Origin of the sequence: Jeongeupia sp. HS-3 (genome assembly GCF_015140455.1) — a bacterium.
Classification (GTDB): Bacteria; Pseudomonadota; Gammaproteobacteria; order Burkholderiales; family Chitinibacteraceae; genus Jeongeupia.
Genome location: NZ_AP024094.1, coordinates 513579 through 569265 on the forward strand (window position 1 = coordinate 513579; position 55687 = coordinate 569265).

Annotated in this window: 55 protein-coding genes (2 of these 55 only partly in view); 26 read left to right on the top strand and 29 right to left on the bottom strand. The window is 63.0% G+C overall.

What is annotated here, in order from left to right:
* Both JLC71_RS02425 and JLC71_RS02430 read right to left on the bottom strand, forming a co-directional pair.
* A protein-coding gene (locus JLC71_RS02425) for an ABC transporter permease (RefSeq protein ID WP_200917094.1) crosses the window boundary here: on the bottom strand, nt 1-65 show its beginning. Its footprint begins 781 nt before the window's first position; 65 of the gene's 846 nt are visible here — the first part of the coding sequence; it begins with the start codon at nt 63-65; the stop codon falls past the left edge of the window.
* The gene (locus JLC71_RS02430; protein ID WP_200917095.1) at nt 62-1201 is read right to left on the bottom strand and encodes a serine hydrolase domain-containing protein; all 1140 of its coding nucleotides are present in this window, start codon (nt 1199-1201) and stop codon (nt 62-64) included. The genes JLC71_RS02425 and JLC71_RS02430 overlap by 4 nt, the downstream gene beginning before the upstream one ends.
* A gap of 204 nt (nt 1202-1405) precedes the next feature.
* Here JLC71_RS02430 and JLC71_RS02435 point away from each other — a divergent pair, with 204 nt between their 5' ends.
* The 5 genes from JLC71_RS02435 to JLC71_RS02455 all read left to right on the top strand — a co-directional run bounded on the left by JLC71_RS02435 (nt 1406) and on the right by JLC71_RS02455 (nt 6520).
* Nucleotides 1406-2191, top strand: a complete 786-nt coding sequence (locus JLC71_RS02435; RefSeq protein ID WP_200917096.1) for a type 1 glutamine amidotransferase — start codon at nt 1406-1408, stop codon at nt 2189-2191.
* Nucleotides 2192-2311: 120 nt separating this feature from the next.
* Nucleotides 2312-4939, top strand: a complete 2628-nt coding sequence (locus JLC71_RS02440; protein ID WP_200917097.1) for a sensor histidine kinase — start codon at nt 2312-2314, stop codon at nt 4937-4939.
* Nucleotides 4939-5634 (top strand): two-component system response regulator KdpE, encoded by a 696-nt coding sequence (kdpE, locus tag JLC71_RS02445; RefSeq protein ID WP_200917098.1) that lies wholly within the window; start codon nt 4939-4941, stop codon nt 5632-5634. Before JLC71_RS02440 ends, kdpE begins: the two co-directional genes overlap by 1 nt.
* 87 nt (nt 5635-5721) lie before the next feature.
* Entirely contained in the window at nt 5722-6153 is a 432-nt protein-coding gene (locus JLC71_RS02450; protein WP_200917099.1) for a MerR family transcriptional regulator, read from the top strand.
* Nucleotides 6107-6520 (top strand): carboxymuconolactone decarboxylase family protein, encoded by a 414-nt coding sequence (locus tag JLC71_RS02455; RefSeq protein WP_200917100.1) that lies wholly within the window; start codon nt 6107-6109, stop codon nt 6518-6520. The genes JLC71_RS02450 and JLC71_RS02455 overlap by 47 nt, the downstream gene beginning before the upstream one ends.
* Here JLC71_RS02455 and JLC71_RS02460 read toward each other — a convergent pair.
* The 10 genes from JLC71_RS02460 to aroQ all read right to left on the bottom strand — a co-directional run bounded on the left by JLC71_RS02460 (nt 6512) and on the right by aroQ (nt 13341).
* Nucleotides 6512-7282 carry a DUF3025 domain-containing protein gene (locus tag JLC71_RS02460; RefSeq protein ID WP_200917101.1) on the bottom strand — a complete coding sequence of 257 codons (771 nt, stop codon included), beginning with the start codon at nt 7280-7282 and terminating at the stop codon, nt 6512-6514. The two genes, JLC71_RS02455 and JLC71_RS02460, sit on opposite strands and share 9 nt — an antisense overlap.
* 10 nt (nt 7283-7292) lie before the next feature.
* The gene (locus JLC71_RS02465) at nt 7293-7778 is read right to left on the bottom strand and encodes a hypothetical protein (RefSeq protein WP_200917102.1); all 486 of its coding nucleotides are present in this window, start codon (nt 7776-7778) and stop codon (nt 7293-7295) included.
* 97 nt (nt 7779-7875) lie between these two features.
* Nucleotides 7876-8376, bottom strand: a complete 501-nt coding sequence (gene tpx / locus JLC71_RS02470; protein WP_200917103.1) for a thiol peroxidase — start codon at nt 8374-8376, stop codon at nt 7876-7878.
* Nucleotides 8377-8489: 113 nt separating this feature from the next.
* Complete coding sequence (gcvH, locus tag JLC71_RS02475; protein WP_200917104.1) at nt 8490-8867, bottom strand: glycine cleavage system protein GcvH; 378 nt, start codon at nt 8865-8867, stop codon at nt 8490-8492.
* The gene (locus JLC71_RS02480) at nt 8864-9781 is read right to left on the bottom strand and encodes a DUF3426 domain-containing protein (protein WP_200918234.1); all 918 of its coding nucleotides are present in this window, start codon (nt 9779-9781) and stop codon (nt 8864-8866) included. The genes gcvH and JLC71_RS02480 overlap by 4 nt, the downstream gene beginning before the upstream one ends.
* Before the next feature lie 39 nt (nt 9782-9820).
* Nucleotides 9821-10708, bottom strand: a complete 888-nt coding sequence (gene prmA, locus JLC71_RS02485; protein WP_200917105.1) for a 50S ribosomal protein L11 methyltransferase — start codon at nt 10706-10708, stop codon at nt 9821-9823.
* Nucleotides 10709-10806: 98 nt separating this feature from the next.
* Complete coding sequence (accC, locus tag JLC71_RS02490; RefSeq protein ID WP_200917106.1) at nt 10807-12174, bottom strand: acetyl-CoA carboxylase biotin carboxylase subunit; 1368 nt, start codon at nt 12172-12174, stop codon at nt 10807-10809.
* Nucleotides 12167-12298, bottom strand: coding sequence for a hypothetical protein (locus tag JLC71_RS16585; RefSeq protein WP_255517332.1), 132 nt, complete (start codon nt 12296-12298; stop codon nt 12167-12169). Before JLC71_RS16585 ends, accC begins: the two co-directional genes overlap by 8 nt.
* A gap of 69 nt (nt 12299-12367) precedes the next feature.
* Entirely contained in the window at nt 12368-12820 is a 453-nt protein-coding gene (gene accB / locus JLC71_RS02495; RefSeq protein WP_200917107.1) for an acetyl-CoA carboxylase biotin carboxyl carrier protein, read from the bottom strand.
* Between the two features lie 65 nt (nt 12821-12885).
* Nucleotides 12886-13341: a type II 3-dehydroquinate dehydratase gene (aroQ, locus tag JLC71_RS02500; RefSeq protein WP_200917108.1), complete on the bottom strand. Its 456-nt coding sequence runs from the start codon at nt 13339-13341 to the stop codon at nt 12886-12888.
* Nucleotides 13342-13573: 232 nt separating this feature from the next.
* Between aroQ and queA the strand changes: the two genes are divergently transcribed.
* The 10 genes from queA to JLC71_RS02550 all read left to right on the top strand — a co-directional run bounded on the left by queA (nt 13574) and on the right by JLC71_RS02550 (nt 25619).
* Nucleotides 13574-14605: a tRNA preQ1(34) S-adenosylmethionine ribosyltransferase-isomerase QueA gene (gene queA, locus JLC71_RS02505; RefSeq protein ID WP_200917109.1), complete on the top strand. Its 1032-nt coding sequence runs from the start codon at nt 13574-13576 to the stop codon at nt 14603-14605.
* Between the two features lie 105 nt (nt 14606-14710).
* Nucleotides 14711-17536, top strand: coding sequence for a bifunctional 2',3'-cyclic-nucleotide 2'-phosphodiesterase/3'-nucleotidase (locus JLC71_RS02510; RefSeq protein ID WP_200917110.1), 2826 nt, complete (start codon nt 14711-14713; stop codon nt 17534-17536).
* 63 nt (nt 17537-17599) lie between these two features.
* Nucleotides 17600-18379 carry a tetratricopeptide repeat protein gene (locus JLC71_RS02515; protein ID WP_200917111.1) on the top strand — a complete coding sequence of 260 codons (780 nt, stop codon included), beginning with the start codon at nt 17600-17602 and terminating at the stop codon, nt 18377-18379.
* A 175-nt stretch (nt 18380-18554) separates the two neighbouring features.
* Nucleotides 18555-19685 (top strand): tRNA guanosine(34) transglycosylase Tgt, encoded by a 1131-nt coding sequence (gene tgt / locus JLC71_RS02520; RefSeq protein WP_200917112.1) that lies wholly within the window; start codon nt 18555-18557, stop codon nt 19683-19685.
* A gap of 472 nt (nt 19686-20157) precedes the next feature.
* Nucleotides 20158-20481 carry a preprotein translocase subunit YajC gene (gene yajC / locus JLC71_RS02525; RefSeq protein WP_200917113.1) on the top strand — a complete coding sequence of 108 codons (324 nt, stop codon included), beginning with the start codon at nt 20158-20160 and terminating at the stop codon, nt 20479-20481.
* Between the two features lie 82 nt (nt 20482-20563).
* Entirely contained in the window at nt 20564-22423 is a 1860-nt protein-coding gene (gene secD, locus JLC71_RS02530) for a protein translocase subunit SecD (protein ID WP_200917114.1), read from the top strand.
* 12 nt (nt 22424-22435) lie between these two features.
* Complete coding sequence (gene secF / locus JLC71_RS02535; RefSeq protein WP_200917115.1) at nt 22436-23371, top strand: protein translocase subunit SecF; 936 nt, start codon at nt 22436-22438, stop codon at nt 23369-23371.
* Between the two features lie 78 nt (nt 23372-23449).
* Complete coding sequence (locus JLC71_RS02540) at nt 23450-24091, top strand: DedA family protein (RefSeq protein ID WP_200917116.1); 642 nt, start codon at nt 23450-23452, stop codon at nt 24089-24091.
* Nucleotides 24088-24984 (top strand): malonyl-ACP O-methyltransferase BioC, encoded by an 897-nt coding sequence (gene bioC, locus JLC71_RS02545; protein ID WP_200917117.1) that lies wholly within the window; start codon nt 24088-24090, stop codon nt 24982-24984. Before JLC71_RS02540 ends, bioC begins: the two co-directional genes overlap by 4 nt.
* A 47-nt stretch (nt 24985-25031) precedes the next feature.
* Nucleotides 25032-25619, top strand: a complete 588-nt coding sequence (locus tag JLC71_RS02550) for an acyl carrier protein phosphodiesterase (protein ID WP_200917118.1) — start codon at nt 25032-25034, stop codon at nt 25617-25619.
* A 28-nt stretch (nt 25620-25647) separates the two neighbouring features.
* On the opposite strand, the gene JLC71_RS02555 is transcribed toward JLC71_RS02550, so the two are convergent.
* Together JLC71_RS02555 and JLC71_RS02560 are read right to left on the bottom strand one after the other, a co-directional pair.
* Nucleotides 25648-26904 (bottom strand): DUF1615 domain-containing protein, encoded by a 1257-nt coding sequence (locus JLC71_RS02555; RefSeq protein WP_200917119.1) that lies wholly within the window; start codon nt 26902-26904, stop codon nt 25648-25650.
* Between the two features lie 100 nt (nt 26905-27004).
* On the bottom strand, nt 27005-28150 hold the full coding sequence (locus tag JLC71_RS02560; protein ID WP_200917120.1) for a BamA/TamA family outer membrane protein: 1146 nt from the start codon (nt 28148-28150) through the stop codon (nt 27005-27007).
* Between the two features lie 152 nt (nt 28151-28302).
* On the opposite strand from JLC71_RS02560, the gene fumC reads away from it, so the two are divergent.
* The gene (fumC, locus tag JLC71_RS02565; protein WP_200917121.1) at nt 28303-29709 is read left to right on the top strand and encodes a class II fumarate hydratase; all 1407 of its coding nucleotides are present in this window, start codon (nt 28303-28305) and stop codon (nt 29707-29709) included.
* Nucleotides 29710-29716: 7 nt separating this feature from the next.
* Here the strand turns inward: fumC and JLC71_RS02570 are convergent, their stop codons facing one another.
* The gene (locus JLC71_RS02570) at nt 29717-30643 is read right to left on the bottom strand and encodes a DUF7916 family protein (protein WP_200917122.1); all 927 of its coding nucleotides are present in this window, start codon (nt 30641-30643) and stop codon (nt 29717-29719) included.
* Between the two features lie 101 nt (nt 30644-30744).
* Nucleotides 30745-31611, bottom strand: coding sequence for a polysaccharide deacetylase family protein (locus JLC71_RS02575; protein WP_200917123.1), 867 nt, complete (start codon nt 31609-31611; stop codon nt 30745-30747).
* Between the two features lie 142 nt (nt 31612-31753).
* Here JLC71_RS02575 and JLC71_RS02580 point away from each other — a divergent pair, with 142 nt between their 5' ends.
* Both JLC71_RS02580 and JLC71_RS02585 read left to right on the top strand, forming a co-directional pair.
* Nucleotides 31754-32647 (top strand): carbohydrate ABC transporter permease, encoded by an 894-nt coding sequence (locus JLC71_RS02580; RefSeq protein WP_200917124.1) that lies wholly within the window; start codon nt 31754-31756, stop codon nt 32645-32647.
* Nucleotides 32644-33543, top strand: coding sequence for a carbohydrate ABC transporter permease (locus tag JLC71_RS02585; protein WP_200917125.1), 900 nt, complete (start codon nt 32644-32646; stop codon nt 33541-33543). Before JLC71_RS02580 ends, JLC71_RS02585 begins: the two co-directional genes overlap by 4 nt.
* Here the strand turns inward: JLC71_RS02585 and JLC71_RS02590 are convergent.
* Nucleotides 33540-34259 carry a glutathione S-transferase family protein gene (locus tag JLC71_RS02590; RefSeq protein ID WP_200917126.1) on the bottom strand — a complete coding sequence of 240 codons (720 nt, stop codon included), beginning with the start codon at nt 34257-34259 and terminating at the stop codon, nt 33540-33542. The genes JLC71_RS02585 and JLC71_RS02590 overlap by 4 nt on opposite strands.
* Nucleotides 34260-34356: 97 nt before the next feature.
* Complete coding sequence (locus JLC71_RS02595) at nt 34357-34962, bottom strand: LysE/ArgO family amino acid transporter (protein WP_200917127.1); 606 nt, start codon at nt 34960-34962, stop codon at nt 34357-34359.
* 184 nt (nt 34963-35146) lie between these two features.
* Between JLC71_RS02595 and JLC71_RS02600 the strand changes: the two genes are divergently transcribed.
* Entirely contained in the window at nt 35147-36043 is an 897-nt protein-coding gene (locus tag JLC71_RS02600) for a LysR family transcriptional regulator ArgP (protein ID WP_200917128.1), read from the top strand.
* Here JLC71_RS02600 and JLC71_RS02605 read toward each other — a convergent pair.
* The gene (locus JLC71_RS02605; protein ID WP_200917129.1) at nt 36040-36900 is read right to left on the bottom strand and encodes a TonB family protein; all 861 of its coding nucleotides are present in this window, start codon (nt 36898-36900) and stop codon (nt 36040-36042) included. The two genes, JLC71_RS02600 and JLC71_RS02605, sit on opposite strands and share 4 nt — an antisense overlap.
* A gap of 86 nt (nt 36901-36986) precedes the next feature.
* Between JLC71_RS02605 and JLC71_RS02610 the strand changes: the two genes are divergently transcribed.
* Nucleotides 36987-37529 carry a DUF1090 domain-containing protein gene (locus tag JLC71_RS02610; RefSeq protein ID WP_200917130.1) on the top strand — a complete coding sequence of 181 codons (543 nt, stop codon included), beginning with the start codon at nt 36987-36989 and terminating at the stop codon, nt 37527-37529.
* Nucleotides 37530-37866: 337 nt separating this feature from the next.
* Here the strand turns inward: JLC71_RS02610 and JLC71_RS02615 are convergent, their stop codons facing one another.
* Entirely contained in the window at nt 37867-38274 is a 408-nt protein-coding gene (locus tag JLC71_RS02615; RefSeq protein WP_200917131.1) for a YkgJ family cysteine cluster protein, read from the bottom strand.
* Between the two features lie 189 nt (nt 38275-38463).
* Here JLC71_RS02615 and JLC71_RS02620 point away from each other — a divergent pair, with 189 nt between their 5' ends.
* Both JLC71_RS02620 and JLC71_RS02625 read left to right on the top strand, forming a co-directional pair.
* The gene (locus tag JLC71_RS02620) at nt 38464-38964 is read left to right on the top strand and encodes a GyrI-like domain-containing protein (protein ID WP_200917132.1); all 501 of its coding nucleotides are present in this window, start codon (nt 38464-38466) and stop codon (nt 38962-38964) included.
* A 44-nt stretch (nt 38965-39008) separates the two neighbouring features.
* Nucleotides 39009-39461 (top strand): GNAT family N-acetyltransferase, encoded by a 453-nt coding sequence (locus JLC71_RS02625; RefSeq protein ID WP_200917133.1) that lies wholly within the window; start codon nt 39009-39011, stop codon nt 39459-39461.
* 13 nt (nt 39462-39474) lie between these two features.
* Here the strand turns inward: JLC71_RS02625 and JLC71_RS02630 are convergent, their stop codons facing one another.
* The 6 genes from JLC71_RS02630 to JLC71_RS02655 all read right to left on the bottom strand — a co-directional run bounded on the left by JLC71_RS02630 (nt 39475) and on the right by JLC71_RS02655 (nt 47827).
* Nucleotides 39475-39714, bottom strand: coding sequence for a VF530 family protein (locus JLC71_RS02630; RefSeq protein WP_200917134.1), 240 nt, complete (start codon nt 39712-39714; stop codon nt 39475-39477).
* 104 nt (nt 39715-39818) lie between these two features.
* Nucleotides 39819-41486, bottom strand: a complete 1668-nt coding sequence (gene ettA / locus JLC71_RS02635; RefSeq protein WP_200917135.1) for an energy-dependent translational throttle protein EttA — start codon at nt 41484-41486, stop codon at nt 39819-39821.
* A 120-nt stretch (nt 41487-41606) separates the two neighbouring features.
* Nucleotides 41607-42929, bottom strand: a complete 1323-nt coding sequence (locus tag JLC71_RS02640; protein ID WP_200917136.1) for an MFS transporter — start codon at nt 42927-42929, stop codon at nt 41607-41609.
* A 228-nt stretch (nt 42930-43157) separates the two neighbouring features.
* Nucleotides 43158-43520 (bottom strand): hypothetical protein, encoded by a 363-nt coding sequence (locus JLC71_RS02645; protein WP_200917137.1) that lies wholly within the window; start codon nt 43518-43520, stop codon nt 43158-43160.
* Nucleotides 43521-43577: 57 nt separating this feature from the next.
* The gene (locus tag JLC71_RS02650) at nt 43578-44321 is read right to left on the bottom strand and encodes a tRNA pseudouridine(65) synthase TruC (protein WP_200917138.1); all 744 of its coding nucleotides are present in this window, start codon (nt 44319-44321) and stop codon (nt 43578-43580) included.
* The gene (locus tag JLC71_RS02655) at nt 44318-47827 is read right to left on the bottom strand and encodes an FtsK/SpoIIIE family DNA translocase (protein ID WP_236250952.1); all 3510 of its coding nucleotides are present in this window, start codon (nt 47825-47827) and stop codon (nt 44318-44320) included. Before JLC71_RS02655 ends, JLC71_RS02650 begins: the two co-directional genes overlap by 4 nt.
* Nucleotides 47828-48257: 430 nt before the next feature.
* On the opposite strand from JLC71_RS02655, the gene JLC71_RS02660 reads away from it, so the two are divergent.
* The gene (locus tag JLC71_RS02660; protein WP_200917139.1) at nt 48258-49373 is read left to right on the top strand and encodes a VIT1/CCC1 transporter family protein; all 1116 of its coding nucleotides are present in this window, start codon (nt 48258-48260) and stop codon (nt 49371-49373) included.
* An 80-nt stretch (nt 49374-49453) separates the two neighbouring features.
* On the opposite strand, the gene JLC71_RS02665 is transcribed toward JLC71_RS02660, so the two are convergent.
* From JLC71_RS02665 to JLC71_RS02675, 3 genes are all read right to left on the bottom strand, one after another.
* Nucleotides 49454-50767 (bottom strand): hemolysin family protein, encoded by a 1314-nt coding sequence (locus tag JLC71_RS02665; RefSeq protein ID WP_200917140.1) that lies wholly within the window; start codon nt 50765-50767, stop codon nt 49454-49456.
* 220 nt (nt 50768-50987) lie between these two features.
* Nucleotides 50988-51878 (bottom strand): alpha/beta hydrolase, encoded by an 891-nt coding sequence (locus tag JLC71_RS02670; RefSeq protein ID WP_200917141.1) that lies wholly within the window; start codon nt 51876-51878, stop codon nt 50988-50990.
* Between the two features lie 95 nt (nt 51879-51973).
* Nucleotides 51974-52867 carry a helix-turn-helix transcriptional regulator gene (locus JLC71_RS02675; RefSeq protein ID WP_200917142.1) on the bottom strand — a complete coding sequence of 298 codons (894 nt, stop codon included), beginning with the start codon at nt 52865-52867 and terminating at the stop codon, nt 51974-51976.
* Nucleotides 52868-53049: 182 nt separating this feature from the next.
* Between JLC71_RS02675 and JLC71_RS02680 the strand changes: the two genes are divergently transcribed.
* From JLC71_RS02680 to JLC71_RS02690, 3 genes are all read left to right on the top strand, one after another.
* Entirely contained in the window at nt 53050-55110 is a 2061-nt protein-coding gene (locus tag JLC71_RS02680) for a TonB-dependent receptor domain-containing protein (protein WP_200917143.1), read from the top strand.
* 75 nt (nt 55111-55185) lie between these two features.
* A complete protein-coding gene (locus tag JLC71_RS02685) occupies nt 55186-55494 on the top strand; it encodes a DUF2218 domain-containing protein (RefSeq protein ID WP_200917144.1) in 309 nt (102 codons plus the stop codon).
* 88 nt (nt 55495-55582) lie between these two features.
* Nucleotides 55583-55687, top strand: the 5' portion of a protein-coding gene (locus JLC71_RS02690) for an ABC transporter substrate-binding protein (RefSeq protein WP_236250953.1). 1023 nt of this gene lie beyond the right edge of the window; the window shows 105 of its 1128 coding nt (coding positions 1-105); the start codon lies at nt 55583-55585; the stop codon falls past the right edge of the window.

Below are 55687 nucleotides of genomic sequence, written 5' to 3' on the forward strand. Positions count from 1 at the left end.
GCGCGCGTGGATGCCCATGCCGCGCGCAGCCGCGCCGGTGCAGTGTCGGCCAGCGTGGGTGTCAAAGCAGCCCCGACCAGATGATGCCGCGCGGGGCGATCACCGCCTCCTGCGACCAGCCGGGGTTGTTCGGCACCATATAGGCGACGACCAGCCCTTCGCTCGGGTCGACGTACAGCGCGCTGTGGCCGTAGCCTTCGTGCGCGTAGCTGCCCGGGCTGACGAGACCGTAGTTGTTGTGCGTCTGCACGCCCAGACCGTGCTCGAGCGCCTTGTATTTTGCGCCCCAGTAATACGATTCGGTATTGGGCGGCAGCCAGTTGCGCGTCATCGCCTCGACCGACTTGCGGGAGAGGACGCGCGTGCCGTCCCCGTCTCCCGGTGCGCCCAGGTTCAGCATCGCTTGGCCGAGCCGGAACAGGTCGGCCAGCGTCGAGTACATGCCGCCGGCGGCGAGCGGAATGCCGTGCAGCGGTGCCCGCCGTTGCAGTTGTTCGAGCTGGAGTTCGTTGGTCACGCAGACTTCATCCAGCCTCGACTCGGGAACGATGAAGCACGAGTCCTTCATCCCCAGCGGCTTGAGGACGTGGTCTTCGACATACGACTCGAACGTCTGCCCCGAGACGCGGGCGACGATTTCGCCGAGGATCACGTAGCCGATCGAGCTGTAGCTGCTGCGGCTGCCCGGCTCGTATTCGGTCGGCCCGGCCAGTGCTGCGGTGATCCAGTTGTCCTTGACGCGGCTGACGAACCATTCGTGCGGGTACGGTTCACCGTAGAAGTTGGCCTCGGCCGGCAGCCCGGAGCAATGGGTCAGCAGATGCCAGACCTGGATCTGGTTGTGCTTGGGGTTCTGCATTTCGGGGATATGCGTACAGGCGAAAGCCTCGAGGCAGAGCCGGCCTTGCTCGACCAACTGCATCACCGCGATCGCGGCGACCATCTTGGTGATCGAGTACACGCGGCGGATCGAGTCGGGCAGGAAATCGCCCAGCGCCGGATCTTCGCGCAACCGCCCGAGCGAGCGGTGCGCGAACACCTTGCCGTGCCGCGCCAGCAGGTAGGATGCGCTCTGTATCGTCCCGGCCTGCAGCAGCCGGCGGAAGTGCTCGTCGAGTTGGTCGAGCTTGGCCGGATCGAAACCGGCTTCGCGTGGCGTGGCGGTAACGGGGCCGAGGTGCAGCGGATATTCGGTACGCATGCCAGGATCTCCTTATTCATTTTCTGTCTGCTTTTATGTTGAAAAGCTTACTTGAATATTCGAATCCATGGTGTATGTATTGTTTTTTGTCAGCCGGTGCCGGGGCGTTTTTATGCCGTTTTTATGCGCCGCAGCCGGATATTTGCGCGCTTTTAAGATCGTCGCTCCTACAGTGGCAGCGTGTTCTTCACCAAGAGCAATGCCATGCAGCCCATTGCCATCTGCCGTCATGATGCGGCCCAAGGTCCCGGTCATCTGATCGACTTTTTCGACGCTCATGCGATTCCGTGGCGGCTGTTTGCCGTCGACGCCGGTGAAACGCCGCCAACGCGAGCCGGCGATTACAGCGGCGTGGTCATCCTTGGTTCACCGGCAAGCGTGAACGATGGTTTGAGCTGGATGCGCCGCGAAGAAGCGCTGGTGCGCGATGCGATGCGGCTGGAGCGGCCGGTGCTCGGCCACTGCTTTGGTGGCCAGTTGCTGGCCAAGACGCTGGGTGCCCGGGTGCGCCGCAACAGCGTGCCGCATATCGGCTGGGGCAGGGTGCTGGTGACGCGTTTCGACGAGGCCACCGAATGGTTTGGTCAGCGTCGCGAGCTGGAGCTGTTTCATTGGCATTTCGACACTTTCGAAATCCCGCGCGGCGCCAAGCGGGTGTTGTTCGGCACCTATTGCATGAACAAGGGCTTCGCCATCGGCCCGCACCTGGGGTTGCAATCGCATCTTGAAGTCACCGCCGACAGCGTGCGGCTGTGGTGCCGCAACGATGGCGATGAAATTCGCCGCAATGTCTCGGCTTCGGTGCAATCGGAAGCCGAGATTCTTGCCAACCTCGATGCCCGTGTGAGTGCGCTGCACCGCCTTGCCGATCGTGTCTACCGTCGCTGGGCCGAGCATTTGCCCGGCTGGCATCGCGTGATCGTGCCGGTCTTGCCGCACTCGCGTCCGCGCGGCGGCGAGAGCTGGGGTGAGCGGATCATGCATGCTTGATCCCGATTGGCCGCGATCAATCTACGCAGCGCAAATCAAGTCCTGCCGGCAGCGCTTGCAGGACGTATCCTCGCGTACTGGCCTTTCTAAAATATCCTCATTCCACCTTTGTTCTCTTTGATGCCGACCGACCAACGTCCCGATCCTGATCTGTTACTGGCCGAACTGAAGGCCGACGAGGCACGCGCGCAGCGTGGTCACCTTAAAATCTTCTTCGGCGCCAATGCCGGTGTCGGCAAGACCTACGCGATGCTGACCCAGGCGCGCGCGCAGGCGGCGCAGGGCGTCAATGTCGTCGCCGGCCTGGTCGAAACGCACGGCCGTGCCGAGACGATGGCAATGCTCGACGGGCTACCGGTGTTGCCGCGTCGGCGCATGCCGCATCAGGGGCGCGAACTCGACGAGTTCGACCTCGACGCCGCGCTGACGCTCGCGCCGGCCTTGCTGCTGGTCGACGAACTGGCGCACAGCAACGTGCCCGGCAGCCGCCACCCGAAGCGCTGGCAGGATATCGACGAACTACTGGCTGCCGGCATCGACGTTTACACCACGGTCAACGTCCAGCATCTGGAGAGCCTGAACGACGTCGTCGGCCAGCTCACCGGGGTGCGTGTGCGCGAAACAGTGCCCGATCATGTGTTCGACGCCGCTGACGACGTGGTGCTGGTCGATCTGCCACCGGACGAATTGCTCGGGCGGCTCTCCGAGGGCAAGGTGTATATCGCCGAGGCCGCGAGCCGGGCGCGCGAGCACTTCTTCCGCAAGTCCAACCTGATCGCACTGCGCGAGCTGGCGCTGCGCCGTACCGCCGAGCGCGTCGACGCCGAGCGCAGCAGCGGCGGTACGCCGACCTCCGAAGGGCGGGTGATGGTGGTGCTGCCGCGCTGCACCCAGCCCGACAAGCTGGTGCGGCTGGCGGCGCGGCTGGCTGGCCGGCTCAAGACCGACTGGTTTGCGGTGCTGGTCGAGTCGCCGTCGCTGGCGCGTGACGCGGCGATGCGTGCGCGGCTGTTCGCCGCGCTCAAATTCGCCAAATCGCTCGGTGCCGAAACCGCCACCCTGGCGGGACGCGAAGCGGCCGATGCCATCGCCGTCTATGCGCGCGAACACGATGTCGGCACGGTCATCATCGGCGAGGCACCGCGCCGTTGGCGTCCGGGGCTGGCGGCCAAATTGCTCGAACGCCTGCCGGGGCTGGCGGTGCAGGAGATCCGTATCGATGCGCCGGCGCAGCACTGGCTGGCCGGATTCAGTTTCGGTGCGCGCAAGGATGGTTTGATCGCCGCGTTGATCGGCTGCGCGATTACCTCGGCGCTGATGATGCCGCTGTCCAAGCTGATCGCGCTGCCGAACGTGGTGATGCTCTATCTGGTGTCGGTGCTGCTGGTGTCGGTGCGTTTCGGCCGGCTGGCCGGCGCGATGTCGGCGCTGCTTAGCGTTGCCGCGTTTGATTTCTTTTTCGTGCCGCCGACGTGGTCGTTCAGCGTTTCGGACACCCAGTATCTGCTGACCTTCGTGGTGATGCTCGGCGTGGCGTTGACGATCAGCCAGCTTTCGGCGCGACTGCGCTTTCAGGCCGATGCGGCGACGCGGCGCGAGCGGCGCACGGCGGCGCTGTACGAGCTGACGCGGGCGCTGTCGGTGGCGCTGACCCATGAACAGGTGGTCGAGATCGCCTTGGCGCAGCTGGCGCCCCGCGTCGATGCCGACGTCGGCCTGGCGCTGCCGAGCCGCGATGAGGTGCTGTCGCATGTCGGCGGTTCCTCGGTCGATCTGGCCGTGGCCGACTGGGTGTTTCGTCACAACCAGCCGGCCGGTCGCGGCACCGGGACGCTGCCGGCGTCGCCGGCGTTCTATCTGCCGCTTGCCGCACCGGTGCGCGTACGCGGCGTGCTGGCGCTGACGCCGCGCGGCGACTGGATGCCGGGGCCGGAGAATGAACGCTTTCTGTCGACCTGCGCCGCGCAGATCGGTCTGGCGCTGGAGCGCGTGCATTTCGTCGAGGTCGCGCAGGAGGCGCTGGTGTCGATGCAGGGCGAGCAGCTGCGCAACAATCTGCTGTCGACGATTTCGCACGATCTGCGCACGCCGCTGACGGTGCTGCACGGGCTGGCGAGTACGCTGGCGGTGCAGCCGGCACTCGATACGGTGTCGCAATCGCTGGCGGCACAATTGATCGACGAAACCGGGCGGATGAACGAACTCGTCGCCAACTTGCTGGACATGGCGCGGCTGCAATCGGGCGAAGTCAGGCTGCGACGCGATTGGCAGTCGGTCGAAGAGGTCGCCGGCGGTACGGTCAGGGCGATGGGGCAACGACTGTCGGCGCACACCTTGCAGCTCGATCTTGATGCCGATCTGCCGCTGGTCGAGTTCGATGCCGTGCTGATCGAGCGCGTACTCGTCAATCTGCTCGACAACGCAGCCAAGTACACAAAGCCGGGGAGTACGATCATCCTTGGCGCACGGGTCGAGCCCGGTTATCTGCTGCTCTCGGTTGCCGACAACGGCCCGGGTCTGCCGGAAGGGCAGGAAGATCAGTTGTTCGCCAAATTCACCCGCGGGGTGGCCGAGGGCAACGTTGGTGGCGTCGGTCTGGGGCTGGCGCTGTGCCGGGCCATCGTCAATGCCCACGGTGGCTCCATCGCCGTCGCTGCCGCCGCAGGTGGCGGCGCCGTGTTCAACGTCCGCTTGCCGCGCCGCCCACCGCCGCCGCTTCCGAATGAATTACCGCAGGGAATTGCCTGATGTCCACTTTGTCGCCTACCGTCGTCGTGATCGAAGACGAAGTCCAGATCGCCCGTTTCGTGGCGCTGGCGCTTGAAGGCGAAGGAATGACCAGCCACGCCGCCGGGAGCGTGCGAGATGGTCTGATCGCCGCTGGCACGCGCCAGCCCGATCTGGTGATTCTCGATCTTGGTCTGCCCGATGGCGACGGCATCACGCTGATCCGCGAGTTGCGCGCATTTTCCGATGTACCGGTGCTGGTGCTGTCGGCGCGTACCCAGGAGGCCGACAAGGTCGCCGCGCTCGATGCCGGCGCCGATGATTACCTGAGCAAACCGTTTGGCGTGGCCGAGTTGCTGGCACGGGTACGCGTGCTGCTGCGCCGTCATGCCAAGCAGGACGCCTCCAGCCGCGATGGCAAAGTGTGCATGGGCGACGTCGAAATCGACCTCGTCGGCCGCAATGTACGACGCAATGACGAGGCGCTACACCTGACACCGATCGAATACCGGCTGCTGTCGGTGCTGATCCGTCACGCCGGCAAGGTGTTGACGCACCGGCAGCTGCTGCTCGAAGTCTGGGGGCCGGCGTATGTAGAGCACAGCCACTATCTGCGCATCTATATGGGCCATCTGCGCCAGAAGCTCGAAGCCGATCCGGCGCAGCCACAGCATTTGCTGACCGAAACCGGCGTTGGCTACCGGCTGGTGCTGTAGCGCGGGGCACCCGGACGGGCGGCGGAGTATCGCGCTTGACCTGGAGTAAGCTCCAGGCATTAGCCTTGGCTCACCCTGTCCATTCCAATGAATATCAGCGAATTTGCCGCCACCGTCGGTCTGAGCGCCGACACCTTGCGCTACTACGAGAAGATCGGCCTGATCGACCGCGTCACGCGCAATGCTTCGGGTCATCGCAGCTACGGCCAGGCCGATCTGGCGTGGCTGAGCTTTTTGATCCGGCTGCGCGAAACCGGCATGCCGATCGAGCAGATGCGCCGTTACGCGGCGTTGCGACGCGAAGGCGATGTGACGCTGGCGCCGCGGCGCGAGCTGCTGCAGGCGCACGCCGCCCGTGTCGAGGCGGAGGTACAGCGCCTGCAAAGCCATCTGGGCAAATTGGCCGACAAGATCGCGCTATACCGGCGCATGGAGGCGGACAGGGTTCATTTCGCAGCCAAGGAGCATGACCATGAACCCAGCCCTCCCCGCCAGCCCCCTCTCCACCAACCGTTATGAACGCGGCCTGGAAAAACTGCGCGAAATAGACGGTCACGCCGGCGAAGCGGTGATCGCCTCGCTGGCCGATATCGCACCCGATTTCGCCCGCTATCTGATCGAGTTTCCGTTTGGCGACATCTACTCGCGCCCGGGCCTTGACCTGAAGTCACGAGAGGTTGCCGTTGTTGCGGCGCTGACCGCGCTCGGCAACGCCGCGCCGCAACTCAAAGTGCATATCGGCGCCGCGCTCAATGTCGGCTGTACGCGTGACGAGGTGATCGAGGTCATCATGCAGATGGCGGTGTACGCCGGTTTTCCGGCCGCGCTGAACGGCCTGCTTGCGGCGCGGGAGGTGTTTGCGGTGCTTGACAGTGATTCAGGCTGAAACCGGTCGCCGCTTCGGACGGAAATAACCGCTGTCGGCATAGAAAGCATCGTCCTGCTCCGCCCACCAGCCGGGAATGCCGAGGAAGGGCAACGGTGGCAGTTGTCGCGGTCGCAGCAGCCGATCGGCATCGAGCTCGGCTGCGATGTGCGCGTCGAGTACGGCGATACGATCAAACAGTGGCAGCGCAAAGTGGTCGTCGCTGACCGGCACCAGCCAGCATTTGCCGGTCAGGCCGGTAAACGGCGACAGCAGGTATTCGTAATTGGCGTGGCCGAAACAGAGCGCCTCGATCCGCTTGCCCCAGTCGTCGCGGCAGGTCTGGAACAGCGTTGCCCAGTCATGGTCGACCAAGGCGTTGGTCAGTATTGGGTCGCTGCAGGCGACGATCAGCCCGCATTCGTCGAGCAGCGTTGCCGCATCGCGCACCGGCCCGCGTGGCCCGGTGTGGGTGTGGCGCTGGTGCAGCGCATTCAGCGCGACCTTGGCTTTCGGGAAGGTATGCCAAACCGCGGCGTTAAAACAGTCGTGCCAGTTGTGCCGCGTGGCGATGCGCCCAAGCGCATGGATTTCGGTTTCGTAATACTGCGTCAGCGAATCGGGGTCGACGAATTGCAGTGGCAGGCCGAGGCGGTTGGTGGCCGGGGAGCCAAGCAACTGCCAGTCTTGCCAGTCCGGCAGGCGGTTGATGCGTTCCAGCAGCGACCGGATCGGCGCGTAGCCCGGATGTGTGGCGAAATGCGCCGCCGGCCAGTGTGTCATTGCAATGGGCTCATTGCAGCTTGCCAAGCTCCAGCCTGCCTTCACCCAGCGTCTTGCCGCCGGCGTCGAGCGCCTTCACGCTCAAGAAGTAAGCTGCGCCTTTACTGCACGGTGGCTGGTAGCCGCCGGCTGTCGATTGCTCCACCCAGGAGAAGCCGCTTGGCAATGCGGGCTGCTGGCCGGTCACGCTGGTGAGCTGTACGCTGGCCGCGCTCTGAGCCACGGCATAGCGGAGCACGCCCAAGCTGGCGCCACCGCGCTGCTTGTATTCAAGTTGCAGCGCCGTGGTGCCGCTGGGCAGATCGAACACATTCAGTGCTGGCGTGTTGCCCTTGCCGCCGAGCTGGGCGCATTGCTGGCCTGCCGGAATCGCCATGCCATTCCACGCCGGGTTGGCGAAACGCACCGTCAGCCGGGGGCCGTCGGCCTGCGCGTACTGGATGGTGAAGAGCACCGCAAGCAGCAGCGATGCGATCAGCAGCAACGATTTTTTCATTCCGGATGCCTCTAAAAAAACAGATCGGCTAGAACTTACATTCTAGCCGATCTGTCTGGTGCAGATCGTGACCGCGGTCACGATCGCTGGGCCATATTTACGCCAGCGCCTTCAGCGCGGCTTCGTAGTTCGGCTCATCTTTGATTTCGGCAACGAGCTCGGCATGCAGCACCTTGTCGTTCGCATCCAGCACCACCACGGCGCGAGCGGCAACGCCAACCAGCGGGCCGGTGGCGAACTCAACACCATAATCGTTCAGGAACTGGCGGCCACGCATGGTCGACAGTGTCACGACGTTTTCCAGGCCTTCGGCGCCGCAGAAGCGGTTTTGCGCGAACGGCAGATCGGCCGAGATGCACAGCACCACGGTGTTGGCGAGCTTGGAGGCCGATTCGTTGAAGTGGCGAACCGAGGTCGCGCAGGTCGGGGTGTCGATGCTAGGGAAAATATTCAGCACCTTGTTCTTGCCGGCAAAGGCCGACAGTGACACGTCGGCCAGATCCTTGCCGACGAGGGTGAACGGCTTGGCGGCGTCGCCGGCTTGCGGAAATGCACCGCTGACTTCGATCGGGTTACCGCCGAGGGTTACGCTGGACATGGCATGCTCCTGTGGTCAATGTGGTGTGGTCTACGGGGCGACTTCTAACGAGCCGCATCTGAATACAAATGGCGCTGAATCGGTGAGATTCAAGCGCCATTTGGTCATTCTGCTCAGGCAACCGCTTTTTCATACGCAGCCGCATCCAGCAGGGCGGCGCGCTCGGCCAGATCGCTCGGGCGTAGCCGGAACAACCACGCTTCGTACGGCGTGTCGTTGATCGCTTCGGGGTTGTCGACCACGGCGGGATTGGTCTCGACGATTTCACCCGAGAGCGGGCAATTCACGTCGGAGGCGCTTTTGACCGACTCGACCAGCGCGACGGCTTCTTGTTGTTTGACCTGACGGCCAATCGCCGGCAATTCAACGTAAACAAGGTCGCCAAGCGTTGATTGGGCGAAATGGGTGATGCCGACCGTCACCAGGCCGTCATCGTCGAAGCGGGCCCATTGGTGGGTTTCGGAATAAAGCAGCGTAGCGGGAATTGTCATGGATAGAACCAGTAAATCGAATAACCGGAGGAATCGAGTTTGTCCAGATCGAGCTGCAGATAGGCGCGCAGCTCGTCATTGGGGGCGAGCCGCGAGCGGTTTTTTTCGCTGGCGACCAGATATTGGCTCGGGGTGAAGCGTTTGCGCGCCACGACTTCCTCGCGCTCATTGGTGAGCGTGAGTTCCATCGTTGGCAGCGCCTGCTCATACGCCGCAAGATTGCGCAGGCTGGCCGAGAGTTGCACCAGATTGTGCCGGCCCGGCACGTAACTGAGCTCGGAGTAATCCGAGCGCAGCAATTCGGCGTGGCGCGGTAGTGGCATCTCGCAACCAAGGCTCTGGCATGCCGAGACATAAATCGGCCGCAGCCAGGGCAATTCGGTCGACAAGGTGGCGCGGTAGCGCAGGGCAATCTGCGTCAGCAGCACAAAAACCGCCAGCGCCGCGATGGCTACCCAGATCCAGCGCCACGGCGAAGGGGGCGCTGGTGGCGCGAGCAAGGCGTCGTCCTCAATGGTGCGAATGGGGCGGTAATCGGAAGGGGCTGCCTCAGCCGAGGCCGTAGCCGGTTCGGCGACGATGGCGCTTGCCGGCTCGCTGGCGAGCGCGTCAACTGCCGGTTCCGGTTCCGGTTCCGGTTCCGGTTCCGGTGATTCGGCTACGACGGCATTGTCTGCGTGTGGTGCGCCGTGTTGCGGCTCTACCGTGACTGCCGTCTCGTCCGCTACGGCTTCGGTGATTGTCGGGTCGACCGGGGCGTCAGCCGGCGACTCGGCCTGAGCCGTCATGCATTCAAGTGCGTTGAACACGAACGCACACTTGCCGCAGCGCACCTTGCCGCGATGGGCGGCCAGTTGCGCTGCGGTGACGTTGAATGCCGTGTGACAGTTGGGGCAGCGGGTAATCGAACTCATGACCGCAGATTGTAGCCCGGATTCATCTTGCTGCACGCGTCAGCGCTTGCGGCCGGACAAGCACACCCAGCCTTCGGCCTCGTTTGGCGTGGCGAAGTCGAACCAGGCGCTGTAAATCGTGATCACATCGTCGGCCTGCTCTGCGAGTATGCCCGAGAGCGCAATCCGGCCGCCGACCTTGACTCGACTGGCGAGCATCGGCGCCAACGCCTTGAGCGGATTGGTGAGGATATTGGCGACCACGACGTCGTACTCGCCGGTGGGCGCCGCATCGGGCAGGAAGAAGACGATCTCGACGCCGTTTTGCTCGGCGTTCTGGTTCGATGCAACCATGGCTTGCGGATCGATATCGACCCCGTGGGTTTCACCGGCGCCGACTTTTTTGGCGGCAATCGCCAGAATGCCCGAGCCGCAACCGTAGTCGAGCACCGTTTCGCCGCCGGCGATATTGGCGTCGAGCCATTGCAGGCAGAGGCGGGTGGTCGGATGGCTGCCGGTACCAAAGGCCAAGCCCGGGTCGAGGACGATATTGATGGCGTCCGGATCGGGTGATTCGTGCCACGTCGGGGTGATCCACAAACGCTTGGAAATCGGGATCGGATCGAACTGCGATTGCGTCAGCCGCACCCAGTCCTGATCTTCGACGGTAACGATTTCAAACGCCGGTGCTGCGATGCCAATGGCGTTGGCGGCGGCGGCTACGGTCAGTTGCGGGTCCATTTCGTCGGACAAATGCGCGACGACGACGCTGTGATCCCACATCTGATCCACGGGCTCGCCCGGCTCGCCGAAGATGGGTTTTTCGGCATCGGTGCCGGCGGCGGCGTCTTCGATCGAGACCGAAAGCACGCCCAGATCAAAAAGGGCATCCGACAGCGCTTCGGAATGTTTCGAGTCGGTGGTGATACGCAATTCCTGCCAAGGCATGTCGGGCTTTCCTGAAGAGTGATGGCCGTGATTGTCTCACGGCTGGACGAACATGAAAAAAGGGCCGGTGAGGCCCTTTTTTTGGCGCTGCTGTGCGATCAGCTCAGCTTTTCCAGAATGGCACGAATCTCGGGCATTCTGTGCTCAAGATAGTGGATGCTGGTGCCGCCCTTGATGAATTCTGCATCGAGCAACAGCTGCTGGTGCAAGGGGATATTGGTCGAAATCCCCTGTACGACCATCTCCGACAGTGCGATGCGCATCCGCGCCATTGCCTGTTCGCGGGTATCGCCGTAAGTGATGATCTTGCCGATCATCGAGTCGTAATTCGGCGGTACGAAGTAGCCCTGATACACATGCGAATCGACGCGCACGCCAGGGCCGCCCGGCGTGTGCCAGGTGGTGATCCGGCCCGGGCTCGGTACGAACTTGAGCGGATCTTCGGCGTTGATCCGGCACTCGATCGAATGGCCCTTGAGCTTGACGTCCTTTTGCGCGTAACGCAGCGGCAGGCCGGCGGCAACGCGGATCTGCTCCTGCACGATGTCGATACCGGTGATCATTTCGGTCACCGGGTGTTCGACCTGAACGCGGGTGTTCATCTCGATAAAGAAGAACTCGCCGTTTTCGTACAGGAATTCGAACGTACCCGCGCCGCGATAGCCGATCTGGCGGCAGGCTTCGGCGCAGGCCTCGCCGACCTTCTTGCGTTGTGCCTCGGTGATGCCCGGGCCCGGCGCTTCTTCAATCACTTTTTGATGGCGGCGCTGCATCGAGCAATCGCGTTCGCCCAGATAAATCGCATTGCCATGCTGATCGGCGAGGATCTGGATCTCGACGTGACGCGGCGTCTGCAGGTAGCGCTCCATGTACACGGTCGGATTGCCGAAGGCGGCGCCGGCTTCGGACTTGGTCATTTCGACCGAGCGCAGCAACTCCTCTTCGTTATGCACCACGCGCATGCCACGACCACCGCCACCGCCAGCGGCCTTGATGATCACCGGATAACCGACTTGCTTGCCGGTCGCGAGGATTTCCTTCGGGTCGTCCGACAGTGCGCCTTCCGAACCCGGCACGCACGGCACGCCGGCCAGTTTCATCGCATTCTTGGCCGACACCTTGTCGCCCATGATGCGGATCGATTCGGGTTTCGGGCCGATAAAGGCAAAGCCGGACTCTTCAACGCGCTGGGCGAAATCGGCGTTCTCGGCAAGAAAGCCGTAACCCGGATGGATCGCGTTGGCATTGGTGACTTCGGCCGCGGAGATGATCGCGGCCATGTTCAGATAGCTCTGCGGCGACGGATTCGGACCGATACAGACCGATTCGTCGGCGAGCTTGACGTATTTGGCTTCGCGGTCGATTTCCGAATGGACGACCACGGTTTTGATGCCCATTTCGCGGCAGGCGCGCAGGATTCTGAGCGCAATTTCGCCGCGATTGGCGATGAGGACTTTTTCAAACATGGGCGGTCTCCGCGGCCAAATCGCACTTGTAGCCTGCGGCTACGGCGCAATTTGGCTTCGCCGCTGCGCAGCCTTGGGGCTGCTGGTCGCCGCGGTTGGCGATCAGTACTTTTTCAAAAAACATCTGTGAACTCCGTGAGACGTGAAGCAACCGTCAGGGGCGCCGGGGCGCTGCTGGGGCTGCGGCACAGAATCAGCCAATGACGAACAGCGGTTCGCCGTATTCGACCGGCTGGCCGTTCTCGACGAGGATGGCCTTGATGACGCCAGAGGTTTCTGCTTCGATTTCGTTCAGGAGTTTCATCGCTTCAATAATGCAAAGCGTGTCGCCGGCATTCACTTGCTGGCCAACTTCGATAAAGGCCTTGGCGCCCGGGCTGGCCGAGCGGTAGAACGTGCCGACCATCGGCGACTTGATCGGCGTGCCCTCGGGCAGTGAGGCTGCTGCGGTTTCAACGACAGCGGCAACCGGTGCGGCGGCGATCGGCGCCTGCATCTGCATCGGTGCTTGCTGGAAGTAAGTCGGAGCGGCGTTCTGATTGACGCGGGTGATGCGGACTTTTTCTTCGCCCTCGGTGACTTCGAGCTCGGCAATGCCGGACTCCTCGACGAGGTCGATCAGTTTTTTCAGTTTACGCAGATCCATACGGCAACCCTCTTAATATAGGCAATGCTTGTTTGACGCATTTTGGGGGAAACGGGGACGTCCGTTCAGGACGCCGGATTGGCAGCTTCGAGCGCAAAGGCCAGCGCGTATTCGTAGCCTTTGGCCCCGAGGCCACAGATCACGCCGGTGGCGAGATCAGAGAAGTAGGAGTGATGTCGGAACGATTCGCGAGCATGCACATTGGAGAGGTGCACTTCTACAAAGGGAATCTTGACCCCGGCGAGCGCGTCGCGCAGCGCCACACTGGTGTGAGTGAAGGCGGCGGGGTTGATGACGATGAAGTCTGTGCCGTCCGAAAGTGCGGCGTGGATACGGTCGATCAGTTCGTATTCGCGGTTGGACTGAAAAGCCTCAAGCTTGGCGCCCTGTTGTGCCGCGATGCCGACCAGACGGGCGTTGATATCCGCCAGTGTATCGGCACCATAGTGCTGTGGTTCACGCACGCCCAGAAGATTGAGATTGGGGCCATGCAGCACCAGGATATTGCGGGCTTTTGCCATGCTCACCTCCCAGTCTCGTTCCAAATCATCGGCCGGAGTTTGCCGAGCCGAAAGGCACTTGTCTAGCCAAATCGACGAAATTACCGGAAATTAGGCCTTGAAATGCCTGTTTGAAAACGGCGTGTCATCAGGTGGTTCGCGGGCTGCTGCTCAGGTGGGCTGATATACTGATGTAGTTTTGCTACGCGCTCTTTCGCCGCACCTCCGCTCCTTTTTTACACGGTTTTCTCCGATGCAGCTTTCCGATTTCGATTATTTTTTGCCCGATCACCTGATCGCCCAGTTTCCGCCCGAAGTACGTGGCGCCAGCCGTTTGCTGCACGTTGACGGCCAAACGCGCACCGATGGCTGGTTTCGCGACCTGCCCGATTTGCTGCGTGCCGGAGATTTGCTGGTGTTCAACGACACCAAGGTGATCAAGGCGCGGCTTTTCGGCCAGAAAGCCAGCGGTGGTGCGGTCGAGGCGCTGGTCGAGCGTGTGCTCGATACGCATCGGGCGCTGGCGCATGTACGCGCCAGCAAATCGCCCAAGCCGGGCAGCCGCATTGTCTTTGCCGAACGCTGGCACGCCACCATGATCGAGCGGCGCGGCGATCTGTTCCTCTTGCAGTTCGACGGCGATGAGTCGGTACTCGATATTCTGGAGCAGGCAGGCAGGCTGCCGCTGCCGCCGTATATCACCCATACGCCGGATGACGAGGACGCCAAGCGTTATCAAACCGTTTACGCCCGCGATCCGGGCGCGGTGGCGGCGCCGACCGCGGGTTTGCACTTCACCGACGAATTGCTGGCGCAGTTGCGCGGAATGGGGGTTGGTACGGCGTTCCTGACGCTGCACGTCGGCGCCGGGACCTTCATGCCGGTGCGGGTCGACGATATTGCCGACCACATCATGCATCACGAGCGCTACTCGATTCCGCAGGCGACGCAGGATGCGATCCGCGCTACCAAGGCGGCGGGCGGGCGGGTGATCGCCGTGGGTACCACCAGTCTGCGCGCGCTGGAGGCATCGTCGCAACATGGCGTACTGATGGCTCCCGAGGGCGATACCGATATCTTTATTACGCCGGGATATACGTTCCGCGTCGTCGACCGGCTGATCACCAACTTCCACCTGCCCAAATCGACCTTGCTGATGCTGGTCGCCGCGTTTGCCGGGCTCGACACGATGAAGGCCGCGTATACGCATGCGGTTGCGAACGAGTATCGCTTCTTCAGTTATGGCGATGCGATGCTGCTTGAGCGCGAGCTCCATTCAAACTGAAATCCTGACGACGTAAATCTGTCACGGCTCTTTTTCCTTGCTGTCATAGGCCCTCGGTACGCTGCCGGCTCCAAATGACAGTTTCAAAACAAGGGAAGGATGAGCATGTATCAGATTAACAAGAAGGGCGTTGCGTGCACCGCGCTGGCACTGGCCTTGAGTGCATGTGGCGGTTCCGATGGCGACAATTCGGCATCGACGCCTGCGCAGGCGACCAGCAGCCTGCTTGTTCAGCCCTCGCTCGGGCAGATTCAGGGCGCCGATGTCGTCGTCAAATCGCTTGACGGCAAGGTGCTCGGCAGCGGCAGCCTTGATGCTGGTGGCGTGCTGAAACTGTCGCTGGCCGCCAGCAGCGGCCCGTTGCTGATTGAAGTCAACGGCAAGACCGGCGCCAAGTATTTCGACGAAGGCCTCAGTGCCGAACTTGATCTGCCGGCCGGCGAAACCTTGCATGCAGTGCTGGCCAGTGCGCAGGAGCAGGCCGGCGTCACCGTGCTGACCGAAATCGCTTACCAGCGCCTGCTGGCCAGCAAGGGCGGCAAGCTGGCGGATGCGACGGCTGCGGACATCGTCAAGATCAATGAAGAAGTCCGCGCGCAATTCGCACCGGAACTCAAAAGCATCGTATCGGCGCCGAAGCTGGTGAATGCCAAGACCGGCGCTGGCGCGCTCGATGATGACGAAATCGGCCGTTATGCGCTCAAACTGGCCGCGCTGGCCAAGGCCGGGGTGCATGGGCTCGATGAGGCCAAGCCGGCCCTGGCTGCCGACGCTGCCGATGCCAAGGTGGCGCTGGGGGCGCAACGTCCGGCACTGGCGCTGGGGCGCCAACTGGCACGCGACTTCGCCGACGGCAAGTTCGATGGCAAGGAAGGCGCCAAATCGCTGGTCGACCCGCTCTACGCCGCCGACACCTTCCACGACCGTATTCAGGACAAGCTGCTGCAAGCGGCGCAGCAGTTGGGTAGCGCCAAGTTGGTCGAGCTGGTGCAAAAGGGGGGCGCAGTGCCGGCGGGTGTCGGCGTGGTCAAGGCCGAGAAGGGCACGCAGCTTGATCTGGCCATCCTGCAGACCACCGACCTGCACACCAATATCAAGAGTTACGACTACTACAAAACACAGGAAGACATCACCCTCGGTTTCGAACGCACCGCAACGCTGATCGACAAGGCGCGGGCCGAGCTGCCGAACAATCTGCTGGTGGATAACGGCGATACCATTCAGGGCACGTCGCTGTCGGACTATCAGGCGCAGGTGAACCCTGTGAGTTGCAACGACACGCTGGCGCAGTACAAGGTGATGAACCTGATGCGCTACGACGCCGGCAATATCGGCAACCACGAATTCAATTACGGCCTGCCTTTCCTGGCGCAAGTGACCGGCGCGGCGATGCGCGTACCGGGTACCGAGGACCGCAAGGGCTGCATGGGGCCGCGCTTCCCGCTGGTGCTGTCGAATGCCTATGCCGCCAGCGACAAGCAGCCGTTGTTCTCGCCCTACGTGATCCTCAACCGCACCTTCAAGACCGCCGACGGCAAGCGCATTGCGCTCAAGGTGGGCGTGATCGGCTTTGCGCCGCCGGGCATCATGAGCTGGGACAAGCGCAATCTGGATGGCAAGGTTTACGTTGAAGGCATCAAGGAGTCGGCCGAGAAGTACGTGCCGGCGATGCGCAAGGCCGGTGCCGATATCGTCGTCGCGCTGTCGCACGGCGGCATCTCGGCGGCAACGTATTCGCCGAGCATGGAGAACGCGGTTTACCACCTTGCCAAGGTGCCGGGCATCGATGCGATCGTTTCGGGCCATTCGCACAGCTACTTCCCGGACGGCAAGAACTTCGCCGGTATTGCCGGGGTGGACAACGTCAAGGGTCTGGTCAACGGCGTGCCGACGGTCATGGCCGGTTTCTGGGGCAATACCCTGGGTGTACTGAAGCTGGGCATCACCTATGACGGTGCGCAGTGGAAAGTCACGCAATCGCAAGGCGAGCTGCGTGCGATCAATAGCAAGGTCGGCAACGACACCGTCGCGGTCGCACCGCACGCCGCCATTGGCAAGCTGGTGCAGAAGGAGCACGAGGGCACGATCCGTTACGTCTCGACGCCGGTGGGCAATACCGAGTTCCGTATCAGCTCGTTTTTCTCGCAAGTCGGTGATACCGCGGCGATGCAGCTGATCAATGCGGCGCAGCGGGATTACGTCGAGAAGTACGTCAAGACCAATCTGCCGCAGTACGCCAGCCTGCCGGTGTTGTCGGCAGCCGCGCCGTTCAAGTCCAACTTCCGTGCCACCGGTTACACCGATATCCCGGCGGGTGGCGTGGCGATCAAGAACGTGGCCGATCTGTATCTGTACCCGAACACGCTGCAAGCGGTGAAGATCGATGGCGCAACGATGAAGGCGTGGCTGGAGAAAGCCGCCGAACAGTTCAACCAGATCGACCCTAGCAAGACGGCTGATCAGCAACTGATCAACGGCAGCTTCCCGTCGTACAACTTCGACCAGATCGACGGCGTGCAGTACGAGATCGACGTGACCAAGCCCAAGGGCAGCCGCATCGTCAATCTGCGCTGGAAGGGCCAGCCGCTGCCGGCCGGTCAGGAGTTCATCGTGGCGACCAACAACTATCGCGCCAGCGGTGGTGGTGGTTTCACCAGTCTCGATGGCAGTAAGACGATCTTTGATGCGCCCGATGCCAACCGCGACATCATCGTCGCCTACATCAAGGCGCAGAAGACGCTGACCCGTGCAGCGCAAGGCAGCGATGGCAACTGGCGCTTTGCCAAGGTCACGCTGGCCGGACGTGTGCTGTTCGAATCGGCGCTGGATGCCGAGGCGGTGGCCCGTGCCGATGGCATCGCCAATGTCTTCAAAATTGAAGACAAGGCCGACAAGAGCGGCTCGATCTACAAGCTTGATCTGAGCCTGTAAACGCCTTCGTAATCTCACTCAGCCCCGGCCCGGCGCCGGGGCGTTTTCATTGGGGAACGATCCATGTTGATGCTTTCCAGGCCGAAGCGCTGGCTGGCGTGCGCGCTGCTGGCGGCGTTTGTCGTCGGTGCCGTGCTGCTCTCGCAGAGTCACGCCCGGCATGCCGATGCCGTGGCCGTGCCCGCTAGCGCGGTGCAGCAACTGAAGCTTGATGTGCAGGCGCATCGCCCGCAGAGCGAACAACAACTGCAGCGGTTGGCGCAGGATGGCAATCCGCTGGCGGCGCGCACACTGGCCGAACTCGCCGGCGAAGCGGCAACACCGCAGGCATTGCAGCAATCTCTGAGCTGGTATCGCCAGGGCGCAGCGCACGGCGATGGCGAATCGGCTTATCAGCTGGGGATGGCGTATCTGCAGGGGCGTAGCGTGCCGGTGGATGTGGCCGGCGCTCGGCGCTGGTTCGAGCGTGCCGGTGATCTGCCCGCGGCGCAATTCAGGTTGGCGACGATGCTGTTGCGCGGGGAGGGTGGGGCGGCGAACCTGCCCGCAGGCCAGCAGCTGCTGGTGAAGGCCGCCGCGAGCGGTGACGCCAATGCGATGTTCATGCTCGGCAATCGCTATCGTGCCGGCGAAGGCGTTGCGCACGACGATGCGCAGGCGCTGCACTGGTATCAGCTAGCCGCGAATCAGGAGCACGCCGCGGCGCTGCAGACGCTGTCGCTGGCCTATGCGCACGGTGAACTGGGCCTGGCGGTTGATCCGCATCAAGCGCAGTTCCTGGGGGAGTACGCCGGCCACGCCGCGAAGTGCCATATGCCGCATTCGCGTGTGGCGCTGTTTTAAAGCGGGCCCGGATGTTTTGCGGACGCGATTCCGTCGATTGTGTCTATCCGGCGGTAATAGCCGGGTGGTCATCCTGCCGCAGGGCGTGGTAATTTCGCGCTCTTGCCGGGGCTGCGATGTGCGGCCCCTTTGGTTTTTTGCGCCGGACTGTTTTCCGGCGGCATAAGGAGTAAGCATGACGACGAAAAACGGCTTGCAGTTCACGCTGCGCGCGACTTCCGGCGGCGCACGACGTGGCACGCTGCAACTCAATCACGGTGTGGTCGAAACGCCGGTGTTCATGCCGGTCGGCACCTACGGCACCGTCAAGGCGATGACGCCGCGCGATCTCACCGAGATCGAAGCGCAAATCTGCCTGGGCAATACCTTCCATCTGTGGCTGCGCCCGGGGCTGGACGTCATCAGCAAGTTTGGCGGGCTGCATCAGTTCATGGGCTGGGATAAACCCATCCTCACCGATTCGGGCGGCTTTCAGGTGTTCAGCCTTGGCGATTTTCGCAAGATCACCGAAGAGGGCGTGAAGTTCCAGAGCCCGGTCAACGGTGACAAGCTGTTTCTGACGCCGGAAGAATCGATGCGGATTCAGAAGACGCTCAATTCCGACATCGTGATGATCTTCGACGAATGCACGCCGTATCCGGCCGATCGCAAGCAGGCCGGCGATTCGATGCGCATGTCCTACCGCTGGGCCAAGCGCTCGCGTAGCGAGTTCGACGCGCTGGGAAACCCGAACGCGCTGTTCGGTATCGTCCAGGGCGGCATGTATGAGGATTTGCGCGATGAATCGCTCGCCGGCCTCGACGATATCGGCTTCGACGGCATGGCGATCGGCGGTTTGTCGGTCGGCGAACCGAAAGACGACATGGAGCGCATCCTCGCGCACACCGCGCCGCGCCTGCCGGAAAACAAGCCGCGCTATTTGATGGGCGTCGGCACGCCGGAAGACCTGGTCTACGGCGTCAGCCAGGGCATCGACATGTTCGACTGCGTGATGCCGACCCGCAACGCCCGCAACGGCATGCTGTTCACGCGCTTTGGCGACATCAAGATCAAGAACGCCAAGCACCGGCTCGACGAGCGCCCGCTGGATGAAACCTGCGATTGCTATACCTGCAAAAACTTCAGCCGTGCCTATCTGCACCACCTGTTCCGCTCGGGCGAAATTCTCGGCTCGCAGCTCAACACCATGCATAACCTGCGCTATTACCAAGTGCTGATGGCCGAGATGCGTGCGGCGATCGAGATCGACGCTTTCCCTGCCTTCGTCGCGCGTTTTCGTGCCGATCGCGCGCGCGGTATCGACTAAGCCGCGGCTGGTCGACGATCAAACCCGGCCCGGCCTGATGCCGCGCCGGGTTTTTTCTTGTCCGGTTGAGGGCTTTTCGCCGCCCGCTGCCGGAATTTGACTGGCCCCAAGCTTGGCTTGGCTCCGGCTGAGCGGTATCGGTCGCACCCGCTGCGCATGACGGTGGCCGCTTGTCCCTCTCCTGAGCCCGGTTGTGCTTGCTTCTCGTATCCGGATGCAACTTTTCGGGGCGGCACTTGCCTTCTCCTTGCACCCGGCGACATGGGTTTGTTGCTCAAGCCCGGCCGTCGATCGCCGGTGCCGTGCCGGTTATCCGGAAAGCAAGGCTGCATGCTGGGGTTTCCGTCTATTGCCTTGCGGTGATTCCACCGCATGCACTGTGCATTGCGTGAAGGATGCCGGTAGATTTCAGACAGGGGGCGGGCTAGAATGGCCAGCTTCGTTTTTTTGACACTTTATAAAGGCCCGACCGATGTTTATCGCTCCCGCTTACGCTGCTGACGCTGCCTCGTCTGCCGCTGGCTTCATGCAGTTCCTGCCGATGGTCGTGATTTTTGTGCTCTTCTACTTCCTGCTGATCCGTCCGCAGCAGAAGCGCGCCAAGGAACAGCGAGCCATGCTCGACGCGCTGCAAAAGGGCGACGAGGTCGTGACCTCCGGTGGCACCCTGGGGCGCATCGTCAAGGTCAGCGAGCAGTACATCACGCTGGAACTGGCTGACAACGTCGAGATCCTGGTGCAGCGCGCTTCGGTGTCGCAGCGTCTGGAAAAAGGCACCATCAAAAACAACAAGTAATCACGTTGGGGCGGCCACGGCTGCCCCTTTGTGCTTTCTGGCTTGCAGTTTGCAAGCCGCACTCAAGGTTTAAGGGCATGCAATGAACCGCTACCCGTTGTGGAAATTCATCCTGATCGCCGTGGCTCTGGTCGCGGCCTTCCTCTATACCTTGCCGAACTTCTTCGGTGAGAGCCCTGCCGTGCAGATTTCCAGCGCGCGCACCATGGTCAAGGTCGATCAGTCGACGAAGACCCGGGCTATCGCCGCAGTGACGCAAGCCGGCCTGAGTCCGGAAGACGTGCTGTTCGACGGCGCGTCGGTGAAACTGCGCTTCAAGGATATCGATACCCAGCTCAAGGCCAAGGATGCCTTGCAGTCGGCGCTGGGCGACGATTATGTCGTGGCGCTGAACCTGCTGCCGCAAACCCCGTCGTGGTTGCAGTCCATCGGCGCCAAGCCGATGTTCCTCGGCCTCGATCTGCGTGGCGGCGTGCACTTCCTGCTTGAAGTCGACATGAAGGCCGCGGTCGACAAGGCGCTGGAAAAGACCGCTGGTGACGTTCGTCGCGAGCTCAAGGACAAGAAGATTCGTTATGGCAGCGTGACCCGCGGCCGTGACACGGTCGAAGTACAACTGCGCGATGCCGAGACCGTCGACGCCACCGCGCCGCTGATCCGCAAGTTGCTGCCGACGCTGGACGTGAGCGTGGTCAAGGATGGCAGCAGCAACAAGGTCGTCGTGACCTATCCGCAAGCCGCGCTGCTGAAACTGTCCGAGGACGCGGTCAAGCAGAACATCACCACCTTGCACAACCGGGTGAACGAACTGGGCGTGGCCGAGCCGATCATTCAGCAGCAAGGTCCGGGCCGCATCGTGGTGCAATTGCCGGGGGTGCAGGATACCGCCAAGGCCAAGGATATTCTCGGCCGTACCGCAACGCTGGAAGTGCGTCTGGTTGACGACGATCCGGCCAATCTGCAAGCGGCGATCGCCGGTAATGTGCCTGCCGGCACCGAGCTGATGACCGAGCGTCGCGGCAACGGCCAGAATGCACCGATCCTGGTGAAGAAAGAGGTCGAGCTGACCGGCGACAACATCAACGATGCGCAAGCCGGTTTTGACGAGCAGAACGAAGCCTCGGTCAACCTCAACCTTGACTCGACCGGCGCGCGGATCTTCAAGGATCTGAGTCGCGACAACATCGGCAAGCGCATTGCGATGATCCTGGTCGAGAAAGGCAAGGGCGAAGTCGTCACCGCTCCGGTGGTTCGCGCCGAAATCGGTGGTGGTCGCGTGCAGATTTCCGGCTCGATGGGCGTTGCCGAAGCCAACGACACCGCGCTGCTGTTGCGTGCGGGTTCACTGGCTGCGCCGATGAACATCGTCGAGGAGCGCACCATCGGTCCTAGCCTGGGCAAGGACAACATCAAGAAGGGCTTCGATTCGACGCTGTACGGCTTTGCCGCGATCGCGATCTTCATGATTTTCTATTACCGCGTGTTCGGCGTGGTGTCGGCGGTATCGCTGGCTGGCAACCTGTTGTTGCTGGTGGCGCTGTTGTCGGCGGTCGGCATCACGCTGACGTTGCCGGGGATTGCGGCGATCGCGCTGACGCTGGGTATGGCGATTGACTCGAACGTGCTGATCAATGAGCGGATTCGCGAAGAGCTGCGCAACGGCATGACGCCGCAGGCAGCCATTTCGAACGGCTACAGCCATGCGTGGGCGACGATTCTGGACTCGAACGTCACCACCCTGATTGCCGGTGTCGCGCTGTTGATCTTCGGTTCGGGCGCGGTGCGCGGCTTTGCCGTGGTGCACTGCCTTGGCATTCTCACTTCGATGTTCAGTGCGGTCGTAGTATCGCGCGGCATCATCAATCTGATTTACGGCTACCGCCGCCGCGTAACCGGTCTGTCGATCGGTCAGGTGTGGGTGCCGGATCAGAAGCAAGCATAAGGGCCGCACAAGATGGAATTCTTCCGTATCAAACGCGACATTCCGTTCATGAGCTACGGCAAGCTCACGACGGCGATCTCGCTCGCGACCTTTATCCTCGCGGTGGTGTTTCTGGTGATCAAGGGGCTGAACTTCGGCGTCGAATTCACCGGTGGTACCGTGATGGAGCTGCGCTATCAGCAAGGCGCCGATCTGAACCAGATCCGTACCCAGGTCGAACACCTGAAGTACGGCGAGGCCCAGGTGCAGACCTTGGGCACGACCCGCGACGTGATGGTTCGGCTGCCCAACATCAAGGACAAGACCAGCGCCCAGCTCTCGAACGAGGTGATGGGCGCGCTCAAGGCCGATCGTCCCGATGTCGAGTTGCGCAAGGCCGAGTTCATCGGTCCTTCGGTGGGTGAAGAGCTGGTCACGCATGGCCTGATCGCGATCATCCTGGTCTGCCTGGGCATCATTGCCTATCTGGCCATCCGCTTTGAGTGGCGTTTCGCGGTGTCGGCGGTGATCGCCAACATGCACGACGTGGTGATCATTCTTGGCTGCTTCGCGCTGTTCCAGTGGGAGTTCAACCTGACGGTGCTCGCCGGTGTGCTGGCGGTGCTCGGCTATTCGGTCAATGAGTCGGTCGTCGTGTTCGACCGGATTCGCGAGAACTTCCGCTCGCCGAAAATGCGCGGCAAGACCGTGCCGCAAGTGATCGACAACGCGATTACCGCGACGATGAGCCGGACCATCATCACCCACGGCTCGACCGAGGCGATGGTGCTGTCGATGCTGGTGTTCGGCGGTGCGGCGCTGCATGGTTTCGCGATGGCGCTGACGATCGGCATTCTGTTCGGTATTTATTCGTCGGTGCTGGTGGCGTCGCCGCTGTTGCTGATGTTTGGTGTCACCCGCGAAAACATGCTCAAGCCGGTGAAGCTCAAGGAAGAAGCGGTGGTTTGACCGCGTCAGCGGTGTTTATGTTGAACCAACTCATCGCCGGCGAGTCCATCGCCGGCGTTTTCTCGTTTAAGGACTGTGATGGAATTCAATCCGATCGACGTCTTCCTACATCTGGACGTCTACCTTGCCCAGCTGGTGAACCTGTACGGTCCTTGGGTCTACGCGATTCTGTTCGCGGTGATCTTCTGCGAAACCGGCCTCGTGATTACACCGTTTCTGCCCGGTGATTCGCTGTTGTTCATCGCCGGGATGATCGCCGGCGGTGGTCATATGGACGTGCACGTGCTGATCGTGACGCTGTTCATTGCCGCGGTGCTTGGCGATGCGGTCAACTACCTGATCGGCCGTTACTTCGGCCACAAGCTGTTCGCCAATCCCGATTCCAAGATCTTCCGCCGCGATCATCTGGAGAAAACCCACGCTTTCTACGAACGCCACGGTGGCAAGACCATCATCCTCGCGCGCTTCGTCCCTATCGTGCGTACCTTTGCACCCTTCGTCGCCGGCATGGCCGAGATGACCTACAAGCGCTTCGTGCTGTTCAACGTTGTCGGCGCGGCGATCTGGGTCGTCTCGCTGCTGTACGCCGGCTACTTCTTCGGCGGCATCACCTTTATCAAGAAGAACATCGGCCTGATCGCCATCGGCATCGTGCTGCTGTCGGTGCTGCCGATCATGTTCGAGGCGCTGCGCCACAAACTGAGCAAAAAGCCGGCATGAGCGAGGCGTTTTATACCGACAAGGCGGCGATTCGCGCCAGTTTCGACGCCGCCGCACAGAGCTACGATGCCGCCGCGGTCTTGCAGCGGGAAGTCGCCGACCGGATGGCCGAGCGGCTCGATCTGGTGCGAATCAAGCCAGAGCGCATGCTCGATGCCGGTTGCGGCACCGGCTACATGGGCAAGGCGCTGCTGGCGCGCTATCCGGAGGCGCAGCTGCTGGAGCTGGATCTGGCGCCGGCGATGCTGCATATCGCCCGCGACCGGCACGCCGCCGGTGGGCTGAAGAAGCTGTTGGCGCGCTTCGATCGCAACCGGCCCGCACAGCTGTGCGGCGATATCGAAGCCTTGCCGCTGGCCGATGCCTCGGTCGATCTGATCTGGTCGAATCTGGCGATCCAGTGGTGCAATACCCCGGATGCGGCCTTCGCCGAATTCCTGCGCGTGCTCAAGCCCGGCGGCCTGCTGATGTTTTCGACGCTCGGGCCGGATACGCTCAAGGAGCTGCGCGCCGCGTTCGATGGCGTCGACGGCTACAACCACGTCAACCACTTCATCGACATGCACGACCTTGGCGATGCGCTGTCGCACAACGGCTTCTCGACCCCGGTGATGGATATGGAGTACCTGACCATGACCTATCCGGACGTCAGGGCGGTGATGCAGGATCTCAAGGGCATCGGTGCGCACAACGTCACCGAGGGGCGCCGGCGCGGCATGATGGGCAAGACGGCGTGGCAGCGGATAGGCGCGCAGTACGAACGCTTTCGCCACGATGGCGTGCTGCCGTGCAGCTACGAGGTGATCTACGGTCACGCCTGGAAGCCCGAACACAGCCCCAAGGCTCGCGCCGACGGTGCGCAGGTGATCGAGTTTCGCGCTCGGCGTGGCTGATGCGGTGGGCGTAGACTGACCGTATCAGCAACTGCGCCCGAACCACGATGAACTATCTCGCTCACGCCTTGCTGGCCGGCCCAGCACCCGCCGACCGTGCCGGTGGCGTGGCCGGCGATTTCGTCAAAGGCCTGCTACCGGGCCTCTTGCCGGCCGATCTGGCCGCCGGCGTGGCCCTGCACCGCGAGATCGACGCCTACGCCGACCTACACCCGGCTTTTGCCGCCAGCCGCGCGCGCGTGAGCACACTGCGTCGCCGTTACGGCGGGATCATGGTCGATCTCTTTTACGATCATCTCTTGGCGCGGCATTGGGAGGCATTTTCTCCCGATGAATCGCTGCAGCGCTTTACCGCCCGGCTATACGCCGAACTGGCGGTGCAAGCGGCGCTACCGGCCGGCTTTGTTTCGGTGTTGCCGAAAATGGCTGCAACCGACTGGCTGGCGTCGTATCACGAGATCGACAACGTCGCGCTGGCGTTGGACCGGATGGCGATGTATCGCATCCGCCGCGACAACCCGCTGGCCGGCGCCGCCGACGAGCTGCGCGCCCATTACGCTGGTTTCGAGGCCGATTTTCTCGCCTTCATGCCCGATGCGCTGGACTATGCCCGGATGATCAGAGCCGAACGCTGAGCGGTATCGATCAGCGTTCGGACTTGCTTTATTTCGGCGCCCGCGCCAGGCAGGTCTGGTAGCGGCCGTCGACGCGGCGGGCGAACCATTCGGTGGTCAGCTTGCGGGTGATCTTGGGGCTGATCAGCCGGATCTGCGGCAATACCGAGCGCGGCATCGGCTTGCCGTTTTTGGCGTCCGCCAGCGCGAGCACCTTCTTGTATACGGCGCTCTGGCCGAAGCCGACCAGTTTCTCGCTCGACAAGTCGCGGCGAATCGCGTCGCGGCTCATGCCGAGCTGGCCCGAGATCGATGCCAGTGCTTCTTCGACATCGCTCGATTTGGCCGCCGGTCGGCCGTTCTGGTAACTGAGCAGGTCGCCGTCCAGGTCGATCTGCCTGCCCGAAAGCTTGATGATGGCGGCCTGGAACGCGGCGTTGCGGCTGGCGTAGCGGCCGGCGTTGAAGTCGGCGAAGCGGTACAGCATGTCGTCGTACGGCGCCGGGTACTGCAGCAGGATGGCGAGGCCGAAATAGGTGCCGCCGCGACGGGTGAACACGGTGTCGCGCACGCTGCGGGGCTTGGCGTAGGGATAGGGCCAGACACGCACATGCGCTTCGGCGAAGTCGACGCTGACCTGCATCGGCCCGCCGGTGCGGATCGGGTTGTTCATGTTCAGCGGCAGCCCCAAACGGGCGGCGTCGGCGCTCAGGTCTTCGAATACCGCGTTCATCTCGCGCTCGGTACGCAGGCTGTCGATGCGCGACTTGTAGCTCTGGCCATTCGGCGAGGATTTCAGTAGCGCGGTTTTTACCGCGATCAGCGGGATGTGCTTGGCCGATGCCTTTTCGTCGATCTTGTTCCAGACCATGGTCGGCAGCCCCGGCACGACCGGATCGCCCTGCCAGCTCGATTCCTGTTCGATCACCGCGGCGGCGGCGCAGAAATACTCGGGGGTGTAGGGAATCTTCAAGGCGGTGAAGGCATCGAGAATGTCGGCGTTCCAGCCGGCGCGGTCGGGCATTTTGGCCGGTAGCAGACGATTGAGCAGCGTGCGCGCTTCGGCCTGCGACAGCCCGGCGGGCCGGGCCGGTTGTACCGGCGGCGGTTCGACCACGATCGGCGCGCTGGCGATCGGTGCCGTGGCCGGAAGGCTGGCGATTTCGACCACCGGTGCCGTGGTGGCTTCGGATGCGATCGCCGCAACGGGCGCACTGGTGGCGGGCGTCACGGCGCTGGGCGGCGGGCTGGCGCAGGCGGCAAGCAGGGAGAAGGGCAGGAGGCAGACTAGCGGTTTGAGCTTCACGGCGGGCAGGTGGAATCTGACAAAACCGAGAGCTTACCGCTCCGGGCCGGATCGGTCATGGATCATGGTCGATCGGATTTGAGAGTTTGCGCCGGGATGGCTACTTCCAGGCACTGCCGACCTGAATGTAAAAGGCATGCTCGCCGTCCGGGCCCCAGCCTAAATCGAGGCCGACGGCCATGCCGAGCTTCTTGGCAATCAGATAGCGAAAGCCGGTGCCATAGCCATACACCGTTTGGGCATCCGAAAAATCGTGCCACTGACCGTAGGCCTTGCCGACGCCACCAAAGGCCAGCAGCGACCAGCGCGGGGTGACGTCCCAGCGCAGCTCGGCCTCGGTCTCGACCGCATTCTGATCCTGAAAGCGGCCCTTTTCGATGCCGCGCAAGTCGACAAAGGGCTGGGCATAGAAAGGGTAATCGCCGTTGATGGTCTTGCCGGCAATGCGTAGACCGAGCGTCCATGCCTTGCTCAGTGGCAGCCAGGTGAAGGCGCGGGCGTTATAGCTCTCGAATGCGCTGCTGCTGCCGAGCCAGTCGCGCGCCATTTGCAGCTCGACTTCCATATAGCTGCCATGCTTGGGGAAGAAGATGTTGTCGCGACTGTCGTAGTCGATCACAAGCCCGGCCAGGCCGACGCGCCGGCTGCTGTCGATATTGCCGAGCTCGGTCGCCTTCTCGTTGTCGAAGCCGACATCGCTGCTGAAATAGGCGTAGCGCGGCCCGACGAACCAGTCGCTGTCGCCGAGGCGGAACAGGAACTGCTGGAGCAGGAAGTCGCCATCGAGCGTATAGCTGCGCGCCTGGCTGAGCGCGCCGTAATAATCAAGATTGAGCGAGGTCTTGCCGATGGCGCCGAGATAACGGTAGCGGTCGCCGTCGATGGGCTGGAAGTGGAACGCCGCGCCGAGCCAGCTGCCGTTCTGGGTACCGAAACCGCCAAGACCGCTGATCGTCGGCGGCTTGATCCGCCCGGATTCGTGCATGCCCTCGGCCGCCGCCTCGGCAAAAGATTCGCGGAAGTACAGCAGCATGGCGCCGCCGCCGTAGCCGACCGCCGGCTCGGTGATGATGATGGGCACCGGGAAGACGCCCTTGTGATTGAGCAGATAATCGCTCAGGTCGATGGCGCCGTCGTCCGGATCGCGAAAGCTCAGCGTGTCATCGGCGTGCACAGGCGCGGCCAGGCTGGAAAAAAGACAGAAAGCCAAGGCAAGCAGCCGATGAAGTAATGCGCGCGAAGCCATGTTTGCATTGATCCGGTGGTTTTTCGGCATTCTAGGGCAAGACGCGTGGTGTCGGCCGTTTCTGCCGGAAGGCGTGGATAAAACAGCGTCGCTGGCGCCATTTCGCGGTGGATGCGTCTAAGCTCGTGGTGAACGGTTCAAGGAGCGTACAGATGACGAGCTTTCGGGTAGAAACCGATTCGATGGGCGCGATCGATGTCCCGGCGGATCGCTACTGGGGGGCGCAAACGCAGCGATCGATCGGCAACTTTCCGATCGGCGTGGCGCGTTTTCGCTGGCAACGGCCAATGATCCGCGCGCTCGGCATTCTCAAGCACGCCGCGGCCGAGGCCAATCTGGCGCTGGGCGAGCTGCCGGCCAATGTCGCGGCGCTGATTACCGAGGCCGCCGACGAAGTGATTGTCGGCAAGCTTGATGATCACTTCCCGCTGGTGGTGTTCCAGACCGGCTCGGGCACGCAATCGAACATGAACGCCAACGAGGTGATCGCCAACCGGGCGATCGAACTCGCTGGCGGCGAGCTGGGCAGCAAGACCCCGGTTCATCCCAACGATCACGTCAACCGTGGCCAGAGCTCGAACGATACCTTCCCGACCGCGATGCACATCGCCGTGGTCGAAGAGCTGCACGGCACGCTGTTGCCGGCGCTGGAGAAGCTGCGCGCGACGCTGTTCGAGAAGGCCGACGAGTACGCCCATGTCGTCAAGACCGGGCGGACGCACCTGCAGGACGCCACGCCGGTGACCCTGGGGCAGGAGATCGGCGCCTGGGTGGCGCAGCTCGATTTCGGCATCAAGGCGATCATCGCAGCCGAACCGGGCTTGCTGGAGCTGGCGATCGGCGGTACCGCGGTCGGCACCGGGCTGAACGCGCATCCGAAGTTCGGCGCGACCGCAGCGGCACGCATCGCCAAGCTCACCGGCCATCATTTCGTCGACGCGCGGAACAAGTTCTTCGCGCTCGCCGCACACGACGCGCTGGTGCAGACGTCGGCGGCGCTGCGCACGCTGGCCGGCGGGTTGTTCAAGATGGCCAACGATGTGCGCTGGCTTGCTTCCGGGCCGCGTTGCGGCATTGGCGAGCTGAACATCCCCGAGAACGAACCGGGCTCATCGATCATGCCGGGCAAGGTCAACCCGACCCAGTGCGAGGCGCTGACCATGGTCTGCGTGCAGGTGTTCGGCAACGACGCGGCGGTGGCGTTCGCCGGCAGCCAGGGCAATTTTCAGCTCAATGTGTACAAGCCGGTGATGGTGCACAACGTGCTCGAAAGCATTGCGCTGCTGGCCGACGCCTGCGTTGCGTTCAACGATCACTGCGCGGTCGGCATCGAACCCAATCTGGATCGGATCGACGAAAACCTCGCCAAAAACCTGATGCTGGTGACGGCACTGAACCGGCACATCGGCTACGACAAGGCCGCGCAGATCGCCAAGAAGGCGCACCACGACGGCACGACGCTGAAACAGGCGGCGCTGGCGCTCGGGTTTTTGAACGAAGAGGATTACGCGCGCTGGATCGTGCCGATGGACATGACCCGACCCAGCGCCGGGCACTGAAGCGGGCTCAACGGTTGACCGAGCGCGCGATCCGCGCATAGGTGTGACGCCGGCCGCGAATGGCGATGCTGTAGGCCATGATGTTTTCGGGCAGCGCCATGCCCATATAACCGGTGTCGCCGAGGTGGTGCAGGTCGGTGCCGGTCATCTTGGCCATCAGCGCGATCTGGCGAATCGTCGCCTCGTCGGCGCCTTCCTGCGACGTGCCGATCGCGGTGAGTGTCAGCGCGCCGAGCGTGTGCGCGTGGCTCACCAGTTCGCGCACGTAGTCGAGCGTGATTCCCGGCACGGTGCCCGGCGCCGGTAGCAGGATGATGTCGGCGCCGGCGGCGACGAACTCGTCGATGTCCTCGCGGGTGATGATCTGCTCGGCGCCTTCGCCGAGGATGCCCGATGCGTGCATCTTGCCGGCGACCAGCACCAGCCGGTCGCCGACTTCGGCGTTGATCGCCTTGAGCGAGTGCGTGATCGCGGCATTCGAGACGCCGTTGCCCGGGTTGCCGGTCAGCACCAGCATGTTGACGCCCATCGCCGCGGCCTTCTGCGCGTTGCCGGCGGTGGCGAGACGGCCGGGCTGCATGCCCCAGAGTTCGTCCTCGCTCTCGCCGAAGCCCGGGTCGACCGGTTCGAGGTTGATGCCGATCACCCGGCCGGTCAGGTGCTTGATTGTGCGGACGGCGTCGTCCGGCGCGGTGTCCTTCGGCAGGCCATTGACGAGGGGGGCGTTGACGTCGAACAGGTTGAGCAGCAACAGATCGGCGCCCATGCTGGCGGCGAACTCGGCATTACTGATCGTCACCAGCATGGGTTGGACCGCGCCGATGGTTTCGCACACCAGTACCCGGCCTTCGCTGGCGTGGATGGCGTGCAGTAGGTCGGCCTTGCCGATGCGGGCGAGGTCCGAGGCGTTGCAGTCGAGCAGGCGTTTGTGCATGGCGGTCTCCGGTGGGGTGAACCGGCTTACTGTAAACCCGTTCCGCTATCGCGGCCGATCCGGGTTTGGCGCACTTGCGCCGAATCAAGTTGCATGACTCATCAATGGGATGCGGATTCGGCGAAGTAGGGCGGCACGCCGAGCAGCGCGTCGACGGTGGCGAAGCCGTAGCCGCCGGCCTTGAGCCACGGGATCAGCTTGTCGACGGCGGCGACGGTATCGCCGCGTTTGCCGCCACCGTCGTGCATCAGCACGATCGCCTCTTCGTGCACAAAGGGTTGCACGCCGCGTTCGATCTCGTGCGCGCCGAACAGCATCCGGTTGCGGTACCAGTCGATCGCGTCGATCGACCACAGCGCGACCTTCATCCCGTGCTTGTCGACGATGCCGATCTGCGCGTCGTCGATGCTGCCGTAGGGCGGGCGCATCAGCGTCGGCGCCTTGCCGATGATGCGGCGGAATTCGGTCTGGGTGCGGCCGATTTCCTCGTCCCAGAAATAGCTTTCGTCGGTGCCGGACAGGTTCGGGTGGCTCCAGCTGTGGTTGGCGAGCGTATGCCCCTCGGCCAGTGCCCGGCGGACGATGTCCTCGCGCCCGGCCATCTGGCTGCCCTGCCAGAAGAACGTCGCCTTCACTTGGTGCTTTTTCAGGATGTCGAGCACGTCCGGTGTCCACGGGCTCGGGCCGTCGTCGAAGGTCAGCGCGATCTGCCGACGGTGGGTCGGCCCTTCGAGCCAGACGATGCCCGGGTGCTGGTTGGCCTGCTGCGTCATCTTCTCCAGCGCCACCTGTCCCCAGTTGTCGAGAAAGGGCGTGCGCACCGATTGCGTCGTCTTGCGCACGTCGGCGGCGATCGAACCCGCTGCCGGCGGTGCGAGTGGCCACCGGGCGATGACGATCCAGATCGTGGCCAGCACCAGGAGTGCGAGCGCGGCGAAGCCGAAAATGGTGCGAGGCGTGGCTTTCATGTCATCGGCATCCCTGTGTTCGTTCGCGAATCTTACGGACTTATGCGTTTTTTAATTCACGAAAATTATTTCGTGGCAAGTAGGGCAAAGACATTATGTAGTCGATATGCATAAACTACGTCAACCACACAAGGAGCATCCGATGCCCATGCCCGGCGTCCATCCCCGTACCGCCTACCTGTTCATCGCGCCGTTCTTCGCGGTGTTCGCGGTGTTCACGCTCTGGCCGATGCTGTTCAACCTGTGGCTGGCGTTCCGCGACTACTTTCCGCAAACCGGCAACAGCATGTGGAACGGCTTCGCGCATTTCGTCGAGCTGGCCGACTCGGCGCGTTTCGGTCACGCGCTGAAAAACTCGCTGATCTTCCTGCTGCTGGTGCCGCCGCTGCAGGTCGGCGCGCTCGCGCTGGCCTTGCTGGTGCATGCCCGCCTGCCCGGGATCGGCTTCTTTCGGGCGCTGTACTACCTGCCGGTGGTGATCGCAGTATCGATCGCCGCGGTGGTCTGGCAGCAGGTGCTGCGCTTCGACGGGCTGTTCAACTGGTTTCTGGAATCTATCCACCTGATCGGCTTCGGCGAGCAGCCGGACTGGCTCGGCGACCGCCAGCTGGCGCTGTATGCGGTGATGGCCTTCTCGTTCTGGAAGAACGTCGGCTACTACATGGTGCTCTACCTTGCCGGGCTGCAGACGGTGCCGCGCGAACCGCTTGAGGCGGCGGAGATCGACGGCGCCGATGCCTGGCAGCGCTTGCGCCATGTGGTGCTGCCGGCGCTGCAGCCGGTGATCCTGCTATGCACGCTGCTGTCGACGATCCAGGCGCTCAAGGCCTTTCAGGAAGTGATCGTGCTGACCGATGGACAGGCCGATACCCAGACCGCGCTGGTCTTTGTCTACGGCGTCGCCTTCTTCGGCCACAACTTCGGCCTTGCTGCGGCGGCCGGGCTGATCGTGACGCTGGTCTGTCTCGCGCTCGCAGCGGTGCAGCTGCGCTTTTTCGGCGAGCACGGCCTGCTGCGTCGTGGAGGAGGGCTATGAATCAGCTCGTTGTTCAAGCGCTGGTCCTGCCGGTACCGAAGGCGCCGCCGCGCTGGTACCGGTTGCGCCGGCAGGTGAAGGGCGCCGTGCTGGCGCTGCCGCGTTACGCGGCCTTGCTGCTGTTCGGTGCGTTCACGGTGTTTCCGTTCTGGTGGGCGACGGCGGTTGCGCTGTCGATGGACGGTTCGCAGATCTGGACGTTCCCCGCTGCGTTCCTGCCCACAGATCCGGGCTGGCACTGGTTCGGCCGGGTATTCGACGAAATGCCGTTCTGGCGCTATTTCGCCAACTCGCTGCTGATCGCAACCGCCACGACGGTGCTGGTTCTGCTGCTGACGATCCCGTGTGCGTACGCGCTGTCGCAGATGGCGTTTCGTGGCCGGAACGCGCTGTTCCTGCTGCTGCTGGCGACGCTGATGGTGCCGGCCGAGGTCGCCATCGTGCCGAACTTCATCACCTGCGCCCGGCTGGGCCTGCTCGACAGCTACGCCGCTGTGGTGCTGCCGAATGTCGCCGGCGCGTTTGGCGTGTTCCTGATGCGCCAGGCGTTTCAGGATGTGCCGGTGGAAATCCTCGATGCGGCGCGCGTCGATGGTGCCGGCGAGTTCGGCGTGATGTGGCGGGTGGCCGTGCCGATGGCGAAGCCGATGATCGCGACGCTGGCGGTATTCACCTTCGTCGCGGCGTGGAACGATTATCTGTGGCCGGCGGTGGTGCTGAAGGAGCGGCTGAAGATGCCGCTTGCCGTCGGCATTTTCAACGATCTGACCGGGCCGTTCGCGGTGTCGACCAATCTGGTGATGGCGGCGATCGTGCTCTCGGTGATCCCGGTCGTCGGCGCGTTCGCGCTGGCGCAGCGCGTGTTCCTCGGCGGTGGCGGGCTGATCGGGCGCTAGGCCTTCTTGCAGCCGGTGAAATCCGGGTAGAAGCGCTCCATCATCCGTTCGACGTACGCGACCAGCGGCTTGTGCTGCTCGGTATAGCGGCGCAGCGCCGATTCGAAGCGCGGGCACAGCGTGCCGAGCAGGAAGGCGAACACCGTCGCGTCGGCAGCGCAGATCGCGTCGCCAAGCAGGTAGGGCTTGTTGCCAAGCAGCTCGGCGACCGCGTCGATGTCGCGGCGGGCGAGTTCGAACTGCTCGTCCGGCGTATGTCGGCCCATGCCCTGGCCGTGCAGATCGCGGCTGACGCGGCGGCGGATCATAGCCTTGAATCCGGCGCGCATCGGCGCGGGCACGCCGCGGAAGAATTCGGCCGGGCCGCGTTCGAAGTTGGCGTCGTTTTCCCAGCGCAGCGCCTGCACCGCGAAGTACAGGTGGTCTTCGAGCATCTTCTCGACTGCCCACGCCAACGCTTTTTGGGTCGACGAATAGCCTTCATCGAAATCGATGTTGTAATGGTCTTCGAGATAGGCGCGGATGAAGGTCGAGTCGGTGACCTTGTGGCCGTCGTCGTCGATATAGGGCAGCTTGCCCTTGGGCGCACTGAAGATGCTGCCAGACTGAGTCTGGTAGGACAGGCCGGACATTTTCAACAGCACATCCGTCTTGGTAACGAAGGGGCTGGGGTCGGGCAGGCTCAGGCCGGGGCCGAAGGTAAACAGCGTAATCATTGGCTTTGCGGATGCGATGAACAGGTGTCAGCTCCAAGTGTAAGCGGTTCTGCCTTGCAAAGGGGTGTTCGATATCAATGTTCCGTGCCGGCCGGCCTCAGCCGCGCAGCAGCATGAGGGCCAGCGCGAACATCACCACGGCGGTCAGCAGGTCGAGCAGCCGCCAGACGATGGGCCGCGCCAGCCACGGAGCAAGCGCTCTGGCCGCGAGCGACAGCCCGAAGAACCACAGCAACGATGCCGATATCGCGCCGAGGCCGAACTGGAGCCTCGCAATCCCGTCATAACGGCCACCGACGCTGCCGAGCAGCAGCACGGTGTCGAGATAGACATGCGGGTTGAGCAGGCTGAAGCCCAGCGCGGTTGCCAGCGCCTGCCGCCGGTTAATGCTGGCGCCCTGATGCGACGCATCCAGTGCGGCGGGCTTGAAGGCGGCGCGCAGTGCACCGAACGCATACCAGAGCAGGTAGGCGGCGCCGCCCCAGCGTGCCGCCGTCAGCAGCGTCGGCGATGCGGCGAGCAGTGTGCCCATGCCGGCGAGGCCGAGTGAAATCAGCACGATGTCGCACAGCGCGCAGACCGCCGCGGTCAGCAGCGCGTGCCGGCGCAGCAGCGCCATGCGCAGCACGTGGGCGTTCTGCGCGCCGATGGCGATGACCAGGCTGCCGCCCAGCGCCAGTCCCTGCCAGTAGATCGGGTTCATGTCTGCAAGCTCCTGATGTGGCTCGCCCGCTCCTTCGCGCTGCGCGTCGGGCCCGACGGGCGTTGTCGACGCCGCGCCGCAGGATGGGTTGGCCAGTGTGGGTATCGGCCTGCAGCATAAAAATCGCCAGCGTTTCTGGCGACATGGATTAATCTATTTCAGTAATCATTAATTTTTCTAATAAATGTTCGACGGCAAACTCACCGAAGCGTTTCTGGCTGTGATCCGCGAAGGCAGTTTCGAGCGGGCCGCGGCGGTATTGCATCTGACGCAATCGGCGGTATCGCAGCGCATTCGCGCACTCGAGTCGCGCTTTGGCCAAACCTTGCTGACGCGGGGCCGACCTTGCGTGCCGACCGGCGCTGGCCAGACGCTGCTGCGCTATCTGGACCGGATACGGCTGCTGGAGGAAGAAGCGCTGCGCACGCTGGCCGGCCCCGGCGAAGGGCCGTCGCGGCTGGCGCTGGCGGTCAATGCCGACAGCCTGCATGCGTGGCTGCCGAGGGTGCTGGCCGAAACGCTGGCCGGTTCGCCGTTCACCATCGAATTGCAGGTCGACAACGAGGATTACACGCACGAATTGCTCGCACGCGGTGAGGTGCTTGCATGCGTGTCGGCGCGGGCCGATGCGATGCGCGGCTGCATTGCCGAGCCGCTGGGCGTGCTGCGTTATGTGTGTGCGGCAACGCCGCGCTTTGCCGTGCGCTATTTCCCCGATGGTGTGAGTCGTGCCGCGCTGCTGCATGCGCCCGGGCTGCTGTACAACCGCAAGGATGCGATGCTCGGCGCCTACCTGGCACGGCATTTCGGTATCACCGAAGGTCATTACCCGGCGCATCTGATGCCGTCGTCACAGGCTTTCGTCGATTTCGCACTGCTCGACGTCGGCTATGTACTGGTGCCCGAACTCGCGGTCGGCGCGCACTTGGCGAACGGCGCGCTGATCGACCTGTTGCCGGCGCGGCCGCACGATGTGCCGCTGTACTGGCATGCGTGGCAGATACAGGCGCCGATGGTCGATGCCTTGTTCCGCCGTATCGTCGCTGCCGCACGCGCGGTGTTGCGTCAGCCCGAGGCTTAATTGCTCCAGCGCGTGCGCTCGTTCACAAAGCGGTAGTAGCGCACCAGGGTGATTTTGCCGTTGCGATCAAGCAGTGGCCTTGGCACCGGGCCGAATGGCGCGGCGTAGCGGATGATTTTCAGCGTCTCGGCGTCGAGCCGCGGATCGCCGGAGGTTTCCTCAACCTCGGCGTCGGCGATGGTGCCGTCGCCGTTGAGCACCAACCGGAACCGCAGCAGGCCCTGCAAGGGTTTGCCCTTTTCGTCGCGCGGATAGTTCATCGTGCCGATGCGCTCGACCTTGCTGCGGATCTGCGCCTCCCACAGGCCGAACATCGCCCGCGTATCCGGGCGTTGCTGCGCGCGCGTGGCGCTGTCTTCCTCCGCCTCACCGCCTTCTTTGGGCAGATCGGCGTAACGGGTCACCAGCTTCTTCTGCTTGCCGTCCGGACGCACGCCGATGGCGTCGTCCAGCCCCTTCATTTCGATCTCGTGATAGTTCAGGTCAAGCTGCGGCTGCGCTGCCACGGCGGGGGCGCTGGCGGCAGCCTGCTTGCGTTGCCGCGTCGGTTTGGCTGCGGATTTCGGTACGGCATAGTCCGAGCGGCCACGCACCTGCACCGGTTCCTTGACCTTGGGCTTGACCGGTTCCAGATCGACAACCGGCTCGGCCGGGGTGGGCACGGCCGGTGCATTCGGGCGTGGTGTTTTCACCAAGCGCATCTGCAACGGCGGACTGTCGGCGGAGGCGCTACCCGATTGTTGCTGGGGTTTGAGCAGCAGCAGCGAGAGATGCCCGAGCAAGGACACGATCAGCGCCAGCCAAAGCCAGTACGGTGATCGTTGTCCGTCGGACGTCGTGTAAGTGAACAACTGCATCAATGGTTTCCGGCTGCGGCGAGCGGCTGGCGCTTACGGTGGAGGCGTGACGTTAGCATGGTTTTTTGCCGACGGCAGGCAACGGCGTGCGCATCGGCATCAAGATCGTGGTTTCAGGGAACCTGTCCGGTGTTGATCGGGTCAGTTTAATGGATCGGGTGCAAATGCCGTTTGGCATGCGTGCCCCGAGTAGAACAAGGAACAAGCCCGTGAATATGAAATCCCGTGTTGCACTGATGTCGCTCTCCGGCTTCCTGATCGTTGGCATGGCCAACGCCGCCGGCGAGGTTTGCACCGCCAAGATCAGCGATATTGAAAACCAGATTCGCCAGGCGCGCGAGCAACATAATGACAATCGCGTCCAAGGTCTCGAAACCGCGCTGCAGCAAACCCGTGCCAATTGTAGCGAGGCAGGCGAGCAAGCCAAGCTTGAGCAACGACGTGCCGATGCCAACGCCGAGGTGGCGGAAGCACAGCGAGATGTAAGTAAGGCACAGCGCACGCTGGATCAGGCCAAGTCCGAAGGACGCAGTGCCAAAAAGATCGCCGACAGACAGCAGAAACTGGATAAAGCGCAACGCAAGCTGAGTGAGCGCAAGGCGGAGCTCAAGGCGCTGGGGTCGATGTAGGCGATGATCGATAGTGATCAGCTAAAGCAAAACGGGAAGGCGATGCCTTCCCGTTTTTTATTGCGCCGACCAAACGAGATGGTTCATTTGATCCGGTTCCAGACCGCAATCGCTTCCTTTCGGGTGGGCTGCGGGGCGCAAATCACATTGCAACTGCCGTTGTTGCCGAATTTGACGCATTGCACCCATACGCGGTTGGCACCCGCTTTACGGACATCGGGTGCCGCGCCGCATTTGGGGCAGGGCTGGGGAACAACGGCAGGTCTGGATTCGGTCATGGGTATCTGGGGCAAAGGGCAGGGCAAAGCGGCAGCATACGCGCCGGCGTGCCCGGCTGCTACTTGTTGCGGTAAGCGCAAAAGCCCGGACGCGGGCCGATCTTCGGGTGGTTTCTGCAGGTGTTGGGGCGCAGGTCGTAGACGGTGCACAGCCGCGTATCGGCATCCAGATAAGTGCATTCACCACTGGAACGGCGCGCTAGCGTGAAGACACCGTGCTTGAAGTTGAAGTGTTCGATCACGCCGGCCTTTTGCAGGCGCTTGGCAATCTGTTTCGGTTGCTCATGCTCGGCCTCGAAAGCGTCGACCTCGCCCATGCGCACCAGATCGGGCAGCTTGACCTCGACCGGCATGCTGCAACAGGCTGATTTGCAGTCAAAGCACATGCCATTGCGATAGCGCGCCCAGGTGTCGAGGTTCTCAAGCGTGGAGACGTGGATCAGTTTTTTGTACGTGGACGTGGACATGGACAGCAATGCGGACGTGAAGCGGGGCGATTATACGCATGCTGCGGCGCTACAGTCCGGCAAGGGCCAGACGGTTTGGCCTGACCAGTAATCGTTTGTCATGTTTGGACGCTTGTGTGCCGCAGCCGGGGTCGCCAGACTGCATGGACAGCTTGGGGCTGACCGGGTGATTTTTTGGGGAAAACGACCATGAGTGTACGAATCGATCAACACGATGGCGCCGATCTGATCGGCGTAAGCCTGCGCACCTCGGTGCGCGACGGCCGCAACCAGCGCGACATCACCGCCGCATGGCAAGCGGTGATAGCCGAGGACAAGCTAGCGGCCATTCCCGGCCGTATTGGCGCGCCGTACCCGTTTTACGGCGTCGTTTATGATTTCGACCCGGATACCACCGATTTCAGCTATCTGATCGGCGTTCCGGTCACCGCCGGCAGCGTCGCCCCGGCGGGATTTGTGGCGCTGCAACTGGCGCCGGCACGCTACGCGGTGCTGACGACCGAGCCGACGGCGAGCGAGGCCGATTTCATCGGAGCGATCCAGCAGGGCTGGCCGGCGATCATGGCGTGGCTGAACGCATCCGAGTACACCCACAGCGGGACGTCGGAATTCGAGTATTACGACGAACGCGGCGAACCGGGACGCAGCGACCGCACCATGGAAATCTGGTTGCCGATCCAGCCCAAGTAAGGACCGAACCCGAGGTTGAGTATGAGAAATACGGGAACAGCACGATGAGCCACGCTGTAACGCAAGTACAGGCGGGCGATTTGCCGCGTCTGCTTGCCATCTGGGAGGCCGCGGTTCGGGCCAGCCATGATTTTCTGAGCGAAGACGATATCCAGCTCTACAAGCCGCTGGTGCGCGATGTTTACCTGCGACTGCCCGGGCTGACGCTGGCGTGCGTACGTGACGAGCATGGCGACGTGGCCGGCTTCATCGGGATTGCAAATGGCAGCATCGAAATGCTGTTTGTCGATCCTGCATCACACCGGCAGGGCATGGGCCGGGCACTGCTGACGCATGCGCTGGACGAGCATGGCGCCACGCGTGTCGATGCCAACGAGCAAAACACCGGGGCGATCGGGTTCTATACCCGCATGGGCTTCGTGGTGGAGAGCCGCTCGCCGCTGGACGGTACCGGAAGGGCGTTCCCTATCCTGCACATGCGCTTGGCCAGTGGCTGAGACCGCAAGGCTGCTACTGATGCTGGCGCCCATAGCGCTGCAGGCAATACGCGTACAGCCGCTCGACCTCGGCGCGCGCCCACGGGGTGCGGCGCAAGAAGGTGAGGCTGGATTTGATGCTGGGGTTGGTCACAAAGCAGCGGATGTCGATCTTCCGGCTGAGTTCTTCCCAGCCGAAAAAATCCACCAGATCAATCAGCATTTTTTCCAGCGTTACGCCGTGTAGCGGGTTACTGACTTGGGTATCGGTCATCTTGATCGCCTTGTTGCCACATCACGCGGCGGAATAGAAAACGAGCCGACGCGTCGGCTCGTTGTACACGGTCAACCGCTGCAGCTGCAGCGGTTTTTCGCTGTTTAGCGCGTCACCGGCTTATAGCGGATGCGCTTCGGTTTCGCGCCTTCTTCGCCCAGACGTTTCTTCTTGTCGGCTTCGTATTCCTGATAGTTGCCGTCGAAGAAGGTCCATTGCGAATCGCCTTCGGCCGCGATGATGTGCGTGGCGATGCGGTCAAGGAACCAGCGATCGTGCGAGATCACGAAGGCGGTGCCGGCGAATTCCAGCAGCGCATCTTCGAGCGCGCGCAGGGTTTCGACGTCAAGGTCGTTGGACGGTTCATCGAGCATCAGCACGTTGCCGCCCTTGAGCAGCGTCTTGGCCAGATGCAGACGGCCGCGCTCGCCACCGGAGAGCATGCCGACCTTCTTCTGCTGATCGCCGCCCTTGAAGTTGAAGCGGCCCAGATAGGCGCGGCTGCTCATCTCGAACTTGCCGACGGTGAGGATGTCGTTGCCACCGGAGACATCGTCGAACACGGTCTTGTCGTCTTCCAGCCCTTCGCGGCTTTGCTCGACGAAGGCCGTTTGCACGGTCTGGCCGATTTCCACGGTGCCCGAATCCGGCTGCTCCTTGCCGGCGATCATCTTGAACAGCGTCGATTTACCGGCGCCGTTCGGGCCGATAATGCCGACGATGGCACCGGCCGGGGCCGAGAAGCTGAAGTTGTCCATCAGCAGCCGGTCGCCAAACGATTTGGACACACCGTTGAAATCGATCACCTGATTGCCGAGGCGTTCGGCGACCGGAATGAAGATTTCCTGCGTTTCATTGCGCTTCTGGTGCTCGAAGCTGCTCAATTCTTCAAAGCGGGCAATCCGCGCCTTGGATTTGGCCTGACGCGCCTTCGGGTTCTGGCGCACCCATTCCAGTTCCTTGTGCAGCGCCTTTTGGCGAGCCGATTCGGTGCTTTCTTCCTGCTTCAAGCGGGCTTCTTTTTGCTCCAGCCAGCTCGAGTAATTGCCCTTCCACGGAATGCCGTGACCGCGGTCGAGTTCGAGAATCCACTCGGCGGCGTTGTCGAGGAAGTAGCGATCGTGGGTCACCGCAACCACGGTGCCGGGGAAGCGCACCAGGAACTGTTCCAGCCATTCGACCGATTCGGCGTCCAGGTGGTTGGTCGGTTCATCGAGCAGCAGCATGTCGGGCTTGGAGAGCAGCAGCTTGCACAACGCGACGCGGCGCTTTTCACCACCGGAGAGCAGGCCGATCTTGGCATCCCATGGCGGCAGGCGCAGTGCGTCGGCGGCCAGTTCCATCTGCAGCTCGGTGTTGTCGCCGGCGCCGGCGGAAATGATCGCTTCAAGCCGGCCCTGTTCGTCGGCCAGCGCGTCGAAGTCGGCATCTTCCATGGCGTATTCGGCGTACACCTCTTCGAGGCGCTTTTGCGCCGCCATCACTTCGCCCATGCCCGATTCGACTTCCTGGCGCACGGTGGCTTCGTTGTCGAGCTTCGGTTCCTGTTCGAGATAACCGATCTTCACGCCGGCCAGATGCTGGACTTCGCCGTCGAACTCCTTGTCGGCGCCGGCCATGATGCGCAGCACGGTGGATTTACCCGAGCCGTTCAGGCCGAGCAGGCCGATCTTGGCACCAGGGAAGAACGAGAGCGAGATGTCCTTGATGATCTGCCGTTTCGGCGGGACGATCTTGCTCACGCGGAGCATCGACATTACATATTGAGCCATGAGAAACCGTAATCCAGACTGGTTTTGAATGGCGCGATTCTACCAAAGCGGGGGCCGGGCAGCGCCGTTATAAACACAAAGCCCGGCATCGGCCGGGCTTTGACGGGGAGTGGCCCGGATTCAGGCGCGAGCCAGAGTGGTGGCGATGCTGTGTTTGCGTCCCGCCAGCGGCACGAAACCCAGCGCGATGCCAAGCAAGGCAATGGCGGCGATGTAATGCCCGGGAGCGAGCGCATCGCGCTGTACCCACAGCGTCAGCAGCATCGGCGTCAGCCCGCCGAAAATGGCGTAGGCGACGTTGTACGAGAACGAAAGCCCGGTAAAGCGCACCGCCGCAGGGAAGGCGCGCACGGCCACGAACGGCACGGTGGCGATGGCGCCGACGAAGAAGCCCGTGAGCGTGTAATTGACCAGCAGCGTCGAGTCGGTGCCCGGCAGGCCGGTGTAGAAGTGGTAGCTGCTGGCGAACAGGCCGATAAAGCCGATCAGCATGGTACTGCGTGCGCCAAAGCGGTCGGCCGCTGCGCCGAACACAATGCAGCCCAGCGTCAGCGCCAGGGTCGCAAGACTGTTGGCCTGCAGCGCCAGCGCTGGGGCGATGTGCTGGACTTTTTGCAGATAGGTTGGTGTGTAAAGAATCACCACCACGATCGCGGCCGACAGCACCCAGGTCAGCAGCATCGTGACCACCACGGCGCTGGCGTGCTCGCGCAGCGTGGCCTTCAGCGGCAGGCCGTCGGCCAGCGCCTTGTTGGCGTGCAGCTCCTTGAAAATCGGCGTTTCCTGCAGAAACCGGCGCAGGTAGACGGCGAAGAAGCCGAACACGCCGCCGAGGATGAACGGAATCCGCCACGCGTAGCCGGCCACGTCTTCCGGGCTGTAGCGGGTGTTGATTGCCGCGGCGACGAGCGAACCGAGCAGGATGCCGGCGGTGAGGCCGGCCGTCAGCGTGCCGACAGCAATGCCGGTGCGGTTGGCCGGGGCGTGTTCGGCCACGAACACCCAAGCGCCGGGGACTTCGCCGCCGATCGCGGCGCCCTGCATCACGCGGAACAGCAGCAGCAGCAGCGGCGCGGCAATGCCGATGCTGGCGTAGGTCGGCATCAGGCCAATCGCCAGCGTCGGCACGGCCATCAGGAAAATCGACAGCGTGAACATCTTCTTGCGGCCGAGCTTGTCGCCGAAGTGGGCAATGATGATCCCGCCCAGCGGTCGCGCCAGATAGCCGGCGGCGAAGATGCCGAAGGTCTGCAGCAGGCGCAGCCAGTCCGGCATGTCCGGCGGGAAGAACAGGTTGCCGATGACGGCGGCGAAAAAGACGTAGATGACGAAGTCGTAGAATTCGAGCGCGCCGCCAAGGGCGGACAGCGTCAGCGTGCGGAAATCATCGCGGTTCAGTGGGCGATGGGCCGATGCGGTCGTCGTCGAGAGGGGCGTAGTCATGGTGAGCAGGAGCCGTAGTCATGGAAAACGGCTGCGCGACGACGGGTCGGGGTAGGGACTGCCAGCGGATCGCCCAAGGGGTGGTGGGCGGCGATGCGGGACGGGGTGGGTCCTGCGCAAGTGCCGGGAGTGCACAGCCAAGGTGCATTCTAACGATGAAGCTAATAGGCGAGCAAAAGAGTGGGGCGTTAAATTCGCTAAGCGAACCGGAGGATGCTGCGTGCGTCGTTACGTTTCTTCGTTGGGCTTTGTATCAATGATTACGACGTTTATGGATTTTTGAAGAAGTAGCTGAACCTCGGACACAGAGTAGCCCTTCGCATGTATTGTTTCGCCCGCTTCTGTGCTGATCGATATTTCTCGGCTTTTTCTTGCCTCTATCCACGCAACAACGACTTTCGCGATGGCATTCCAGGGCATGGCGTCTGAAAGGGCGGTAATCGCTTCAACCAAACCCGAGGCTTGGGGGCCGGTTGAGTACGTCAAGATGGGACCGTGCGGAATGCGAGCCTCATCTAATGCTGCCAAAAATGACTCAGCACCATGCTTGAAGAGTGTTAGGCGGACTGAGCTATATGCTCCATTGATCATTTACTACTCCTTGGCTGATCTGAAACATCACGCCAGATCGAGGCAATGTGATGGTGGTTAGTGTGGATGCAGAGCGTCAGCCCAGCCCAGCGCGGCTATCACCGACTGCATGTCGTCGGCCAGCGGGCAGCCCAGTTCAAGCGCTTCGCCGCTGACCGGATGGGCGAGTTTCAGATCGACACAGGCAAGCAGCATGCGCGCTACGCCGAAACGCTCGGCGAACATCCGGTTGTGCCGGCCCTTGCCGTAGGTGGCGTCGCCGATGATCGGGTGGCTGGCATGTTTGAGGTGGCGGCGCAGTTGGTGGCGCCGGCCGGTCAAGGGCGAGAGTTCTGCCAGCGAATAGCGGCTGGTCGGATAACGGTCGACGGCGATATCGAGTTCGGTGCTCGCCAGCCGGCGGTAGTCGGTGACCGCGTCCTGTGCGCTGGTCGCGACCGCATCGCCGGCGAATTCGTAGGCATCAATCAGCCGCGCGAGCGGATGATCGATGCAGCCGGCCTCGGGCAACCAGCCGCGCACGACGGCCAGATAGGTTTTTTCCACCGCGCGGGTTTCAAACGCGGCGGTCAGCGTGCGCGCGGTGTCCTGATCGAGCGCGAACATCAGAATCCCCGATGTGCCCTTGTCGAGCCTATGCACCGGGTAAACGCGCTGGCCGAGCTGGTTGCGGACGATCTGCATCGCAAAGCGCGTTTCGTGCCGATCGATCATCGACCGGTGCACCAGCAAGCCCGATGGTTTGTGCACCGCGACCAGATACTCATCGCGGTACAACAGCGGCAGCGTTTCGCGGCTCATTCGCCGCCCGGCGCGAGCACGGTACGGTTGCCGTTGCTTTCCATCGCGCTCACCAGGCCCGCGGCTTCCATGCTTTCGATCAGCCTTGCTGCGCGGTTGTAGCCGATGCGCAGCTGCCGCTGTACCGACGAAATCGATGCCCGGCGCGACTGCATCACCATCGCCACGGCTTCGTCGTAGAGCGGATCGGCCTCGGCATCGCTGCTGCTGCCGCCGGTATTGCCGGCGGCCTCGGCATCGAAGCCGCCGTTGAGAATGCCGTCGACGTAATCGGGTTCGCCGAACTGTTGTTTCAGGTATTCAACGACCTGGTGGACTTCGTCGTCGGCGACAAACGCACCGTGCACGCGCTGCGGGTAGCCGGTGCCCGGCGGCAGGAACAGCATATCGCCCTGACCCAGCAGCGCCTCGGCGCCCATCTGGTCGAGGATGGTACGGCTGTCGATTTTGCTCGATACCTGGAACGCCAGCCGGGTCGGAATGTTGGCCTTGATCAGCCCGGTGATCACGTCGACCGACGGCCGTTGGGTGGCGAGGATCAAATGGATGCCGGCGGCGCGGGCCTTTTGCGCCAGACGGGCGATCAGTTCTTCGATCTTCTTGCCGGCGACCATCATCAGATCGGCGAACTCGTCGACGACCACGACGATGAAGGGCAGGTGTTCGAGCGGCTCGGGGTTGTCCGGCGTCAGCGTGAACGGATTGGTCAGCTTCTTGCCGGCTTTTTCGGCATCCTTGACCTTCTGGTTGAAGCCGGCGAGGTTGCGCACGCCCATGGCGCTGAGCAAGCGATAGCGCTTTTCCATCTCGGCGACGCACCAGTTCAGCGCATTGGCGGCGAGCTTCATGTCGGTCACCACTGGCGCCAGCAGATGCGGAATGCCGTCGTACACCGACAGTTCCAGCATCTTCGGGTCGACCATGATGAAGCGGACTTCTTCCGGTGTGGCCTTGTACAGCAGCGATAGAATCATCGCGTTGACGCCGACCGACTTGCCCGAGCCGGTGGTGCCGGCCACGAGCATATGCGGCGCCTTGGCCAGATCCATCACCGATGGCTTGCCGGTGATGTCCTTGCCCAGTGCCAGCGTCAGTTTCGAGCCCGATTGGGTGAACACATCGTCGGCAAGCACTTCGGAAAGCCGGATCATCGCCCGGGTCGGGTTCGGTAGCTCCAGCCCCATGCAGGTCTTGCCCGGAATGGTTTCAACCACGCGGATCGATGCCAGACCGAGCGCGCGCGCCAGATCTTTCATCAGGTTGACGATCTGCGCGCCGCGCACACCGACAGCCGGTTCGACTTCGAAGCGGGTAATCACCGGGCCGGCGTAGGCATCGACCACGCTGACCTTGACCTTGAATTCGGCCAGCCGCTCTTCGATCAGGATGCCGCGTTCGAGCAGGTCTTCTTCGGATACCGTTTGCACGAAACTGGATGCGGGCTGCAGCAGCGAGAGCGGTGGCAGTTTTGATTCGTCGTAATGCCGGCTTGGCGCGGTCGGGCCGGGGACGACGGCTGTGGTTGGAAGCGGCGCGACGACCGGCTCTGGCGATTTGCCGACGGTTTGCTCGGCGATGTCATCATCCCATTCGAGCGTGGTCGCTGCGGCCGGCTGCCACGGCGTTACCGGTTTGGATTCCGGGGTCGGGATGGCAGCAACTGTGGCGGCGACTGCCGGAGCGATGGCTGCTGCGGTTTCCGTTCTGATATCGGCGACTGCCACATCGATCGTTGTGGCCGGCTCGGCTGTGGCTTCGATCGGTGCTGCGGCTTCCACTGCGTCGGCCTCAGGCGCGGGGGTGATCGTGGGCGCGATGACGGCCGGAACGGTATCTACTGCCGGGACTGGAGGCGCTTCGGTTTCGATCTCAAGCGTCGTTACCTGTGCGGTTGGTGCCGCGGTCTGCTGCAGGCTCCACTCCAGCGGCGGCAGTTCGGCCGGTAGCGGGGTGATGCGCGAGTCTTCAGGGACGAGCTGAACCGTTTCAACGAGCGGTGCGACAATCGTGACCGCTTCAGCGGGTGTCGGCGCGGGTATGGTTGGAGCGGTCGCCGCCGGGGTGTTCAAGCGCGCCGCTGCGGGCGTGGCGGGCTTGTTTGGAAAAGGGCGGGTGGTCACGCGTGGCTGGCTGCCGGCGGGCGTGCTTGTCTGCCGGTTGATCGGCTGGGGTACAACCCGGCCCGATGCGCGCAGTGCCTGATCGGCCTGGAGGCGCAAGGTACGGGTATTGAGTTCAACCGGTTGATTCGAGCGCATCGGCGTTGGCGCCGGGGTCCGCCCATTGTGGATTTCGCGCAGTCGGGCGCGCACTTCGTCGGCTTCGATCACCGCCATCACCGGCGCGGCTTGCGCGACGGAAGCCGGACGGTTGCGATACACGCGCTGCAGATTGTCCATCACCTGCTGCGGGCCGATCACCGGCAACTCGCGGTGTGGGCGCGGTGCCGGTTCGCTGGCTTGACGCGGTGGAGGGGCTTCGCGGCGCGTTGACGGTGGCGTGACGAGGCCCGGTTCATCGCGGTTCTCGCGGACAAATTCGGCGCGGGACGCGCGTACCGTCGCCGGTGCGGCCGACTCGACCCGCTGCATGGGCGCTGCTGCGTGCACCCTGGTTTCGGCTTGAGGTTCGCTCGGCGTTTTGCGCGTAGCGATCGCCGCTGGCGCCACGTCAAAGCGCGGTTCGATGTGCTGAGCAGGTTCGAACGCGGTGTCGTCCGTCTCCGGGGCGCGGGCTTTCGCCTCGGCGCGCTTCTCCTGCATGGTGCGCCACCAGCCCGAAATCCGCTCGGTCGGCAGCAGTTGCGACGCGGCATTGCCGGCGCTGTTGAGCATTTTCGAGGTGGTTTCGCGCAGGCCGATCGAGGGCGTGTTTTCGCTGTAATCCTCTTCGGGTTCGGACGTGGCTTCCGGCTCGGGCTCGCTCGCCGTGTTGTAGTACGGCGTATCGCGCAGATCGCGCCACCAGTTCGCCAGCCGCTCGAATGGATGAAAATCGCGCAAGGCCGGTATGCCCTCGCGCAAGGCTCCGTTGGCCGAGGCGAGCAGCGCCGGCCAGTGATGCTGGGTTGCCAGCGGAATGCCGATGCCAAAACCGAGCAGCAGCGTGACGATCGCCGCGACGGCGTTGCCATGCACGAGCCCCAGACTGCCGAGCAGCCATTCGCCGAGTTTGGGCAGGCCATTGTCACCGGCGAGGTAGTCGGCAAAGACCAGCGTGATGAACAGCAGCACCGCGCCGCCAATGCGCAAGGCGCGGCCCGGGCGCGGCTCGCCTTGCAAGGGCCAGCGACTGCGCCATGCCTGTCGCAGCAGCGGCAGTGCCAGCAGCCAGCTGACGTGGCCGAACAGTAGTGCCAAGGGGCCGCCGGGCAAAGTCATCAACAGGACGACAAGGCTTGCGAACAGCCACGATAGTGTCTTGATGAAACGGAACTGGCCGCTTGCGGCGGCGCCCTGCTCGGTGGCTTCCGGTTCGATATCTTGGGGGCGCGGATCTTGGGACACGGGATTTCCAGTTCGCGGGCCGGTATGGCCCGAAACAGGCAGCCGCGGCGCAAGCGGGGCGGCACCTGGAATTCAATAGGGGCTGCGGCGTCGGAGAGCGGCAGAACAAGCACGAAAATCGTGCTGGAATGCGGCTTGGCGGCAGGTATGCCGCGCTGCCCGGTGCAGTTTGATGAAGGCCAAAAGTGTATCACAGTCGCAGCTGCGTCCGGCAGCGGGCGTGGCGCTGGCAGGCACCGTGTGCGCTGCGTCACAGCGGGTAATCCGGATGGCATGCAAGCCCCGGATTGGGCCGAAAGCGCTTGTTCCGCTATGCGTGAATATTGTCTTGCCGTCGTGCAAGCACGCCTGTCCGTCGCCTGCGGCGGGTTTGGTGGCTCCCTGTCTGCGGCGTATGCTCGATCAGGTCTGAATGACCGGGAGCCACGCCATGAAAACCGCCGCCAACACTCAGCGTTTTCTGAATAACTGGCGTGATGAAAAGAACAGCGCTGCGCTGTATCAGGCCCTGGCCGAAGCCGAGAAAAACCCGGATCGGCGGGTGATATTTCGCCAGTTGGCCGAGGCCGAGCAAGGACATGCACAGATCTGGCGCAAGCGTCTTGAGGCCGCCGGCGTGGCGGTGCCGGCGTTTCGCCCGGACTTCAAGACGCGCTTGTTGCGGCGGCTGATACGCTGGTTCGGCCCGTCCTTCGTGATCGCGTCGGTCGCTGCGGCCGAAGCCGCCGACGAGAACAAATATGCCGGACAGGCCGACGCCGGCGCACTGTCATCGGAGGAACGAAGTCACGCGGCCATCGTCGGCGCGGTTGCCCGCGGCTCGGTGGATGGCGCCGCGATTGCCCGCGCTGAACCGTGGCATCGCGGCGTGAGCTCGGGTAACGATTTGCGCGCGGCGGTGCTCGGCGTCAACGATGGGCTGGTGTCGAATTTCTGCCTGATCATGGGGGTGGCCGGTGCTGGCGCCGCGCAGGCATCAGTGCTGCTGACCGGCGCGGCGGGGCTGTTGGCTGGCGCGATGTCGATGGCGCTGGGCGAGTGGTTGTCAGTTACCAACGCACGCGAGCTGGCCGGCTCGCAACTGGCCCGAGAGGCCGAGGAGCTGGCGCAAACGCCCGAGGCGGAACAGCACGAACTGGTGCTGATTTACCGTGCCAAGGGTCTGCCCAAGGACGAAGCCGAACAGATCGCCGCGCGGCTGATGCAGGACCCGGATACCGCCTTGCAGGCGCTGGCGCGCGAGGAGCTCGGCATCGATCCCGACGCGCTGGGCGGCAATCCGTGGCGTGCGGCTGGCGTATCGTTTTTACTGTTTTCGATGGGGGCGCTGATGCCGGTATTGCCGTTTGCGCTACTGAACGGCACGGTGGCGATTATCGGCAGCGCCGTGCTCAGCGTGCTGGCACTGCTTTTCGTCGGTGCCGTGACCTCGCTGTTCAACGGGCGCTCGGCGACGTTCTCGGCAATCCGCCAGACGCTGACCGCGTCGGTGGCGGCGGCGATCACCTTCGGCATGGGATATTGGCTCGGCGCATCGCTGTCCTGAGAGCCCGTTCACGATCTTGCCTTTAACCCGCTGAGCGTCGCTGGCGACAGATCGTGAACAGCTGCTGATGCACCGCGCGGCTAGTCGTCGCTCTGGCTCGCCGTCGCGTCATCGGGCGCAATCGCCTCGGCCAAGACCTTGTCGATGCGCTTGCCATCCATATCGACGACCTCGAAACGCCAGCCTGCCCATTCGACATAATCGGCGGTGTTCGGCACCCGGCCGAGCAGCAGCATCACCATGCCGGAAAGCGTGTGGTAGCGCCCCTTGGCTTCTTCCGGCGCGGTCTTGAGATCGAGGTGATCCTTGAGTTCCGGGATCGGGATCATGCCGTCGAGCAACCACGAGCCGTCGTCGCGCTGTACCGCCCAGGCGTCGTCGGAGTTGTCCGAATGGAACTCGCCGGTCACCGCTTCCAGCACATCGTGCAGCGTGATCATGCCTTCGATCTCGCCGTATTCATCCAGCACGAACACCATCTGCATATTGTTGCTGCGGAAGTTATCCAGCAGCTCCATGCCGGTCAGCGTTTCCGGCACGTACACGCAGGGGACGAGATTGGCGGTCAGGTCGGGCTGCTCGCCGCGCAGCGTATAGGCCAGTACCTGTTTGGCGTGGAGCACGCCGACGATTTCGTCGAGGCTGTCCTTGCAGACCGGAAAGCGCGAGTATTCCGATTCCGAAATGAGACGCAGGTTCTCTTCCAGCGGGGCGGAGAGATCAAGATAGGTGATGTCCGAACGGGGAATCATCATCGAGCCGAGCTGGCGATCGTCCAGGCGGAACACATTGCGGACCATTTCATGCTGATGTTGCTCGATCACCCCCGATTCGGAGCCTTCGTCGAGCATGGCCTGGATTTCTTCTTCGGTGACGCCCTGATTGCCGGTCTGCTTGACGCCGAGCAGGTGCAGGATGGCGTGTGTCGACATCGTCAGCAGATAGACGAAGGGGCGGGCGATCAGCGCCAGTAGTTGCATCGGCCGGGCCACCAGCCGGGCGATGACCTCCGGATTGAGCTGGCCCAGGCGCTTGGGCACCAGTTCGCCGACGACGATGGAGACGTAAGTCACGACGATGACCACCAGCGCGGTTGCGAAGATACCGGTGGCCTTTTCAGGCAGGTCAAAGCTTTGCAGCCAGCTTGAAAGCGGTGCGGCCAGTACCGATTCGCCGACGATACCGTTGAGGATGCCGATCGAGGTAATGCCGATCTGCACCGTGGAGAGGAAGCGCGTCGGATCTTCTCCGAGCTTGAGCGCGGTCGCTGCCGATGTATCGCCGTCGGCGGCCAGTTTTTTCAGGCGGGCTTTGCGGGCGGTGACAAGGGCGATCTCGGACATCGCGAAGATGCCGTTCAGCAAGATCAATCCCAGCAGGAGCAGGACGTCCATTTCAGCGTTCTCCGTTGCGGAGAGCGCTCTGCCGGCGGGGCGCCGTCAGGTCGAGGGGGTGCCACGCGCACGGCGGCGATGAGCAAGCGGAATCACGTTTACTTCGGCAACTGGGGATGTCCATATGGTGAAGGGCGAAAGCCCGGTCACTCCTGGGAGGTTGTTCAAGGAAATACTATGTTAGCGGTGAGTGGGCGGTGGCGACAATGACTGCGCGCTGCTAAGGCGCTGCGCCCGCTCCCGGTTCGTGAGTCTGGCGGGGGTAGAAGGCGAAGCGCAGCGCGCGGCCGATACTCGCCGGGACGACCGAGCCGTGGTCTTCGTCATCGAAGCGCTGGAACGCGACGCGATCGGCGGCGCCCGGCACGCTGGCGAGCCGTTGCGCCAATGCGCTGGCTTCGCTGGCCATATTGAACTGGGTTTCCTTGCCGCCGACGGTGATCAGGAGCCGGGCCGTATCAACGGGCTTGCTGCTTGCATAGGCTGTGGCTTCGGTGACGATGGCGCGCTCATCCCACCAGACCGACGGGCTGGCGACGAGATAAGTGCTGAACAGCGTCGGCCGGCTGAAGCGCAGATGCAGCGTGAACAGGCCGCCGAGCGAATGGCCGAACAGTGTTTGCTGGCTGGCATCCACGGGATAACGCGCGGCGATGGCCGGCATCAATTGCTGCTGGAGGAAATCGGCGAAGGCCTCGCGCCCGCCGGTTTTGGGTGGGCGGTTGAATTTCTTCGGGATGCGCTCGTCGGGAACGAGCGAGGTGAGGTCGAAATAGCGCCGGTCACTATCGAAGGGCTGGTCGGTCGGATAGCCGATGCCGACCACCAGCACGTCCTGCAGCGGCCGCTGCATCCGCGCCGCACCGGCCGCGATGGCGAAGTGGGCGTTGCCATCGAGCAGGTACAGCACCCGGTAGCCGTTGGGGGGCGGCGGACTCTGCGGTTTGGCGACAAAGATGCGATAGGGCAGGCCGTTGCTTTGGGCCTTGAGCTCGTACTGCACCGCCCCGGTGATGGCCAGTGGGCGGGGTGGCGGGAGCGGGGTGGCGGCAAGGCTTGGTGTCATCAGCAGGCAAAGTAGCAAGGGTGCGAATCGGCTGAGTTTGAACATCATGAGTACCAATATATCTTGTTGGAACGCTTTGTTTGGTCGGCCCGATGGCGGTCGGTTTGCCTGTGACCGGTTCGATCGGCCATCGACGACGATCAACGCAGCCGCGCGGCTTTGGGGGTGATGCCGAAACGGCGCTTGAACGCGGTGGCGAAGTTGGCGGCGCTGGTATAGCCGGCCAGATCGGCGGCCTCGGCCACGCTGATACCGTCGCGTTCGAGCGCTTCGCGCGCGACCAGCAAGCGGCGCAGTCGCAGGTAATCGAAGACCGTGTGGCCAAAGAGTTGCTTGAAGCGCTGCTGCATGGCATTGACGTTCAGCCCGGCGTGGCGGGCGAGGTCGTCGAGCGTATGCGCATCGGCCGCGCCGCTGTCGAGGTAATCGCGCAGCGCCTGCATCTGCCGCAGCTCGCGCGGCCGCAGGCCGGTGGTGGTCGGTGCGGCGATTTGCGCCAGCGTCTGCACCACGAGTTCGATGGCGCGGCTTTCCAGGTAGAGCTTTTCCAGCAAGGGCGCGTACGCCGGCGGGCGCAACAGCGACTCGGCAACGGCGATCTGCCGCGCCGACGGGCGCCAGCGCTGCACCGCCAGATGGCAGCGGCAGAATTGCCGTAGCGCGTCGTGCTCGGCGCCGTCGAGCAAGCCGCTGGAATCGAGCCATTCCCGGCTCAGGGTCAGGCTGACCTTGCGCTCGATGGTGCTGTCGGTGGCGCGGCGGGTGAATACATCCGGTTGCGCTACCGACACCAGCGCGGCCTCGTTGACGAGCCGGCCGGCGGTGTCGCAGTGCGAACCCAGCTGCAGCCGGCGCTTGCCATACGAGACATCGGCGCTGCCGGCGAGGAAAAGCGCGATGTTGAGTCCGCAATCGAGCTCGGCCTCGGCGCCGGTGCAGCCGAGATCCCGCTTGTGTAACACCGGGGCGTCGGTACGCGTGAGCATCAGCCCGTCGCGCAGCGGCAGCGGTTCAAAGTGTTGGGTGATCTGCATGTTCTGGCGCTTCTCTTGTCGTGGCGCTCGCAAAGGTTTTTTTGATTTTTCGCAAATGCGCCCTGTTCATTCGTATGGAATACTATGCGCCGAAAGACTCAAATGCAAATCATTCTCATTTGAGTGGCGAAGCGGCATGGGGCCGGTCGCAATAAATACAAGATGTTGCAGAGAGTGTGAAGATGATTCCCCCGTTCAAGTCCTCCCCCCTACCGCTAGTCATTGCCACCCTGTTCGCTGCCGCCGCACCGGCCATGGCCGCAGAAAACGAAACGCGGCTCGAATCGGTCGTCGTCACCGCGGCCGGCTACGAACAGAAGATCAAGGAAGCACCGGCGAGCATTTCGGTGATCACCCGCGAACAGCTGGAAAGCCAGCCGTTCACCAGTCTCGAGGACGCGGTCCGCCATGTCGAAGGCGTCAGCATTGTCGGTTCGGATCCCAACGAAACCGATATCTCGATCCGCGGCATGCCCGGCGAATACACGCTGATCCTCGTCGACGGCAAACGCCAGAGTACCCGCGAGACGATGAACCGCGGCACCGGCGGCGTGCAGCCTTACCAGATCCCGCCGATGGAGGCGATCGAGCGGATCGAGGTCGTGCGCGGGCCGATGTCGTCGCTGTACGGCTCGGATGCGATGGGTGGCGTGATCAACATCATCACCCGCAAGGTGCAGAAGGCGTGGCACGGTTCGGTGACGGGCGGCGGCACGCTGCAGGAAGACTCGAACTACGGCAACACCGGCGAAGGCAGCTTCTGGCTCGGCGGCCCGCTCAAGGACGATCTGCTCGGGCTGCAGGTCTATGGCGGCTACAGCAAACGCGGCGAAGACAATATCTATTACCCGAACAGCCTGACCGAAGGCACCAGTGGCACCAAGAACCTGAACTACGGTGCCAAGCTGACAATCACGCCGACCAAGGATCAGGACATCACGATCGAGGCCGGCCGCAACGAGCTGACCTATACCAGCACCCCGGGCGAGTCGATCGGCCCCAAGGACGCGTCGTTGAAGACCGAGCACGATCGCACCAACTGGGCGGTGACGCATAACGGCCGCTGGGGCTGGGGCACGACGACCGTGGCGCTGTACCAGGAAATCGCCAAACAGATCACCACGACCGCCGGTGTCGTGGGCGCATCCAAGCCCGAGATCACCAACACGGTGCTCGACGGTCTGGTGACCCTGCCGTTCGACACCAACATCCTCAAGCTGGGTGCGCAATACAACGACAACAAGCTCGACGGCATCAGCCGCGAGTCGGTCGTGGCCGGCCATGCGGTCAGCCCGAATTCGGTGAGCAACAAGGTGTGGGCGCTGTTCGCCGAGGACGAGTATTACCTGACCGAGCAACTCAGCCTGACCGGCGGGCTGCGCCTCGACAACGACGAACGCTACGGCAGCCACTGGACGCCGCGGCTGTACGCGGTCTACAAGGTCACCGACACCATCACCGTCCGTGGTGGCGCCGCCAGCGGCTTCAAGGCGCCGAGCCTGCGTCAGACCACGGCCGGCTATTGCATGACCTCGGGCGGCGGTACGCAAAAGCGCGGCTCCTTGTGCGGCAACCCGGATCTCGAACCGGAAACCAGCGTCACCGAGGAAATCGGCATCCGTTACGACGCGCCGAACGGCACCAACGCCAGCCTGACGCTGTTCAACAACGACTTCAAGAACAAGGTCGTCAGCTACGACACCGGCGTGCCGGATCCCTTCAACAAGGCGTTGACGATCTACAAGTACGACAACATCGACAAGGTCAACATCAAGGGTGTCGAACTCGGTGGTGCCTTGCCGTTCGCCCGCGACTGGAAGGTCGGCGGTAACTACACCTACACCCAGTCCAAGCGCGAAGGTGGCGGTGAACCCGCGTTCGATGGCGGCTCGCTCGACGGCCGTCCGCTCGACAAGACGCCGGAGCACATGGCCAATCTGCGCCTCGACTGGACGCCGATGGAAAAGCTCAACACCTTTGCCCGTGTGACCTACACCGGCAAGCAGTACTGGGCCGCGTTCCGCAACGGTGCGATGAACGTGCGCGAAGCCAGTGCGTATACCACCGCCGACCTTGGCGCCAGCTACACCTTCAACAAGTACCTGACGGCCAACTTCACCGTGCTGAACATCACCGACGAGATCGAGCCGGTGGATGACCGCACCCGCACCGGTGGCCTCGACGGCAACTGGATGGTGCAGGAAGGCCGCCGTTACTGGCTGAGCGTCAACGCCAGCTTCTGATCCCGACGGTCCCTCTTGCCCGGAGCCGACCGTTCAGCCGGTTCCGGGCTTTTTCCATTTCCTAGTGAGGCTTTCATGCCAGCAGCCCATGCCGCCGTCGCCACGCCCGATGCGGCCCGTTTCCTGTTCAAGTTGTGCAAACACTTTGCCAAGAAAATCCCGGTCGATTTCGACGAGCGCCAAGGCCGTGCCGAGTTCGCTTTCGGCACCTGTACCTTGAGCGCCAGCGAGACCGAGCTGCGCTTCGATTGCGATTCGCAGAACGACGAGGCGCTGGCCCGGCTGCAATCGGTGCTGGTCGAACACCTGGCGCTGATGACCCGTGCCAATCCGCTGCCGGTTGTGTGGATCGCCGGCGTGCGGCCACCGGTGACGGCGGCTTGATCTGACGCAAGCCCGATGTCCGCCGCCTGGTTTATAAATGCGGTATAGAATCATTCTCATTTGCAAGAAAGAAATCCAAGGAGAAGCAATGGTCCAGCGATGGCTGAAACATACCGGGATCGCGCTGGCGTGCGCGATGGGGCTGGTCGCCGTACAGGCGCATGCGCTCACGGTGACCGATCTGGCCGGCCGC

Bases quoted from the DNA above. Each gene is read 5' to 3' on its own strand.
- JLC71_RS02480 (WP_200918234.1), bottom strand. From the start codon at position 9,781: ATGAGTTCGATTACCCGCTGCCCCAACTGTCACACGGCATTCAACGTC.
- JLC71_RS02600 (WP_200917128.1), top strand. From the start codon at position 35,147: ATGTTCGACGGCAAACTCACCGAAGCGTTTCTGGCTGTGATCCGCGAA.
- secF (WP_200917115.1), top strand. From the start codon at position 22,436: ATGGAATTCTTCCGTATCAAACGCGACATTCCGTTCATGAGCTACGGC.
- JLC71_RS02575 (WP_200917123.1), bottom strand. From the start codon at position 31,611: ATGAAAGCCACGCCTCGCACCATTTTCGGCTTCGCCGCGCTCGCACTC.
- prmA (WP_200917105.1), bottom strand. From the start codon at position 10,708: ATGCCTTGGCAGGAATTGCGTATCACCACCGACTCGAAACATTCCGAA.
- JLC71_RS02640 (WP_200917136.1), bottom strand. From the start codon at position 42,929: ATGACTACGCCCCTCTCGACGACGACCGCATCGGCCCATCGCCCACTG.
- JLC71_RS02465 (WP_200917102.1), bottom strand. From the start codon at position 7,778: ATGAAAAAATCGTTGCTGCTGATCGCATCGCTGCTGCTTGCGGTGCTC.
- secD (WP_200917114.1), top strand. From the start codon at position 20,564: ATGAACCGCTACCCGTTGTGGAAATTCATCCTGATCGCCGTGGCTCTG.
- JLC71_RS02580 (WP_200917124.1), top strand. From the start codon at position 31,754: ATGCCCATGCCCGGCGTCCATCCCCGTACCGCCTACCTGTTCATCGCG.
- JLC71_RS02615 (WP_200917131.1), bottom strand. From the start codon at position 38,274: ATGTCCACGTCCACGTACAAAAAACTGATCCACGTCTCCACGCTTGAG.
- JLC71_RS02625 (WP_200917133.1), top strand. From the start codon at position 39,009: ATGAGCCACGCTGTAACGCAAGTACAGGCGGGCGATTTGCCGCGTCTG.
- accC (WP_200917106.1), bottom strand. From the start codon at position 12,174: ATGTTTGAAAAAGTCCTCATCGCCAATCGCGGCGAAATTGCGCTCAGA.
- JLC71_RS02450 (WP_200917099.1), top strand. From the start codon at position 5,722: ATGAATATCAGCGAATTTGCCGCCACCGTCGGTCTGAGCGCCGACACC.
- JLC71_RS02540 (WP_200917116.1), top strand. From the start codon at position 23,450: ATGGAATTCAATCCGATCGACGTCTTCCTACATCTGGACGTCTACCTT.
- JLC71_RS02680 (WP_200917143.1), top strand. From the start codon at position 53,050: ATGATTCCCCCGTTCAAGTCCTCCCCCCTACCGCTAGTCATTGCCACC.
- JLC71_RS02685 (WP_200917144.1), top strand. From the start codon at position 55,186: ATGCCAGCAGCCCATGCCGCCGTCGCCACGCCCGATGCGGCCCGTTTC.
- yajC (WP_200917113.1), top strand. From the start codon at position 20,158: ATGTTTATCGCTCCCGCTTACGCTGCTGACGCTGCCTCGTCTGCCGCT.
- tgt (WP_200917112.1), top strand. From the start codon at position 18,555: ATGACGACGAAAAACGGCTTGCAGTTCACGCTGCGCGCGACTTCCGGC.
- JLC71_RS02510 (WP_200917110.1), top strand. From the start codon at position 14,711: ATGTATCAGATTAACAAGAAGGGCGTTGCGTGCACCGCGCTGGCACTG.
- JLC71_RS02430 (WP_200917095.1), bottom strand. From the start codon at position 1,201: ATGCGTACCGAATATCCGCTGCACCTCGGCCCCGTTACCGCCACGCCA.
- JLC71_RS02665 (WP_200917140.1), bottom strand. From the start codon at position 50,767: ATGGACGTCCTGCTCCTGCTGGGATTGATCTTGCTGAACGGCATCTTC.
- JLC71_RS16585 (WP_255517332.1), bottom strand. From the start codon at position 12,298: ATGTTTTTTGAAAAAGTACTGATCGCCAACCGCGGCGACCAGCAGCCC.
- accB (WP_200917107.1), bottom strand. From the start codon at position 12,820: ATGGATCTGCGTAAACTGAAAAAACTGATCGACCTCGTCGAGGAGTCC.
- JLC71_RS02585 (WP_200917125.1), top strand. From the start codon at position 32,644: ATGAATCAGCTCGTTGTTCAAGCGCTGGTCCTGCCGGTACCGAAGGCG.
- JLC71_RS02605 (WP_200917129.1), bottom strand. From the start codon at position 36,900: ATGCAGTTGTTCACTTACACGACGTCCGACGGACAACGATCACCGTAC.
- JLC71_RS02595 (WP_200917127.1), bottom strand. From the start codon at position 34,962: ATGAACCCGATCTACTGGCAGGGACTGGCGCTGGGCGGCAGCCTGGTC.
- JLC71_RS02630 (WP_200917134.1), bottom strand. From the start codon at position 39,714: ATGACCGATACCCAAGTCAGTAACCCGCTACACGGCGTAACGCTGGAA.
- tpx (WP_200917103.1), bottom strand. From the start codon at position 8,376: ATGTCCAGCGTAACCCTCGGCGGTAACCCGATCGAAGTCAGCGGTGCA.
- JLC71_RS02590 (WP_200917126.1), bottom strand. From the start codon at position 34,259: ATGATTACGCTGTTTACCTTCGGCCCCGGCCTGAGCCTGCCCGACCCC.
- JLC71_RS02550 (WP_200917118.1), top strand. From the start codon at position 25,032: ATGAACTATCTCGCTCACGCCTTGCTGGCCGGCCCAGCACCCGCCGAC.
- gcvH (WP_200917104.1), bottom strand. From the start codon at position 8,867: ATGACAATTCCCGCTACGCTGCTTTATTCCGAAACCCACCAATGGGCC.
- JLC71_RS02620 (WP_200917132.1), top strand. From the start codon at position 38,464: ATGAGTGTACGAATCGATCAACACGATGGCGCCGATCTGATCGGCGTA.
- JLC71_RS02645 (WP_200917137.1), bottom strand. From the start codon at position 43,520: ATGATCAATGGAGCATATAGCTCAGTCCGCCTAACACTCTTCAAGCAT.
- bioC (WP_200917117.1), top strand. From the start codon at position 24,088: ATGAGCGAGGCGTTTTATACCGACAAGGCGGCGATTCGCGCCAGTTTC.
- JLC71_RS02435 (WP_200917096.1), top strand. From the start codon at position 1,406: ATGCAGCCCATTGCCATCTGCCGTCATGATGCGGCCCAAGGTCCCGGT.
- fumC (WP_200917121.1), top strand. From the start codon at position 28,303: ATGACGAGCTTTCGGGTAGAAACCGATTCGATGGGCGCGATCGATGTC.
- queA (WP_200917109.1), top strand. From the start codon at position 13,574: ATGCAGCTTTCCGATTTCGATTATTTTTTGCCCGATCACCTGATCGCC.
- JLC71_RS02515 (WP_200917111.1), top strand. From the start codon at position 17,600: ATGTTGATGCTTTCCAGGCCGAAGCGCTGGCTGGCGTGCGCGCTGCTG.
- JLC71_RS02440 (WP_200917097.1), top strand. From the start codon at position 2,312: ATGCCGACCGACCAACGTCCCGATCCTGATCTGTTACTGGCCGAACTG.
- JLC71_RS02660 (WP_200917139.1), top strand. From the start codon at position 48,258: ATGAAAACCGCCGCCAACACTCAGCGTTTTCTGAATAACTGGCGTGAT.
- JLC71_RS02670 (WP_200917141.1), bottom strand. From the start codon at position 51,878: ATGTTCAAACTCAGCCGATTCGCACCCTTGCTACTTTGCCTGCTGATG.
- JLC71_RS02570 (WP_200917122.1), bottom strand. From the start codon at position 30,643: ATGCACAAACGCCTGCTCGACTGCAACGCCTCGGACCTCGCCCGCATC.
- JLC71_RS02560 (WP_200917120.1), bottom strand. From the start codon at position 28,150: ATGGCTTCGCGCGCATTACTTCATCGGCTGCTTGCCTTGGCTTTCTGT.
- aroQ (WP_200917108.1), bottom strand. From the start codon at position 13,341: ATGGCAAAAGCCCGCAATATCCTGGTGCTGCATGGCCCCAATCTCAAT.
- JLC71_RS02650 (WP_200917138.1), bottom strand. From the start codon at position 44,321: ATGAGCCGCGAAACGCTGCCGCTGTTGTACCGCGATGAGTATCTGGTC.
- ettA (WP_200917135.1), bottom strand. From the start codon at position 41,486: ATGGCTCAATATGTAATGTCGATGCTCCGCGTGAGCAAGATCGTCCCG.
- kdpE (WP_200917098.1), top strand. From the start codon at position 4,939: ATGTCCACTTTGTCGCCTACCGTCGTCGTGATCGAAGACGAAGTCCAG.
- JLC71_RS02460 (WP_200917101.1), bottom strand. From the start codon at position 7,282: ATGACACACTGGCCGGCGGCGCATTTCGCCACACATCCGGGCTACGCG.
- JLC71_RS02455 (WP_200917100.1), top strand. From the start codon at position 6,107: ATGAACCCAGCCCTCCCCGCCAGCCCCCTCTCCACCAACCGTTATGAA.
- JLC71_RS02675 (WP_200917142.1), bottom strand. From the start codon at position 52,867: ATGCAGATCACCCAACACTTTGAACCGCTGCCGCTGCGCGACGGGCTG.